This window comes from Pseudomonas sp. Z1-29 (assembly GCF_051131995.1).
Classification (GTDB): Bacteria; Pseudomonadota; Gammaproteobacteria; order Pseudomonadales; family Pseudomonadaceae; genus Aquipseudomonas.
On record NZ_CP071645.1, the window covers coordinates 4538240 to 4595910 of the forward strand.

General features: G+C 60.8%; 52 protein-coding genes and 1 pseudogene (1 of these 53 cut by a window edge). 20 read left to right on the forward strand and 33 right to left on the reverse strand.

Annotated features, from left to right (window positions below):
- Positions 1–231: 231 nt before the first annotated feature.
- Positions 232–729: a helix-turn-helix domain-containing protein gene (locus tag J3P84_RS20665; protein ID WP_434625545.1), complete on the forward strand. Its 498-nt coding sequence runs from the start codon at positions 232–234 to the stop codon at positions 727–729.
- A gap of 551 nt (positions 730–1280) precedes the next feature.
- Here the strand turns inward: J3P84_RS20665 and J3P84_RS20670 are convergent.
- Entirely contained in the window at positions 1281–5066 is a 3786-nt protein-coding gene (locus J3P84_RS20670; protein ID WP_434625547.1) for a beta strand repeat-containing protein, read from the reverse strand.
- Between the two features lie 328 nt (positions 5067–5394).
- Positions 5395–5871, reverse strand: coding sequence for an Lrp/AsnC family transcriptional regulator (locus J3P84_RS20675; RefSeq protein WP_434625549.1), 477 nt, complete (start codon positions 5869–5871; stop codon positions 5395–5397).
- Between the two features lie 145 nt (positions 5872–6016).
- Between J3P84_RS20675 and J3P84_RS20680 the strand changes: the two genes are divergently transcribed.
- From J3P84_RS20680 to J3P84_RS20690, 3 genes are all read left to right on the forward strand, one after another.
- Positions 6017–6646: a LysE family translocator gene (locus J3P84_RS20680; RefSeq protein WP_434625551.1), complete on the forward strand. Its 630-nt coding sequence runs from the start codon at positions 6017–6019 to the stop codon at positions 6644–6646.
- A 276-nt stretch (positions 6647–6922) separates the two neighbouring features.
- Positions 6923–7138, forward strand: coding sequence for a type II toxin-antitoxin system HicA family toxin (locus J3P84_RS20685; protein WP_434569512.1), 216 nt, complete (start codon positions 6923–6925; stop codon positions 7136–7138).
- Positions 7139–7549: a type II toxin-antitoxin system HicB family antitoxin gene (locus tag J3P84_RS20690; protein ID WP_434569513.1), complete on the forward strand. Its 411-nt coding sequence runs from the start codon at positions 7139–7141 to the stop codon at positions 7547–7549.
- A 148-nt stretch (positions 7550–7697) separates the two neighbouring features.
- Here J3P84_RS20690 and J3P84_RS20695 read toward each other — a convergent pair whose 3' ends face one another.
- Positions 7698–7844 carry a hypothetical protein gene (locus J3P84_RS20695; protein WP_434569514.1) on the reverse strand — a complete coding sequence of 49 codons (147 nt, stop codon included), beginning with the start codon at positions 7842–7844 and terminating at the stop codon, positions 7698–7700.
- 176 nt (positions 7845–8020) lie between these two features.
- On the opposite strand from J3P84_RS20695, the gene J3P84_RS20700 reads away from it, so the two are divergent.
- A complete protein-coding gene (locus J3P84_RS20700) occupies positions 8021–8425 on the forward strand; it encodes a low affinity iron permease family protein (protein ID WP_434625554.1) in 405 nt (134 codons plus the stop codon).
- A 51-nt stretch (positions 8426–8476) separates the two neighbouring features.
- On the opposite strand, the gene J3P84_RS20705 is transcribed toward J3P84_RS20700, so the two are convergent.
- From J3P84_RS20705 to J3P84_RS20715, 3 genes are all read right to left on the reverse strand, one after another.
- Entirely contained in the window at positions 8477–9385 is a 909-nt protein-coding gene (locus J3P84_RS20705; RefSeq protein WP_434625556.1) for an SDR family oxidoreductase, read from the reverse strand.
- Positions 9386–9463: 78 nt separating this feature from the next.
- Complete coding sequence (locus J3P84_RS20710) at positions 9464–9967, reverse strand: DUF4142 domain-containing protein (protein WP_434625558.1); 504 nt, start codon at positions 9965–9967, stop codon at positions 9464–9466.
- 348 nt (positions 9968–10315) lie between these two features.
- On the reverse strand, positions 10316–11665 hold the full coding sequence (locus J3P84_RS20715; RefSeq protein ID WP_434625560.1) for a diguanylate cyclase domain-containing protein: 1350 nt from the start codon (positions 11663–11665) through the stop codon (positions 10316–10318).
- A gap of 232 nt (positions 11666–11897) precedes the next feature.
- Here J3P84_RS20715 and J3P84_RS20720 point away from each other — a divergent pair, with 232 nt between their 5' ends.
- Positions 11898–12917: a DUF4917 family protein gene (locus J3P84_RS20720; protein ID WP_434625562.1), complete on the forward strand. Its 1020-nt coding sequence runs from the start codon at positions 11898–11900 to the stop codon at positions 12915–12917.
- A 163-nt stretch (positions 12918–13080) separates the two neighbouring features.
- Here the strand turns inward: J3P84_RS20720 and J3P84_RS20725 are convergent, their stop codons facing one another.
- From J3P84_RS20725 to J3P84_RS20745, 5 genes and pseudogenes are all read right to left on the reverse strand, one after another.
- The gene (locus tag J3P84_RS20725) at positions 13081–13662 is read right to left on the reverse strand and encodes a DJ-1/PfpI family protein (protein WP_434625564.1); all 582 of its coding nucleotides are present in this window, start codon (positions 13660–13662) and stop codon (positions 13081–13083) included.
- A gap of 217 nt (positions 13663–13879) precedes the next feature.
- Positions 13880–15098: pseudogene (locus J3P84_RS20730) on the reverse strand (class I SAM-dependent methyltransferase).
- 273 nt (positions 15099–15371) lie between these two features.
- Positions 15372–15989: a TPM domain-containing protein gene (locus tag J3P84_RS20735; RefSeq protein ID WP_434625566.1), complete on the reverse strand. Its 618-nt coding sequence runs from the start codon at positions 15987–15989 to the stop codon at positions 15372–15374.
- Between the two features lie 27 nt (positions 15990–16016).
- On the reverse strand, positions 16017–16766 hold the full coding sequence (locus J3P84_RS20740; protein WP_434625568.1) for a TPM domain-containing protein: 750 nt from the start codon (positions 16764–16766) through the stop codon (positions 16017–16019).
- Positions 16767–16873: 107 nt separating this feature from the next.
- Complete coding sequence (locus J3P84_RS20745) at positions 16874–17482, reverse strand: LemA family protein (protein WP_305496253.1); 609 nt, start codon at positions 17480–17482, stop codon at positions 16874–16876.
- 260 nt (positions 17483–17742) lie between these two features.
- On the opposite strand from J3P84_RS20745, the gene bglX reads away from it, so the two are divergent.
- On the forward strand, positions 17743–20034 hold the full coding sequence (gene bglX, locus J3P84_RS20750; RefSeq protein WP_434625571.1) for a beta-glucosidase BglX: 2292 nt from the start codon (positions 17743–17745) through the stop codon (positions 20032–20034).
- A gap of 266 nt (positions 20035–20300) precedes the next feature.
- Here bglX and J3P84_RS20755 read toward each other — a convergent pair whose 3' ends face one another.
- The 5 genes from J3P84_RS20755 to J3P84_RS20775 all read right to left on the reverse strand — a co-directional run bounded on the left by J3P84_RS20755 (position 20301) and on the right by J3P84_RS20775 (position 24626).
- Positions 20301–21458: a phospholipase D-like domain-containing protein gene (locus J3P84_RS20755; RefSeq protein ID WP_434569525.1), complete on the reverse strand. Its 1158-nt coding sequence runs from the start codon at positions 21456–21458 to the stop codon at positions 20301–20303.
- A gap of 1 nt (position 21459) precedes the next feature.
- On the reverse strand, positions 21460–22050 hold the full coding sequence (locus tag J3P84_RS20760; RefSeq protein ID WP_434625573.1) for a YceI family protein: 591 nt from the start codon (positions 22048–22050) through the stop codon (positions 21460–21462).
- A gap of 117 nt (positions 22051–22167) precedes the next feature.
- Complete coding sequence (locus tag J3P84_RS20765) at positions 22168–22479, reverse strand: amidase (RefSeq protein ID WP_434625575.1); 312 nt, start codon at positions 22477–22479, stop codon at positions 22168–22170.
- Positions 22476–23570: a serine hydrolase domain-containing protein gene (locus tag J3P84_RS20770; protein ID WP_434625577.1), complete on the reverse strand. Its 1095-nt coding sequence runs from the start codon at positions 23568–23570 to the stop codon at positions 22476–22478. Before J3P84_RS20770 ends, J3P84_RS20765 begins: the two co-directional genes overlap by 4 nt.
- 183 nt (positions 23571–23753) lie before the next feature.
- Positions 23754–24626, reverse strand: coding sequence for an acyl-CoA dehydrogenase (locus J3P84_RS20775; protein ID WP_434625579.1), 873 nt, complete (start codon positions 24624–24626; stop codon positions 23754–23756).
- Positions 24627–24778: 152 nt separating this feature from the next.
- Here J3P84_RS20775 and olsB point away from each other — a divergent pair, with 152 nt between their 5' ends.
- Together olsB and J3P84_RS20785 are read left to right on the forward strand one after the other, a co-directional pair.
- Positions 24779–25534: an L-ornithine N(alpha)-acyltransferase gene (gene olsB / locus J3P84_RS20780; RefSeq protein WP_305496260.1), complete on the forward strand. Its 756-nt coding sequence runs from the start codon at positions 24779–24781 to the stop codon at positions 25532–25534.
- Positions 25534–26328, forward strand: a complete 795-nt coding sequence (locus tag J3P84_RS20785) for a lysophospholipid acyltransferase family protein (RefSeq protein WP_434625581.1) — start codon at positions 25534–25536, stop codon at positions 26326–26328. The genes olsB and J3P84_RS20785 overlap by 1 nt, the downstream gene beginning before the upstream one ends.
- 29 nt (positions 26329–26357) lie before the next feature.
- On the opposite strand, the gene J3P84_RS20790 is transcribed toward J3P84_RS20785, so the two are convergent.
- The gene (locus J3P84_RS20790) at positions 26358–26942 is read right to left on the reverse strand and encodes an ACP phosphodiesterase (protein WP_434625583.1); all 585 of its coding nucleotides are present in this window, start codon (positions 26940–26942) and stop codon (positions 26358–26360) included.
- 152 nt (positions 26943–27094) lie between these two features.
- On the opposite strand from J3P84_RS20790, the gene J3P84_RS20795 reads away from it, so the two are divergent.
- The 4 genes from J3P84_RS20795 (at position 27095) to J3P84_RS20810 (ending at position 30360) form a co-directional block, all read left to right on the forward strand.
- The gene (locus tag J3P84_RS20795) at positions 27095–27397 is read left to right on the forward strand and encodes an ArsR/SmtB family transcription factor (RefSeq protein ID WP_014336977.1); all 303 of its coding nucleotides are present in this window, start codon (positions 27095–27097) and stop codon (positions 27395–27397) included.
- A 17-nt stretch (positions 27398–27414) separates the two neighbouring features.
- Positions 27415–28581, forward strand: coding sequence for an MFS transporter (locus J3P84_RS20800; RefSeq protein ID WP_305496263.1), 1167 nt, complete (start codon positions 27415–27417; stop codon positions 28579–28581).
- A gap of 32 nt (positions 28582–28613) precedes the next feature.
- Positions 28614–29663, forward strand: a complete 1050-nt coding sequence (locus tag J3P84_RS20805; RefSeq protein WP_434625586.1) for an alkene reductase — start codon at positions 28614–28616, stop codon at positions 29661–29663.
- Positions 29664–29835: 172 nt separating this feature from the next.
- Positions 29836–30360: a hypothetical protein gene (locus J3P84_RS20810; RefSeq protein ID WP_434625588.1), complete on the forward strand. Its 525-nt coding sequence runs from the start codon at positions 29836–29838 to the stop codon at positions 30358–30360.
- A gap of 222 nt (positions 30361–30582) precedes the next feature.
- Here the strand turns inward: J3P84_RS20810 and J3P84_RS20815 are convergent, their stop codons facing one another.
- On the reverse strand, positions 30583–31215 hold the full coding sequence (locus J3P84_RS20815; protein WP_305496265.1) for a TetR family transcriptional regulator: 633 nt from the start codon (positions 31213–31215) through the stop codon (positions 30583–30585).
- A 265-nt stretch (positions 31216–31480) separates the two neighbouring features.
- Here J3P84_RS20815 and J3P84_RS20820 point away from each other — a divergent pair, with 265 nt between their 5' ends.
- The 4 genes from J3P84_RS20820 to J3P84_RS20835 all read left to right on the forward strand — a co-directional run bounded on the left by J3P84_RS20820 (position 31481) and on the right by J3P84_RS20835 (position 39339).
- Positions 31481–32638 carry an efflux RND transporter periplasmic adaptor subunit gene (locus tag J3P84_RS20820; protein ID WP_434625590.1) on the forward strand — a complete coding sequence of 386 codons (1158 nt, stop codon included), beginning with the start codon at positions 31481–31483 and terminating at the stop codon, positions 32636–32638.
- A 3-nt stretch (positions 32639–32641) separates the two neighbouring features.
- Entirely contained in the window at positions 32642–35806 is a 3165-nt protein-coding gene (gene emhB, locus J3P84_RS20825; RefSeq protein WP_434625592.1) for an efflux RND transporter permease subunit EmhB, read from the forward strand.
- On the forward strand, positions 35803–37260 hold the full coding sequence (adeC, locus tag J3P84_RS20830; RefSeq protein WP_434625594.1) for an AdeC/AdeK/OprM family multidrug efflux complex outer membrane factor: 1458 nt from the start codon (positions 35803–35805) through the stop codon (positions 37258–37260). The genes emhB and adeC overlap by 4 nt, the downstream gene beginning before the upstream one ends.
- An 825-nt stretch (positions 37261–38085) precedes the next feature.
- Positions 38086–39339: an OprD family porin gene (locus J3P84_RS20835; protein ID WP_434625596.1), complete on the forward strand. Its 1254-nt coding sequence runs from the start codon at positions 38086–38088 to the stop codon at positions 39337–39339.
- A 223-nt stretch (positions 39340–39562) separates the two neighbouring features.
- Here the strand turns inward: J3P84_RS20835 and pcaC are convergent, their stop codons facing one another.
- From pcaC to pcaR, 11 genes are all read right to left on the reverse strand, one after another.
- Positions 39563–39955, reverse strand: coding sequence for a 4-carboxymuconolactone decarboxylase (gene pcaC, locus J3P84_RS20840; protein WP_305496270.1), 393 nt, complete (start codon positions 39953–39955; stop codon positions 39563–39565).
- A 10-nt stretch (positions 39956–39965) separates the two neighbouring features.
- Positions 39966–40781, reverse strand: a complete 816-nt coding sequence (pcaD, locus tag J3P84_RS20845; RefSeq protein WP_434569539.1) for a 3-oxoadipate enol-lactonase — start codon at positions 40779–40781, stop codon at positions 39966–39968.
- Between the two features lie 12 nt (positions 40782–40793).
- Complete coding sequence (locus tag J3P84_RS20850; protein ID WP_434625599.1) at positions 40794–42158, reverse strand: 3-carboxy-cis,cis-muconate cycloisomerase; 1365 nt, start codon at positions 42156–42158, stop codon at positions 40794–40796.
- A gap of 189 nt (positions 42159–42347) precedes the next feature.
- Complete coding sequence (locus J3P84_RS20855) at positions 42348–43643, reverse strand: MFS family transporter (protein ID WP_434625601.1); 1296 nt, start codon at positions 43641–43643, stop codon at positions 42348–42350.
- A 217-nt stretch (positions 43644–43860) separates the two neighbouring features.
- Complete coding sequence (pcaG, locus tag J3P84_RS20860) at positions 43861–44427, reverse strand: protocatechuate 3,4-dioxygenase subunit alpha (RefSeq protein WP_434625603.1); 567 nt, start codon at positions 44425–44427, stop codon at positions 43861–43863.
- A 1-nt stretch (position 44428) separates the two neighbouring features.
- Positions 44429–45133, reverse strand: a complete 705-nt coding sequence (gene pcaH / locus J3P84_RS20865) for a protocatechuate 3,4-dioxygenase subunit beta (RefSeq protein ID WP_434625605.1) — start codon at positions 45131–45133, stop codon at positions 44429–44431.
- A 37-nt stretch (positions 45134–45170) separates the two neighbouring features.
- Positions 45171–46373, reverse strand: a complete 1203-nt coding sequence (gene pcaF / locus J3P84_RS20870; RefSeq protein ID WP_434569544.1) for a 3-oxoadipyl-CoA thiolase — start codon at positions 46371–46373, stop codon at positions 45171–45173.
- Complete coding sequence (locus tag J3P84_RS20875) at positions 46374–47153, reverse strand: CoA-transferase subunit beta (protein WP_420764441.1); 780 nt, start codon at positions 47151–47153, stop codon at positions 46374–46376.
- On the reverse strand, positions 47150–48010 hold the full coding sequence (locus tag J3P84_RS20880; protein WP_434625607.1) for a CoA transferase subunit A: 861 nt from the start codon (positions 48008–48010) through the stop codon (positions 47150–47152). Before J3P84_RS20880 ends, J3P84_RS20875 begins: the two co-directional genes overlap by 4 nt.
- 304 nt (positions 48011–48314) lie before the next feature.
- Positions 48315–49661, reverse strand: a complete 1347-nt coding sequence (locus J3P84_RS20885) for an MFS transporter (RefSeq protein WP_434625610.1) — start codon at positions 49659–49661, stop codon at positions 48315–48317.
- A gap of 109 nt (positions 49662–49770) precedes the next feature.
- A complete protein-coding gene (pcaR, locus tag J3P84_RS20890) occupies positions 49771–50613 on the reverse strand; it encodes a pca regulon transcriptional regulator PcaR (RefSeq protein ID WP_305496280.1) in 843 nt (280 codons plus the stop codon).
- 535 nt (positions 50614–51148) lie between these two features.
- On the opposite strand from pcaR, the gene J3P84_RS20895 reads away from it, so the two are divergent.
- Both J3P84_RS20895 and J3P84_RS20900 read left to right on the forward strand, forming a co-directional pair.
- The gene (locus J3P84_RS20895) at positions 51149–51349 is read left to right on the forward strand and encodes a hypothetical protein (protein WP_305496281.1); all 201 of its coding nucleotides are present in this window, start codon (positions 51149–51151) and stop codon (positions 51347–51349) included.
- 359 nt (positions 51350–51708) lie between these two features.
- Positions 51709–53184 carry an inorganic phosphate transporter gene (locus J3P84_RS20900; RefSeq protein ID WP_305496282.1) on the forward strand — a complete coding sequence of 492 codons (1476 nt, stop codon included), beginning with the start codon at positions 51709–51711 and terminating at the stop codon, positions 53182–53184.
- A 252-nt stretch (positions 53185–53436) separates the two neighbouring features.
- Here J3P84_RS20900 and ccoM read toward each other — a convergent pair whose 3' ends face one another.
- The 3 genes from ccoM to J3P84_RS20915 form a co-directional block, all read right to left on the reverse strand.
- Positions 53437–53553 (reverse strand): cytochrome c oxidase subunit CcoM, encoded by a 117-nt coding sequence (gene ccoM, locus J3P84_RS20905; protein ID WP_030139315.1) that lies wholly within the window; start codon positions 53551–53553, stop codon positions 53437–53439.
- Positions 53554–53697: 144 nt separating this feature from the next.
- Positions 53698–53859, reverse strand: a complete 162-nt coding sequence (locus tag J3P84_RS20910; protein ID WP_434569548.1) for a hypothetical protein — start codon at positions 53857–53859, stop codon at positions 53698–53700.
- A gap of 88 nt (positions 53860–53947) precedes the next feature.
- Entirely contained in the window at positions 53948–54289 is a 342-nt protein-coding gene (locus tag J3P84_RS20915) for an aspartate-semialdehyde dehydrogenase (RefSeq protein ID WP_434569549.1), read from the reverse strand.
- A 248-nt stretch (positions 54290–54537) separates the two neighbouring features.
- Between J3P84_RS20915 and rapA the strand changes: the two genes are divergently transcribed.
- Positions 54538–57384: an RNA polymerase-associated protein RapA gene (gene rapA / locus J3P84_RS20920; RefSeq protein ID WP_434625613.1), complete on the forward strand. Its 2847-nt coding sequence runs from the start codon at positions 54538–54540 to the stop codon at positions 57382–57384.
- 75 nt (positions 57385–57459) lie between these two features.
- On the opposite strand, the gene J3P84_RS20925 is transcribed toward rapA, so the two are convergent.
- Positions 57460–57671: the final stretch of a cache domain-containing protein gene (locus J3P84_RS20925; RefSeq protein ID WP_434625615.1), read on the reverse strand. It continues 631 nt past the right edge of the window; 212 of the gene's 843 nt are visible here — the last part of the coding sequence; its start codon lies off the right edge, out of view; it ends in the stop codon at positions 57460–57462.

Consider the following 57671-nt stretch of genomic DNA (forward strand, 5'->3'; position numbering starts at 1 on the left):
CCGAAATCATCTACGAGTAGTACGCTTGCTCACCAGAGGCTTGCTGAAAAGTCAGCGTGCTGGTCTTCATGCCCAGCGAAACGCTCTCATCTAATTCCCATAAATTGCCAAAACGAGCTTACGGAAGCTTCGCTATGGGCCGTCCCCGTCAGCTTTATGCGCAATACTACCTCATTATGGTATTTAACGGAAACCCTCCTGTGTGGCTATATCCTGACTTTTGAGTGAGCCATGCAGCTTAGAATCGCACTCGCAGGCGCAATCCGAGCCCTGCGCCTGCAGCGTCAGCTTCGACACGAAGATCTTTCTGACGCCTCCGCGAAATCCAAACTCAGCGCCCTCGAACGAGGCGATACAAGTATCACCCTTGAGAAGTTCGAGAGCCTTGCTGAGGGCCTTCGAATAGACCCTCTAGCCCTCCTGGCTCTATGCATGTCCAAACGGCTAAACACTCCCTATCCCGTTCTCATGGAGACTGCTCTAAAGCAGCTTCGAGCCTTTGAAAAAGAAGGAGGTCTGGGGATTCTTGCTGAACAGCTTTCTGATGGAGAAGTCGCCCATCGTAAGCCTGGCAAGCCCCAGAATAAGGGAAGCGAAAACGTCGTTCGCGAGCTAAAGGCGGCAGGGATGAATCAATCGCAGATTGCACGCGAGACCGGCTTAGCTCTATCGACTGTCCATCGATATTGGAAGAGGATCAATGCTACTGATCCTAGAGCGGATGAATGAGGCGGATGAAGAAGGTTTCTGCAAGTGGTTCGGGCCACGTGCGGTTAGTTGATATGCCTTGGGATATGCGAGGAGTCTGCCAAGCCGAAAGCTCCTGTATGAGGCTTGGAGGATCATGAGGGGGCGACGGAAGGTCTCCGTTTCAAAAGTCACAATGTGAGTCAAGACGGATTTAAGGAATCACAACCCTACAGCCAACGACTCCAGGTGGGTGAGCCGCTCGCGCACCTACACACCTACACAACATTTACACTTCGTTGTCCATTAAGGGTTCGATTCCCTTCACCCGCTCCAATCGAATTCTGGTCCCGCGTCGTGATGGTTTTGACGGGGGACAAAAAAACCGGCTCCTGGTGGCCGGTTTTTTTTGGTCTGGGGTTTGTGACGGGGCACTCGCTCCGCGATTGTCTTTTTCTCTAAGGAGCCAGGTGAAAATCTTTGCCCGGTTCAAGCAGTACCGGGCAAAGGGCGACACACTAAAGACTATTACGAAAGCATATGCATTTTCCTGCCGTCACCAATATGTAGCGGCAGGAACGCTGCCTTGGCTGTCAGGAAAACATATCATTGGCAAATGTGTTGATGCCCACCAGACTGATGAGCTGCATATCAGCTGTCTGGATCTGTTCGATGGTGTCGTAACCTGCATACCAATCCTTCAGGCGCACACCTTCTTGCGGTGCCTGTCCCGGAGTGAAACTTGATCGGTGCAGATAGAGGTCATCACCGATGCGATCAGCCAACAGTTCAGAGCTATCGATGTAGGACAAAACCAATTTGTCACCGCTGCTGATACCGTCGTCCTGAATCGTCACTAACTTTGGAGTATCGATGGTGTAGATATCCTCACCCTCACCGCCGTTAGCAAAACCGCCGGTCTGCAATATCAGCCTGTCATCCCCCTGACCTCCTGACAGTGAAAAGCCCACGCCTCTACCGGTCAGCAGGTCGTTGCCTTCCCCACCGTCAGCCATGCCATGTATCACAGTGATAGTGTCATTTCCGGCCTCACCGTAGGCTTGAGTCCCCTCGTCGCTCGCAGTCGTGACGATGGTGTCGTTACCGCCGCCACCGTACAGGATGTCTGCCTGCGGCCCGTTCGCCGAGCTATCGACGCTGAAAGGTCCTATCCAAGAAGTCAGCCCACCATAGAGGAAATCATTGCCGTCACCGCCGTCGATGACGTCGTTGCCCAATCCACCCTCCAGATAATTAACACCCGTGTCTCCAACCAGGACATCGTTGAAATGACTGCCCAACACATGTTCGATGTTAAGCAATACATCACCTTCGGCATCGCCACCTTGATTGATTTGCGTCTGCAAGTTGATCGAGATGCCTGTTGTACTTGTAATGTAAAAAGCACTGTCCAGACCTACCCGGCCATCGATTACATCTGCCCCGGCTCCACCAATGAAGATATCCTTCAGACCCGAGCCCGATAGCGTGTCGTCAAAATTGCTGCCTTGAAACATTTCAATGTTGGCGTAGGTCTGACCAGCAGCCGCCCCTATGTTCGTGCCGTTCGTCAGGTCGATCGTCACCGCGCTGTCAGACTGTTCATAAGTGACCAGATCGATGCCAGCCGCGCCATCGTGCGCCACGGGCGAACTACCACCGTAGAAAATGTCGTTGAAATTCGATCCTCTGATCGCCTCGATACCGGTGTAGGTATCACCCGCCGCGATCCCGGAATGCACGCCCGTCTTGAGGTTGATGGCCATGGCTGCTTTGCTGTCGAGATAGCTCGCTATGTCATAGCCAGCACCGCCTATGAGCTGATCCGCTCCCGCGCCACCGTACAGTGTGTCGTTACCCGAACCGCCGGTAATGATGTTGTCGCTGTCGTTGCCATAACCGGTAAATGCACCAGTGCCGACGTAGGTCAGGCGCTCGACGTTGGCCGCCAGGACCGTGCCGTTGGCATTGATCACCGACACGCGGACTTCATCGTTGCCGCCACCGGCCTGTTCGATGATGTAGGGGGTCAGCCCCAGATTGATGTTGTATATATCGTCGCCAGCTCCCCCTTCCAGCTGTACCGTTGGGATTACGGTGTATGGGCCAGCGGAGAGCACGTCGTTGAAGGCAGAGCCTATGACGGTTTCGATATTCCCTAAAATGATGCCTTCGGCATCTCCGCCCGTGCCTGCGGTTCCCCACCCATTACGGATATCGACGCTTACCCCGGCAGTAGAGCCCGAGTAGTCGACCGTATCGATCCCGGCACCGCCGTCGAGTTGCATACCGCTGCCATCGCCAACGAACGTGTCGTTGAAATTCGATCCCCTGATCACCTCGATACCGGTGTAGGTATCGCCTGCCGCGATCGCGGAATGCACATCCGTCTTGAGATTGATGGTCACAGCTTCATTGCTGTCGGTATAACCCGCTACGTCAGTGCCAGCACCACCGATGAACTGATCCGCGCCCGCGCCTCCGTATAATGTGTCGTTACCCGAACCGCCGATTAACTGATCTACTCCCCCACCACCGTAAAGTGTGTCGTTACCCGAACCACCGGTAATGACGTTGTCGCTGTCGTTGCCGTAACCGGTAAATGCACCAGTGCCGACGTAGGTCAGGCGTTCGACGTTCGCCGCCAGGACCGTGCCGTTGGCATTGATTACCGACACGCGGACTTCATCGTTGCCACCACCGGCCTGTTCGATGATGTAGGGGGTCAGCCCCAGATTGATGTTGTAGATATCGTCGCCAGCCCCCCCTTTTAGCTGTACCGTTGGGATTACGGTGTACGGGCCAGCGGAGAGCACGTCGTTGAAGGCAGAGCCTATGACGGTTTCGATATTCCCTAAAATGATGCCTTCGGCATCTCCGCCCGTGCCTGCGGTTCCCCACCCATTACGGATATCGACGTTTACCCCGGCAGTCGAGCCCGAGTAGTCGACCGTATCGATCCCGGCACCGCCGTCGAGTTGCATACCGCTGCCATCGCCAACGAACGTGTCGTTGAAATTCGATCCCCTGATCACCTCGATACCGGTGTACGTATCGCCTGCCGCGATCGCTGAATGCACACCCGTCTTGAGATTGATGGTCACGGCTTGCTTGCTGTCGGTATATCCCGCTATGTCATAGCCGGCACCACCGATGAACTGGTCCGCTCCCGCACCACCGAACAAGGTGTCGTTACCCGAACCGCCGGTAATGACGTTGTCGCTGTCGTTGCCGTAACCGGTGAATGCACCGGTGCCGACGTAGGTCAAGCGCTCGACGTTCGCCGCCAGGACCGTGCCGTTGGCATTGATCACCGACACGCGGACTTCATCGTTGCCGCCACCGGCCTGTTCGATGATGTAGGGGGTCAGCCCCAGATTGATGTTGTAGATGTCGTCGCCAGCCCCCCCTTCCAGCCGTACCGTGGGGATTACGGTGTACGGGCCAGCGGAGAGCACGTCGTTGAAGGCAGAGCCTATGACGGTTTCGATATTCGCCAAAATGATGCCTTCGGCATCTCCGCCCGTGCCTGCGGTTCCCCACCCATTACGGATATCGACGTTTACCCCGGCAGTCGAGCCCGAGTAATCGATCACGTCGATCCCGGCGCCGCCGTCGAGTCGTATACCGCTGCCATCGCCAACGAACGTGTCGTTGAAATTCGATCCTCTGATCACCTCGATACCGGTGTAGGTATCACCTGCCGCGATCCCGGAATGCACGCCCGTCTTGAGATTGATGTTCACAGCTTGCTTGCTGTCGGTATAACCCGCTATGTCATAGCCGGCACCGCCGATGAACTGGTCCGCTCCCGCGCCACCGAACAAGGTGTCGTTACCCGAACCGCCGGTAATGACGTTGTCGCTGTCGTTGCCGTAACCGGTGAATGCGCCGGTGCCGACGTAGGTCAGGCGCTCGACGTTCGCCGCCAGGACCGTGCCGTTGGCATTGATCACCGACACGCGGACTTCATCGTTGCCGCCACCGGCCTGTTCGATGATGTAGGGGGTCAGCCCCAGATTGATGTTGTAGATATCGTCGCCAGCTCCCCCTTCCAGCTGTACCGTTGGGATTACGGTGTACGGACCAGAGGAAAGCACGTCATTGAAGGCAGAGCCTATGACAGTTTCGATACCAATGAGCGTATCTCCCTCTGCATCGCCACCTCGTCCAACAAGTCCAGTGCCCTGACGCAAATCTATACTGATACCTTCAGTAGATGCCGAATAGTCGACAGTATCTAAACCCGCACCGCCATCGATTTTGTCTGCGCCAGCAGTCCCCTTGATGACATCGTTGCCACCCAGAGCGTTGATCTCATCGTCCCCTGCGGTGCCAATCAGTGCATCTGCGCCAGCTGTTCCATTAATGACTGCCATTTTTCTTCCTTGCTTTAAGGATGGTAGAGGAGGTTTTCGTAAATCAGTGTGTGTTCACAAAACTGAAGCATGAATCCCGGCGGTGTTTTTCGGCTGCGGCCAGTGAAGCTTGAGCGGAGATTCGTCTGGAGAATGAGCAATTAAAGTTTCATCTATTAAATTTCAGGCACGACAAAACCGCCCGATCTGAAACAACGGGATATGTTCGATTTTTTACGGTCCATTGCGCAGCCGATCCATGCTGAGTTCCATCCAGGGCCCTTCCCCCTATTGGGAAGTTGATTGGCACCAAGTTTCCTTGCGTGATAGCACGATAATCAGTATCTACTCAAGCATCTGGCAAATGCCCCAACGGCAGCGCACCCGGAGCCTTCACCGTGTTGATCGCAAAATTACTGCGAATGTCACTCACCCCCGGCAGCTTCAACAGCTTGCCCGTGACAAATCGGTCATAGGCCCGCAAGTCCGGCACCACCACTTGTAGCAGGAAATCCGACTCGCCTGACACCAGGAATGCCGAGATCACTTCGGGTAGCGCGGTCACCGCCAGGCGAAATGCCTCGGCTCGTTCATCGGTGTGCCGTTCGACCTTGATGCCGACAAAGATCGTCATACCGAGGCCCACTTCATCGCGATCCAGGATGGCTTGATAGCCGCGGATCACTCCCGCTTCCTCGAGCATCCGCACGCGGCGCAGGCATGGCGAGGGGGACAGGCCGATTTCTTCGGCCAGTTGTACGTTGCTCAGCCGGCCGTCCCGCTGCAGTGCAGCGAGAATTTTGCGGTCGAAGGCATCAAGTTTCATGATTTGGCACTTTTCGATTGAATGGATCGATCACTTGGCAGGTTATGCCAATTCTTAGAGCTTTAGAAGCTGATTACGCAAGCACCTGCCCTACCCTTCGGCCATAGACTGGCATCTCCAATCCACTGATTGCGGAGGGCATGCAATGACAGAGCTCTGGTTGTTTTTCATGGCGTTGACGGTGGCGTATCTGTTGCCCGGGCCGGACATGATCCTGGTGCTGCAAACCGGTGCCCGTCAGGGCAAGGCTGCGGCGCTGGCAACGGCGGTAGGCTTGGGGATTGCCCGGGCATGTCATGTCGCGCTGGCGGCAATGGGGCTATCGGTATTGTTCAAGGCAGCGCCCTGGACCTTTGATGTGGTGCGCCTGGCCGGGGCTGCGTATCTGGCGTGGATCGGGTTTCAGTGTTTGCGGACCACGTTGTTGCCAAGCTTTGGAGGAGCTGACGCCGAGGTCGGAAAGCGACAGTGGTACCAAGCGATACAACGCGGTCTGCTGACCAACCTGCTCAACCCCAAGGCGCTGCTGTTTTGCTCAGTGTTGCTGCCGCAGTTCATCGACCCACAGGGCGGGCCGGTGCTGGGGCAATTCGCGATGCTCGGTTTGGTGCTGGTCGGCGTCGGCCTGCTGTTTGACAGCGCCTACGCACTGGTGGGCGTAGCGCTCGGACGCTGGCTTCAGCGATCGCCCTCGGCCCAACGTGTGCAGCAGTGGGTGTTTGGCAGCGTGCTGATTGGGTTTGCGGTACGGCTGACGTTTGTGCAGCAGTCGTAGGTCCTGTGGATATGTCTGCGAATCGCTGAAACCGGGGCTGCTTCGCAGCCCAGCGGGAGCAAGCTCCCTCGCCACGGGTTGCGATCCTCCAAATGTTCCTTGCGTCTCACATCTGGAAATAGACCCAATTCGACTCTCCGTCGCCTTGTCCTGCGCCGCTTCTAGACTTCAGACGTAGATCCCACTCGATCCCGTTCGTCGCTTGTGGTGGTTATAGTGTTGATCATTCCTTTTCGGTAGGTATAGTACCTACCACACACACCACACGGAGGTGTTGTGAACAGCCGATTCCTGATAAGCCAGATTGTTGCGGATGGTTGGTACCTGGTACGGATCCGAGGCAGTCACCACCATTTCAAGCACCCGACCAAACCGGGACTGGTTACGGTTCCTCATCCCAAGAAGGATCTGCTCAAGAAAACGGCCATCAGTATTTTGCAACAGGCCCTGCTCCAGACGGCCAGTTGCCCAGCTTCCCCGGAGGACGATTGAATGCTTTACCCGATTGCGATTTCCATGGGCGATGAGCACCACGCCTGGGGCGTTGAAGTGCCGGATATCCCTGGTTGTTTTTCCGCAGGCGATGATCTGGACGATGCGATGGCCATGGCGCGCGAGGCCATCGAAGGGCACTTTGAAATTCTTGCCGAAGATGGGTCGCCCATTCCGCCGGCCAACACCGTGACGCTGCACGCGGCCAATCCGAAATATGCCGGGTGCGCGTGGGCATTGGTGGACATTGATGTGACCAGATATCTGGGCAAGGCGCAGAAACTCAACATCACCCTGCCCGGCTATCTGCTCAACCGTATCGATGAATATGTGCTGCATCATCCGGAGGAAAAAAGCCGGTCAGGCTTCCTGGCATCGGCGGCACTCAAGGTTTTGCAACAAGGACGTTGAGCAATACCTGCCGAAACACAAGAACCTGTGGGAGCGAGCCTGCTCGCGAAGGCGGTGGAACAGTCAATTTCCAAGTTGCTGACCTGACGCCTTCGCGAGCAGGCTCGCTCCCACAGTTTTGTACATAGCCCGGCCTGGGCTATGTGATTTATTTGCTCTCCGACTTGGACTCCTGCATCTGCACCGAAGACTTGGTGCCGTCGGTGTTGTCCTTGGTCTCGTTATCCGAATTGTCAAAGCAGCCCTGTAGTGCGAACAGGCAGCAGGCGAGGCAAAAGGTGCGGGTGAGGTTCATGGTGTACTCCGTCGATGAAGGCTTTAAGGAGTGACCATCAGGCAGAGCAAATGGTTGCGCCAGTCTTCGTCCCGGACGATGAACGTCGACGGAGGTTCGGATTGAAATGTAAGTAGAATTTTCGCCGCTTCGTTGGTGTCACACCAGACAGGTGCATCCACTGAGGAAACACGGCAATGACGTTCGCAAAGATTGCTCAAAAACTGGCCCTGTGGGCAGGAAGTCCCAAGACCTTTCTCGGAGCTATTGTGTTGTTGGCGCTCTGGGCCGCCAGCGGACCGTTCTTCGGTTTCAACGACACCTGGCAACTGATCATCAATACCTCGACCACGATCATCACCTTCCTCATGGTTTTCCTGATCCAGAACACGCAAAACCGCGATACCGATATCCTGCACTTGAAAGTCGATGAATTGTTGCGCGCGACCAAGGACGCGCAGAACGCAATGCTCGGTCTCGAGTCGCTGGACCTCAAGCAGCTGGAAGCGTTGCGCAAGCGCTACCAGGACATGGGCAAAGACGAGGCCAAGAGCCTTGATGGTGTAGAAGAAGAGAAGAAAGTCGACTTGAACCAGTGCTGAAAGCAGATGCGCGAGCGTTGTTGCAACGCTCGCGCATCCGAATGCCGCGCATCAGGGCAACGGATTCCCTCCCGTCACGCCGAATACTTCCCCGGTGATATAACTCGACTCCTGCGAGGCCAGCAGCACGTACAGCGGCGCACATTCCGCTGGCTGCCCCGGACGCTTCATCGGAACCTGGGAGCCGAATGTAGGGATCTTCTCCCTAGGCTGTCCGCCGCTGGGTTGCAGCACCGTCCAGATCGGCCCCGGGGCCACGGCATTGACCCGGATTCCCTTGCTGATGACCTGTCCCGCCAACGCCTTGGTAAACGCCACGATCGCCGCTTTGGTGGTGGCGTAATCGAGCAGCGTCGCGGACGGATCGTAGGATTGGATCGACGCGGTATTGATGATCGTCGCCCCGGCCGGCATCAGCGGTACCGCGGCCTTGCAGATCCAGAACATCGCGTAGATGTTGGTTTTCATGGTGTCATCGAATTGCGCGGTGGTGATGTCGGCAATGTCCTTTTGCGCTTCCTGCTTACCAGCGACGTTGACCAGGATATCCAGGCCATCGAGCTCCTGCTGCGCCATCTTCACCATCTGGACGCAGAACGCTTCGTCCTTGAGATCTCCCGGAATCGCAATGGCCTTGCGGCCTTCGGCCTTGATCAGCTCGATGACTTGCTGCGCGTCGCGTTCTTCGCTGGGCAGATAGTTGATAGCTACATCGGCGCCTTCGCGGGCATAGGCAATGGCCGCCGCGCGACCGATCCCCGAATCGCCGCCCGTGATCAGCGCCTTGCGCCCCTCCAGGCGACCGAAGCCTTGATAGGTTTTTTCGCCGTGATCGGGCTGTGGTTCCATGTCCTGGTCAATGCCAGGGGGTGATTGCGGCTGGTCGGGGAATTCCGGACGAGGGTATTGGGTCAGTGGATTCTGCATCGCGTATTGGTTGGGTTCTCGGCGTGTGGACATCGAGGTTCTCCTTTTCGGCGGGCAAAACAAGCCGGGACGCTGGCGTCCCGGTCCTGAGGTAAAAACAGGTGCGGCAAATCAGCGACTGGCCTGCAGCGCCCTGGCCATCTCAAGATGCGTCTGCAATTTGGGCAGGGTTTCGTCGGCGAACGCCTTGATCTCCGGCACGTTGGTGGTCTGGGCCTGTTGCTGGATCTGCTCGATGGCTTCCTCAGTGGCCTTGACCTGGCTGGCGGCATATGCCGCCTCGAACGACTCGCCCTCGGCCACTTGCGGCATCAAGGTCTTGGCCTTGTTCGCGACTTCTTCCCGGGGCGCGACGGGCAAGTCGAGCTTCTTGGCGATTTTCGCCAGGTGTTGGTTGGCGGTGGTGCGGTCGTTGATCACCATGATGGTGTAGTCCTTGACCTCCCTTGATTCCGCCTTCGAGTGTGCGGCACGGCTGGCTTCGATATCAGCCATGCCTTTGGCGGATGCATCGTTGATGAATTCGGCGGGTGACTGGGCCCAGGCACTGCTGGCACCCAGGCCCATCAGCACGACAACACTGGTGGTGCGTAAAAAGGTGGCCATCCGGCTCATGGTCACGCCCTCCTCTGATAGAAAATTGCGACAGGGTTTCCCCCGCCGCTGAATCAGAACCACCGTTGAATATTCAGCGAGTCGTGCGATCCGGCTTGCGGCCGATCTCAGCCTTCAGCGGACTTTTATCGACACTCGCGGTGGTGGTTCTCCCACTTTTGCGACCCGCTTCAGACACCTTCGTTCGATCATGAGCAGTGTTTCCCGGATAAATGTTGCTTGACCCGCGCATGCTCGAGCCCTCCGTATTGCATGAATGATGGGCATGCCTGCCCAGTATTTCATTTGAAATGAGTCGGCATTCAAGGTTTGGAAAAAGCGCTGGCGCGACGACGAACGGTGAGGTGGTCAGATGCCGAAGGCCCGGTGATTGTGGCGTTTGGCTGCGTACATCGCCTCGTCGGCGTGGCGGAACAAGGTGATGTCTTCCGTGCCGTGTTCGGGGAAACACGCCACGCCAATGCTCGGTTCGATGCTCAGGCAATGACCGTCCAGCCGCAGCGGCTGGGCCAGCGCGTGACGAATCTGCTCCTGCACCCGGTCGGCGTCTGCCACGCTCTGGATGCTATGGAGCAGCACCACAAATTCATCGCCCCCGATGCGGGCGACAGTGTCGGTGTCACGTATGCAACCCTTGAGTCGGCTGGCCACCGCTTGCAGCAGCATGTCGCCAACGGCATGACCGTAGGTGTCGTTGATCTGCTTGAAGCGATCCAGATCGATGTAGAGCAATGCCATCCGCCCCGATGCAACACGGGCCGTGGTCAATGCGGCCTTGAAGCGGTCACGCAGCAACTCACGATTGGGTACCTGAGTGAGCTGATCATACTGGGCCATGTGCTGCAACCGGGTATGCAGTTGCTGGCGCTCGATGGCAATCGCAATCTGCGCGCAAACATACTGCAGCAATTCCTTGTCCTGCTCGGTGTAGCGCTCGTTATCCGCCGCGCTCTTGACGATCAACGCGCCAATCGTGCCGCTCTGCGAATTCAGTGGCACACCCAGCCAGCACGGCGCGTCCGGTTTCGCCACGAGGTCGTGCAGCTCCACGGGCAACGAGCTGGAGCCGGGCGTCAGCAGGATCGGCTGACCGCTGCGTATGACTTCGGCACACAAACGCCCAATGGTCGTACCCGGCAGTTCCGGCTGTCGCTCCCGGTCGTCGACGTGATAGGGAAAGTTGAGCTGGGCACATTGCTCGTCATACAACGCCACCGAAAAATTCAGTGCCGGCAGCCACTCGCCGATTATCAAATGGATACGTTTGAACAACGCCAGCAGGTCGGCGGCAGCATGGGCGGCCTCGGAAATCGCGTACAACGCGGCCTGCCGGGACTCCGCCTGCTTGCGCTCGGTGATGTCCCGCGCCACGGCGATCCGCAATTGGTCAGGCTCGGACCAGCGCGCCGACCAGAGGATATGGACGACCCCACCGTCCTTGCGCAGGTAGCGGTTCTCGAAATTGAGCTTGGGTTCTCCGCGCATGACTTCGCGCGCCGCATCAAGGGTCCGCTGGCGGTCGGCAGGGTGGACCATATCGATCATCGAACGGCCGATCAGCTCCTTCGGCGTGTAGCCGAAGATCCGCTCGCTGGCGGCACTGACAAACACGAAACGCCCCAGGGCGTCGACGGCGCACACGGCATCCATCAGCAGATCAAGGTAACCGGCCAGCGGCGTGGAGTTTCGAATATCCATGGCACAGAAGCCATCCGGGAATGCAGCAATGAACGAACCGGGAAATCGCCAGGCCAGCGCGCGCCCTGAATACCGGTGAGGATAGCCCAGGCGCCCGATCCGCCGCAGTAAACCGCTCGATCAGAACACCTGAAAGGTTATCGGCCGGTCACGACGTATCTTGATCTGGCTCAGGACTGGGTCGTGATAAAGTCGCGTCCTGCCTTTGCCACGTTTTGAGATGACTTTCGCAATGACCGATTTCCAGGAATACGACGCCCGGCTCGAAAATTGGGAGACGTTGCGCACCGACACCGCTTTCAGCGGCCTGCTGGTGGGCAATGGCGCGAGCCGCGCCGTGTGGGACGATTTCGGCTATGACTCGTTGTTCGAGAACGCCCGCACCGTCGAGGAAAAACCACTGAGCCCTTCGGAACTGAGCGTCTTCGACGCCCTGCAGACCCGCAGTTTCGAGCAGGTACTGGGCGCGTTGAAAACCACCAGCCGGGTCAACAAGGCCCTGGCCGTCAGCTCCGCCGCCCCGCGCAATCGCTATTACGCGATCAAGGAAGCCTTGATCAACACCGTGCACGCGGTGCATATCCCCTGGCGACTGGTGCAACCCTCGACCCTGGGAAGTCTCAATCAGGAGCTGGGCCGCTACCGCACAGTGTTCACCACCAACTACGATCTGCTCAGCTATTGGGCGATCCAGCATACGCCCGAGACCCTGACCGATCTGTTCCTGGGCGCCGATCACAGCTTCGATCCGAGTCGGACCAGTACAGACAAGCCGCGCCTGTTGTATCTGCACGGCGGCCTGCATTTGGTGCGCAACCAGGACGGCACGGCACGCAAGCTCGCTTCCACCGAAGGCACGCTGTTGGGCAGTTTTGCCATCAACAACACCCTCAAGACCCTCGACGACGTGCCGCTTTTTGTCAGCGAAGGGCCGAGCCAGGACAAACTCAAGACCATCCGCAGCAGCGATTACCTGTCGTTCTGCTACGACCAGTTACTGCACCACGACGACAATCTGTGTCTGTTCGGCCACGCCTTGGGCGAGCAGGACAGCCATATCGTCCTTGCCCTGCGCCAAGCGGCGCCGAGGACCGTGGCCATCTCGATTTACCCGCGCAGCCAGGCGTTCATCCAGCATCAGAAGCGGCATTACGCCAAATTGTTCGAGGGCCTGGACACGCAATTGCGCTTCTTCGATGCCAAGACCCACCCACTGGGCGATCCGAAGCTGGCGGTGCCGGTGGAGGTTTAGATCAGACGGGCAGCGCAGAACCGTGGCGAGGGAGCTTGCTCCCGCTCGACTGCGAAGCGGTCGCCATTTACGCGATGGGACCGCTTCGCGCTCCAGCGGGAGCAAGCTCCCTCGCCACAAGAGCTCACTCTATCGGACGAGTGCGGCGCGTAGCCCCTGGCTTCTACAAGATAATGGCCGTGCCCAGCAGCGTCAGGAACCCCGCCAGCCAGTTCGGATGGGCGGGCCACGCCGGTGCCGTGGCCAGGTTGCCTTGGACATGGGCTTCGGTCACTGGAATATCGATGAACGTCCCGCCGGCCAGGCGCACCTCCGGAGCACATGCCGGATAGGCACTGCATTCGCGCCCTTCCAGGATGCCTGCCGCCGCCAGCAATTGCGCACCGTGGCACACCGCGGCGATCGGCTTGCCCGCCAAATCGAAATCGCGCACCAGTTGCAGGACGCTTTCATTCAGGCGCAGGTATTCCGGCGCACGACCGCCCGGCACCAGCAGCGCGTCATAGTCGCTGGCCTGGACGCTGGCGAAATCATGGTTGAGGGCAAACAGATGACCAGGCTTCTCGCTGTAGGTCTGGTCGCCTTCGAAATCATGGATCGCGGTGCGCACCGTCTGTCCGGTGGTTTTGTCCGGGCACACCGCATGCACTGTGTGGCCGATCATCTGCAGGGCCTGAAAAGGCACCATCACTTCATAATCTTCGACGTAATCGCCGACCAGCATGAGGATTTTCTTCGCGGCCATGGCATGGGCTCCTTTGGGATGCGTGGGGGAACGCATTAAAGGTAGTCCGCAGTAGCGATCTCCCGAGATTAACTGACGGATTGCACCTTCAGGAATGGCGAATGAACCTGTGGGAGCGAGCCTGCTCGCGAAGGCGGTGTGTCAGCTCAGTAACTACCGGCTGAAATAATGCTTTCGCGAGCAGGCTCGCTCCCACGGGTTCGGGGCAGGCGAACTGTCAGGCGAGGTAGCCGTCAGCCCGCAGCAGCGTTTCCAGGCAATGTTCGGTGATGCGGTAAAACGCCTTCAGCTCTTCGATCCTGGCGAGGAGTTCGATGGCATCCACCGGTTCCGGGCGCTTGACCGCCAGGATCATCTTGTTCTTGTTGGTGTGGTCCAGGGAGATGAACTCGAATACCTTGGTCTCGTAGCCACAGGCTTCGAGGTACAGCGCCCGCAGACTGTCGGTGACCATTTCCGCCTGTTGGCCCAGGTGCAGGCCATATTGGAGCATCGGCTTGAGCAGCGCCGGGCTCTGGATCTGCAGGCGGATCTGCTTGTGACAGCACGGTGAACACATGATGATCGAGGCCCCCGAGCGGATGCCCATGTGGATCGCGTAGTCGGTGGCAATGTCGCAGGCATGCAGGGCGATCATCACGTCCACTTCACGCGGCGCGACGCTGCGCACGTCCCCGTGCTGGAACTCCAGGCCCGGATGCTCAAGCCGCGCGGCGGCTTCGTTGCACAGCTTGACCATGTCCTCGCGCAATTCGACGCCTGTCACCAGCCCCTCGGCCTGCAAGGTGTTGCGCAAGTAATCATGGATGGCAAACGTCAGGTAGCCCTTGCCCGAGCCGAAATCCGCGACCCGCACCGGTTTGTCCAGCGCCAGCGGCGAAGACGTCAACGCGTGGCTGAAGACTTCGATGAACTTGTTGATCTGCTTCCACTTGCGCGACATCGCCGGAATCAGGTCGTGCTTGTGGTTGGTCACGCCCAGGTCGGCGAGGAACGGCCGGCTCAGATCGAGGAAGCGGTTTTTTTTCACGGTTGTGCCCCGCGGACGGCACTTCCCGCAGTTGCTGGGGCTTGCTCTTGAACAACGAGCTCTTGCCCTTCTTGCTGTATTCCAGCTGCGCCTCGTCAGTGATTGCCAGCAGATGTGCGTTCTTGAACGAGGTCGGCAACAGCGCGGCGACCGTCTCAACGCCTTCGGCCAGCGGGAAGTTCTTGGTGATGTCGCGCGTCTTGTAGCGGTAGACGAAGGACAGGCAGGGCTGATCCTTGACCGTCAGTTGCTTGATGATCAGCCGCTGCAGATCGGCTTCGTCACCGACGTATTTGGCCAGCACGAGCTTGATGAAGGCGTTCTGCCCAAGGCTGGCCTGCAACAGCTCGATGAACTGGGCGTGGTGATCCGGCGCGGGACGGGCGGAAGTTGCAGTGACGGACATGGAAAAGCGGCCTCGGGGCGGGCGGATCGGGAATGGCGGGTATTTTAGGGGGGATGGGAAGCCAGGGCACGGGGAATTTCCCCAACGGTGCAAAAGTGATAGTCCATCTTCATAGGTCAACAGGCTTCTGTGGCGAGGGAGCTTGCTCCCGCTCGGCTGCGAAGCAGTCGCCCGACTTGAGGCCTGACTCAACCCTTCAGACCGATGGGGAGCGCTTCGCACTCCAGCGGGAGCAAGCTCCCTCGCCACAACGGTGTCCGACAGAAAATAGTGTCAGCCGAGCACCACCAACCGATTCGGCAACTCATTGCGCGCATGGGTCACCGGCACATGCGCCTTGAGCAGTTCGCCGCAGGCTTCAATGCACGTCACAAAGCCTTGCAACGTCTGGCCCTGGCGAACCTGCTGGGTAAATGCCGCGACAATCGCCTCCCAATGCTTATTGTCGAGTCGCTTGGAAATGCCCTCGTCCACCAGGATTTCCACATACCGCTCGGCCTCGCAAACGAAAATCAGCATGCCTGTGCCGTCCACCGTATGGTGCAGGTTCTGCTCGAGAAATTGCCGGCGCGCCAGGTTCGACGCTCGCCAGTGACGTACTGAGCGAGGGATCAGGTACGTGGTGATAGCAGGCAGGCGAAACAGCAGGCACAACCCGATGAAACTGCCCCACTGCACCAACAGCAAGCTGTGCGTGGTCAGCCAGCCCGTCAGGTAATGCACCACGCCGGGGGCCACCAGGGCCAGCAAGCTGGCCCAGAGCAGCGGGATGTAGGCGTAGTCGTCGGCGCGAGCAGCAAGCACCGTTACCAGTTCGGCATCGGTGTCGCGCTCGACCCGGGCAATGGCCTCGGCCACCTTGCGTTGTTCGTGTTCAGTCAGTAATGCCATGTCAAAAATGCCTGCTCATTATTATGCTCACCAGCCGCCCGACGAACCGCCGCCACCAAAACTGCCTCCGCCACCGCTGAAGCCTCCGCCACCGCCGCCGCCGAAACCACCACCGCCGCTTCTGGAGCCGCCACCGCCGGAACCGCCACTGCTCGGCAGGATACCAAGCACCTGGCAAACGCCTATCGTCAGGATGAATAGCATCGCCAGGAAGATTACCAGCCCCGCATGCCGGTCGATGAAATCGCCCTCACCCTGCGCTCCCGCGTCATACGCAGGGGCTGGCTCATCCAGCGGACTGCCGCCCAACACCACGAGCATCGCCGCGACGCCGTCGCTGATGCCCTTGTTGAAATTTCCCGTCTTGAATGCCGGAGTGATGACCTGATTGATGATGACGGAGCTCTGGGCATCGGTCAGCCGATCTTCCAGGCCATACCCCACTTCGATCCGCAGTTTACGGTCATCGCGGGCGACGATCAGCAGCGCGCCGTTGTTTTTATCCTTCTGCCCGATGCCCCAGTGGCGGCCTAATTGGTAACCGAAGTCTTCGATGCTGGTGCCCTGCAGGTCCGGCAGGGTGACGACAACCACCTGCTCACTGGTCGCCTGCTCATGGGCCTTGAGTTGCGCATCGAGTTGCGTGCGCACCGACGGGTCGAGTAGTTGGGCAGAGTCCACCACCCGCCCCGTCAATGCCGGAAATTTCAACTCGGCCTGGGCCGTGATGGCAAAGACCCAGAGCAACAGCACCAGGCCAAATTTCAACACTCGCATCAGAACTCCTGTGTGGGAGCGAGCTTGCTCGCGATAGCGGTGGATCAGTTTGCATCAATGCTGGATGTTTGGCCGCCATCGCGAGCAAGCTCGCTCCCACAGTTTTTTCAGAACTTCACTTCAGGCGCTTTTTCGGCATTCGGGCTGGTCGCCTCGAAGGTTTCGCGGATCGGCAAGTCGCTGTACATCACGCTGTGCCACAGTCGGCCGGGGAACGTACGGATTTCGGTGTTGTACTTCTGCACCGCCAGGATGAAGTCGCGACGCGCCACGGCAATGCGGTTCTCGGTGCCTTCGAGTTGCGATTGCAACGCCAGGAAGTTCTGGTTGGCCTTCAGGTCCGGGTAGCGCTCGGACACCACCATCAAGCGGCTCAACGCCCCGCTCAACTGGTCCTGGGCTTGTTGGAACTGCTTGAGTTTTTCCGGATTGTCCAAGGTATTGGCATCGACCTGGATCGAGGTGGCCTTGGCCCGCGCTTCGATTACTGCGGTCAGGGTTTCCTGCTCGTGCCGGGCATAACCCTTGACGGTTTCCACCAGGTTGGGAATGAGGTCGGCGCGGCGTTGGTATTGGTTCTGCACCTGGCCCCAGGCCGCCTTGGCCTGCTCGTCCAGCGTCGGGATGTTGTTGATGCCACAACCGGCCAGCAATGTTGTGAAGAGCATCAGGGCCAGCATTTGCAGGCCGCGAAGGTGGTTCAGTCGTGGATTCATCAGGTCAAGCGCTCCCTTGCATTGCATTAAAAAAACACCGCCACCTATCTTACCGGCGTCTGGGGCATAATCGCCGCCGCACTGGATCGAATCGGGTTGATGGGCTAAAAGATGCCCGGTGCGAAACTAAGTTCATCGGCACAAGCTCGAAAGTGTGCTGCATTTAACTGGAAACACCCGAACAACAATAGCCGCTCCTCACATTTAGGCTGACCGGCGTGTCCTGATCACCGCCCTTTAGGCTTGCGAGAAAACAATTCATGAAGAAGCTGTGTTTGCTGGGCCTGTTTGTCACCCTGGCCAGTCAATCCGTATTAGCCGACAACCTGCCAGCCCCCATGGAGAACAAGGACGCTTTCATCAGCAATCTGATGAAGCAGATGACCCTCGAGGAAAAGATCGGCCAACTGCGCCTGATCAGCATCGGCCCGGAAATGCCCCGGGAGATGATCCGCAAGGAAATTGCCGCGGGCAACATCGGTGGTACGTTCAACTCCATCACCCGCGACGAAAACCGTCCGATGCAGGACGCGGCCATGCGCAGCCGGTTGAAGATCCCGATGTTCTTCGCCTATGACGTGATCCATGGCCACCGGACCATTTTCCCGATTCCCCTGGCCCTGGCTTCGAGCTGGGACATGGACGCCATCTACCGCTCCGGTCGTATCGCGGCCAAGGAAGCGGCGGCCGACAGCCTGGACATCACCTTTGCGCCGATGGTCGATATCTCCCGCGACCCGCGCTGGGGCCGGACCTCCGAAGGTTTCGGCGAGGACACTTACCTGGTGTCGCGCATCGCCGGGGTGATGGTCAAGGCATTCCAGGGCAGCGGCGCCAACGCCGCCGACAGCATCATGGCCAGCGTCAAGCACTTCGCCCTGTATGGCGCGGTGGAAGGCGGCCGGGACTACAACACCGTGGACATGAGCCCGGTGAAAATGTACCAGGACTACCTGCCCCCCTACCGCGCTGCCATCGACGCCGGTGCAGGCGGGGTGATGGTCGCGCTGAACTCCATCAACGGCGTGCCGGCCACCGCCAACACCTGGCTGATGCACGACCTGTTGCGCAAGGAATGGGGCTTCAAGGGCCTGGCCGTCAGCGACCACGGGGCGATTTTCGAGTTGATCAAGCATGGCGTCGCCCGGGACGGTCGCGAAGCGGCAAAACTGGCGATCAAGGCCGGCATCGACATGAGCATGAACGACTCGCTCTACGGCAAAGAGCTGCCAGGACTGCTCAAGGCTGGCGAAATCGAGCAGAGCGACCTTGATAACGCGGTGCGTGAAGTGCTGGCCGCCAAGTACGACATGGGCCTGTTCAAGGACCCGTACCTGCGCATCGGCAAGGCCGAGGATGACCCGGCCGACGTCTATGCCGACAGTCGCATGCATCGCGCCGATGCCCGTGACGTGGCGCGCCGCAGCCTGGTACTGCTGGAAAACCGCAACCAGACCCTGCCTCTGGAGAAGACCGCGAAGGTCGCCCTGGTCGGTCCGCTGGCCAAGGCGCCGATCGACATGATGGGCAGCTGGGCCGCCGCCGGTCGCCCGGCGATGTCGGTCACCGTGTACGACGGCATGGCCCGTGCGCTGGGCGGCGAGTCGAAGCTGATCTACGCCCGTGGCGCCAATATCACCGGCGACAAGAAGGTGCTCGACTACCTCAACTTCCTCAATTTCGACGCACCGGAAGTGGTGGATGACCCGCGCCCGGCCCAGGTGCTGATCGATGAAGCGGTGAAAGCCGCCAAGGAAGCCGACGTGGTCGTGGCCGCCGTGGGCGAGTCCCGTGGCATGTCCCACGAGTCCTCGAGCCGCACCGAGTTGAACATCCCGGCCAGCCAGCGCGAGCTGATCAAAGCCCTGAAAGCCACCGGCAAACCCTTGGTGCTGTTGCTGATGAACGGCCGTCCGCTGTCGCTGCTGGAAGAACAACAGCAAGCCGATGCGATCCTGGAAACCTGGTTCAGCGGCACCGAAGGCGGCAACGCCATTGCTGACGTGCTGTTCGGCGACTACAACCCGTCGGGCAAGCTGCCGATCACCTTCCCACGCTCGGTCGGGCAGATTCCTACCTACTACAATCACCTGAGCATCGGCCGGCCGTTCACGCCGGGCAAGCCGGGCAACTACACCTCGCAATATTTCGACGACACCACCGGCCCGCTCTACCCGTTCGGCTATGGCTTGAGCTACACGACGTTCAACCTGTCGGACATGGCCTTGTCGTCCACCACGCTGAACAAGACCGGCAAGCTCGACGCCAGCATCACCCTGGAAAACACCGGCGAGCGTGACGGTGAAACCGTGGTGCAGCTGTACATCCAGGATGTGACCGGGTCGATCATCCGTCCGGTGAAAGAGCTGAAGAACTTCCGCAAGGTGATGCTCAAGGCCGGCGAGAAGAAAGTCATCCACTTCACCATCACCGAAGACGACCTGAAGTTCTTCAACGCCCAGCTCAAGTACGCCGCTGAACCGGGCAAGTTCAACGTGCAGATCGGCCTGGATTCCCAGGACGTGAAGCAGCAGAGTTTCGAGTTGCTCTGAGCCAGCCGCACCGCAATCCCCCTGTGGGAGCGAGCCTGCTCGCGAGGGCGATCTTTCAGTCACTGCATCATTGACTGTCGGACCGCTTTCGCGAGCAGGCTCGCTCCCACAAGGGGTCCGTGGCAAACGCAATTTTTGTGACCACTCAAACTCTACTGTGGGAGCGAGCCTGCTCGCGAAGGCGATCTTTCAGTCACTGCATCATTGGCTGTCGGACCGCTTTCGCGAGCAGGCTCGCTCCCACAATTGTATCTGTGGTGTCTGGACTAACCCCGTCGATCCAGCAGATTCACCACCAGCCGGTCCACCCATCCCCACAACCGTTGCTTGACGCGCTTCCACAGCGGCCGGCGCTGCCAGGCGTCGAGGCTCACTTGCAGGCTTTGGTCGAAATCGCGCTCAAAACTGGCCGCCACGGCCTTGCTCAGTCCTGAGTCCAATGCTTCAAGATTGGCCTCCAGGTTGAAGCGCAGGTTCCAGTGATCGAAATTGCACGAGCCGATGCTGACCCAATCGTCCACGAGCACCATTTTCAAATGCAGGAAACATGGCTGGTATTCATAGATCTTCACACCGGCCTTGAGCAGGCGCGGGTAATAACGATGGCCGGCGTAGCGCACGGAGGGGTGATCGGTGCGCGGGCCGGTCAGCAGCAGGCGCACATCGACGCCCCGGGCGGCGGCCTTGCGCAAGGAGCGGCGCACGTTCCAGGTCGGCAGGAAATACGGCGTGGCCATCCAGATACGTTTCTGACCGCTGTTTAACGCCCGGGACAGTGATTGCAGGATGTCGCGGTGCTGGCGGGCGTCGGCATAGGCCACCCGGCCCATACCCTCGCCCACCGGCGGAACACGGGGCAAGCGCGGCAAGCCGAAATTGGAAGCCGGTTTCCAGGCCCGACGATGGCGGTTGGCGAGCCACTGGCGGTCGAACAGAAGCTGCCAGTCGAGCACCAGCGGGCCGACAATTTCCACCATCACCTCGTGCCAGTCGCTTTGGTCTTCCAAAGGGTTCCAGAATTCGTCGGTGACCCCGGTGCCGCCGACCACCGCCAGGCGCTGATCGACCAGCAGTAGCTTGCGATGGTCGCGGTAAAGATTGCGCACCCAGCGACGCCAGCTCAGGCGATTGTAGAACCGCAGCTCCACACCTGCCTCGACCAGGCGATTGCGCAGGCCCAGGGTAAACGCCAGGCTGCCGTAGTCGTCGAACAGGCAGCGCACGCGAACACCCCGCTCGGCGGCCTGGACGAGCGCCTGGACCATCGCCTCGGCGCAAGCGCCCGCCTCCACCAGATACAGCTCCAGTTCCACCTGCTCCTGGGCGCGGGCGATTTCCACCAGCATGCGCGGAAAGAACTGCGGACCGTCGATCAACAACTCGAAGCGATTGCCTTCGCGCCAGGGAAATACCGGACCGCTCATGTCAGCGCGCCGTGAAGATCAGCACCGCATTCACCGGCACCGACAGGCTGATGGTCGACAATCCGGCCAGTGCGCGCAGCTTTTCCAGGCCCGGCGCCAGGCCGAAATCCGCCGCGTTGAGCACCACCGGCTCCAGGGTCACGACCTGGAAACGTCGCTCATCCAGGCGCGTCGCCAGCAGTTGGGCGTTGTATTCGTGCTGCTTGCCATGCAGGTCCACCGTTACCGGCAGGCGCAGCTCCAACTGTGCGCCGTTGGCCAGGTCCTGGATCGGCATCAGGTCAAGCTGCGCGGTGATGGTGGCTTCGGCAAACTGCTTGATCTCGAACAGCTCGGCGCGCATGCGTTCGTCCCGCAGGGGGACGCCGCTGTTGATGGACTCCAGCTCGACCTCCAGCCGCGCCAGGCCCTTGGGCTGGACCTGGCCATGAAGCACGAGAAAGCGCTGGACCTCGGACACATTGCCGTTTTTGCTGCTGATAAACGAAAGCCGCGACGATTCGCCGTCCAGGTACCAGTCGGCCTGGGCCGGCAACGCGGCGCAGGCCAGCAGCAACGTGATGACAGCGTGGGGGAGAAACCGCTTGAACATACAGACTCGGAGGGCAGAGAAACCTGTGGCGAACCTTAACCGGGACGGGGGCGATTGCAAACTGTCGGTTTCGACAACTGCCTTGGCTCGCCACAAAGGCAATCCTTGAATCAGCATTCAGGGTTCCAACCGACACCCCTGCCGCTCGCCGATCCAGCGCGCACTGTGGCTGCGCCCCAATCCGCTGACGGTGACGCGCCTGGCTTCAACACTCTCGAAAAAATCACTGACGGGAACCGACTGCTTCACATACCCGCGGCAATACTCGGCTGGCTGCCGCATCACATAGCGGCACGAGCAATACTCCTTGGCGGTGTACGCGCTGATGATGTCGGGGAAGGCCTGCAGGGCTACCCGCTCCAACCAGACCCAACCGAACAGGGCAATGAGCAGCACCGACGCCAGGCTGAGCAACACGTTGCGTCTCATGGTCGCACCGCCCCGGCGAAGGCCGCCATGGCGCGCTTGAGCAATTCGTTGTGGCGGTAGCTGCCGTCGCGGTCATCGCCGTAGCGCACAATCACCAGCCTGGCGCTGGGAATGATATACAGCGCCTGGCCCCAGTGGCCGAGCGCGGCGAACGTATCCGGCGGTGCGTCAGGCCATGGGCGGAGGGTGGAGTCGGCACCGCGATTGAGCCACCAATGCCCGCCAGGCACGGCTTCGTCCTGGCCCGCCTGGAACCCGGCGAAAGGCTCGCGATTGAATGCTATCCAGTCTTTGGGCACCAATTGTCGGTCGCCCCAGCGGCCATCGCGCTGCATCAACAAGCCGACACGCGCCAGGTCCTGCGCCGTCAGGTAGGCATAGGACGACCCGACAAACGTGCCGCTGGCGTCGGTTTCCCAGGTCGCGTGGCGGATGCCCAGCGGTTCGAACAGGGCCGTCCAGGGGTAATCGGCATAGCGCGCCGGGCCGACGATGGTTTTCAGCGCCGCCGCCAGCAGGTTGCTGTCGCCACTGGAGTAACGGAACACTTGCCCGGGCGGGCCGAAGCTTGCGTGCGCGGCAGTGAACGCCGCCATGTCGTGGCGCCCCCGCGTGTAGAGCATCGCCACCACCGAGGAATTGAGTGGCGCGTATTCGTAGTCTTCCTGCCAGTCCAGGCCGGAAGTCCAATGAAACAGATCGGCCAGGGTCATGTCCGGGTGTCGCTGCAGCGGCGGGTAGTACTTGGCAGCGGGATCATCCAGGGCGAACAGCCTTTCGCCGTAGGCCACGCCGAAGATTGTCGCCAGCAGGCTTTTACTGATGGACCAGGTCAGGTGCGGAGTCTGGGCGGTCGTGGGTCCGGCGTAGCGTTCATAGACCAGTCGGCCGTCCTGGATGATCAGGAGCGCGTCGGTGCGGATGCCCTCGCGGGTGCTGTCATCCCTTTGGGTAAAGGCGTATTGCTCCAGCGCTTCGAGGGCCGGCCCGGTGGGCGTCGGGCCGGTTGGCCATTGTTCTGAGGGCCAGTCTTCAGCGCTGGCTGTGAGGGTCAACAGCAACAGCGGAAGCAACAGCCAGCGTCTGGGCATGCGTGGGGCTCGCAGGGTTTAACCTGCAGAGCCTAGCCGGGCTTGATGACAGTTTGAGTGTGTGGGGCGCCCGGTGGGAGCGAGCCTGCTCGCGAAAGCGCCGGATCTGTGGCATGGATGCAGGCTGACACTCCGCTATTCGCGAGCAGGCTCGCTCCCACATAGATCCCGTCGCTCCAAAGGCTAGCCCAACGCCTTGGCCAACCGCTTGGCCCGCGCGCCCGCCGCGATATCCATGACCCCTTTGTCGCGCCCCCACATTTCTCGCCACGACGCCGGCCCAGCAGCCAGTGCCTCATTCAATTCGGCATCAAGCCCCTTGAACTGCGCGAACAGCCCACCCAGCAGCACATGCCCGGCCGCACTGGACGGATTTTGCCGACTCACCTCCGCGCACCCCGCCAGCAACGCCAACAGACGCAGTTGCAAGGCCTGCGGCCAATCGCACTCCTGGCCCACACCATAGAGCCAGGCAGCCATTGCACTGAGCACATAAAGGTCTTCCAGGGTACGGAACGGTTTGACGTACGCATCCCAGCCGTCACCTGGCAGCACTTCGCACAACGCGCCATCGAGCAATACCCGAGCATGGCCGATGTCCGGCATCAAGGGGATGGCGGGGAGTTTTTCCAGGTTCACACCAGGTTCTCCGCCATAGACCACCGCCAGCTTCAGCCGCGGTGCTTCGCCGGCAGCTTCGCTTCGGGCCGCGATCAGCAGCCATTCGGCGGCATCGCCCGCGGTGACGAAATCCTTGCGTCCATTCACCCGCAAGTCGCTGAGACGGGTCTGCATATCCGCCGGGCGCAGGCTGCGCTGCTCGGTGGCGCACAAGGCGCCGAGGCTCTGCGGCGCGCTTGGCCAGAGCGCCCGCAGGGCCGCCTGGTAGCCCACCAGGAACGCGAGCCCCGGCGTGGCCATCAACCTTGCGCCGGCCACGGCCAGCTCGAATGGCGTGACCGGCCCCAGCCGTTGCAACAAGCCCGCGTAACCTTCCGCCAGATCCACAAAGGCAGGCAACCGCTCGCCGCGTTCGATCAGGGTTTGCCAAGGCATGGGGGTTCCTCGTGGGCTGTCATATAAGCATCACCAAAGCTTCATGGCGATGACACCGGGGCTACATAGCCTGACTTTGCACAACATGGCTGCATAAAGAAAGTCGATTGGCTCACCCCAAGACGGGTGTAAAGCCCGCACGGAGATTCGCTATGACTCAGATCGCCCGCATCAGCGACACCGGCAATGAACGCCGCCTGCAAGCCGAACGCCTGATTGGCGCCAAGGCCTTGCAAGAAGCACAGGCCCTGCGCTTCAACGTCTTCAGCGGCGAATTCAACGCCAAGCTCAAGGGCGCGGAACTGGGTCTGGACATGGATGACTATGATGTTCACTGCGCCCACATCGGCGTACGCGACCTGAACACCGGCCGCCTCGTGGCCACCACCCGCCTGCTCGACCACCAGGCCGCCAGCAGCCTGGGCCGGTTCTACAGCGAAGAAGAATTCAGCCTGCACGGGCTGGTCCATCTCCAGGGCCCGATCCTCGAAATCGGCCGCACCTGCGTCGACCCGGCCTACCGCAACGGCGGCACCATCGCGGTGCTCTGGGGCGAACTGGCCGAAGTCCTCAATGAAGGCGGCTACAGCTACCTGATGGGTTGCGCGAGCATTCCGATGCAAGACGGCGGCATCCAGGCCCAGGCAATCATGCAACGCCTGCGCGAACGCTACCTGTGCACCGAACACCTGCAAGCCGTGCCGAAAAAACCCTTGCCGGCACTGGACGTTCCGTCCAACGTCATCGCCGAGATGCCACCGCTGCTCAAGGCGTATATGCGCCTGGGCGCGAAGATTTGCGGCGAGCCGTGCTGGGACGAGGATTTCCAGGTCGCCGACGTGTTCATCCTGCTCAAGCGCGACGAACTCTGCCCGCGTTATGCCCGTCACTTCAAGGCGGCGGTGTGATGAGCCGGCTGCGGGTGTACGCGCGAATCGCGCGCGTGTTGCTGGTCGTCGCGCTGGGCCTGGCCATGGCCAGTGTGTTCGGGCTGCTGGAACGCCTGGGGCTGGCCCATTCGATGGTGCGCCGCCAGCGCTGGTCGAGGTTTTTCATGGCGCGACTGAGCAATGCCCTGCCCTTTCGCGTCACCGTTCATGGACACCTGCCAAAACAGCCGATGCTGTGGGTCAGCAACCATGTGTCCTGGACTGACATTCCGCTGCTGGGCATGCTCACGCCGCTGTCATTCCTGTCCAAGGCCGAAGTGCGCACCTGGCCGGTGGCTGGATGGCTGGCGGCCAAGGCCGGCAGCCTGTTCATCCGGCGCGGCTCGGGCGACAGCCAATTGATTCGTAAACAGATGAGCCGCCATCTGGAGCAAGCGCATCCGCTGCTCATGTTCCCTGAGGGCACGACCACCGACGGACGTTCGCTGCGCACGTTCCATGGTCGCCTGCTGTCGGCGGCCATCGATGCCGACGTGGCCTTGCAACCGGTGGCGATCCGTTACCTGCGTAACGGCAAACCCGACTTGCTGGCTCCCTTCATTGGCGATGATGACCTGCTGTCGCACCTGATGCGCCTGTTTGCCAATGACCTGGGCGACGTGGAAATCCACTTGCTGAAGCCCATCGCCTGCCACGGCCAGGAACGTGCGGCCCTGGCGTTCCAGGCGCAACAGGCGGTGCACAAGGCGCTGTTCGGAACGATTCCAGAGAAACAGCAAGCGCCGGTACGGCCTGCGGCGATTGCGGCTTGATCCGAATCCTCTGAACTCCCGCCAAAATATCAATTTTGCGGTGTGATCTGGTTCTGCGCAAAATCCTGCAACTGTGGATAGAACAACCGAAAATCCTCGCTCAACGGCTCATACAGCCTGACCAACTCCTCCATCGCCCCGGCCAGTTCCTCGGGCCGCGACAGGCGCCGGGAAATACCGCGCAGCACCTGCCCGAGCACGTCGAATTCCCTATAGGAACCCAACCAGTCATCCGCTGCCATGAACGGCGCGATCTGCGCCAGGCGCCCGGGCAGTTGCGCTTCGGCGGCGAGCACCTGGTAGACCCGGGAAGTGAAATCCAGCAGCGGCCCTTCGCCGTACTGCGCCCAGTCGCGGGCCAGGCAATGGTCGAAAAACACATCCAGCACGATCCCGGCATAACGCCGGCGGACCGTGGAGAAGCGCGACAAGGCGATATCCACCAACGGATGGCGATCGGTGTACATGTCGATGCGTCGATGCAGGGCGATCGCCGCTTCGATCTGCGGAGTGAACTGCCCCTGCAGCGGCCCTTTGACGAAATCGCCGTAGAGGCTGCCGAGCAGTTGTTCCCGGCCAGGGCCGCCGAGGTGCAGGTGTGCGAGATAGTTCATGGCGGGCAGCTTACCATCGCCACGCCTATATCGTTATAACCCGATATAGCGATTTGTTCGTCCCTCAGATCAAATACATATTGGTATATCGCGAAGCAACGATTTAAGGTTCGCCTCATCGCGATATAGCGTTATACATAAGAGCTGCCCCAATGACCCTCGACCTCGACGAAATAATAAAAGCCCTGGCGCACCCAGTACGGCGAGACATCCTCAACTGGCTCAAGGACCCCAAGGTCCAGTTCCCCGAACAGTTGCACAACCATGAATTCGGTATTTGCGCCGGCCAGATCGATCAGCGCTGCGGCCTTTCGCAGTCCACGGTTTCGGCGCATCTGGCGGTGTTGCAGCGGGCGGGGTTGATCACCAGCCAGAAGGTCGGTCAATGGCACTTCTTCAAACGCAACGAGGACGTGATCCAGCAATTCCTCAAGCAAATGAGCCAAGAGCTCTGACCTGACAAGGATTCGAAATGCCCCTTTCACTCTTGATTCTGGCGCTCAGCGCCTTCGCCATCGGCACGACGGAATTCGTCATCATGGGCCTGTTGCCCGATGTGGCGGCGGACCTCGGCGTATCGATTCCCGGCGCCGGCTGGCTGGTGACCGGCTATGCGCTGGGCGTGGCCATCGGTGCGCCGTTCATGGCAATGGCCACCGCGCGGCTGCCGCGCAAGGCTGCGCTGGTGGCGCTGATGGGGATTTTCATAGTCGGCAACCTGCTCTGCGCCGTCGCCAGCGACTACAACGTACTGATGTTCGCCCGGGTCGTTACTGCCCTGTGTCACGGTGCGTTCTTCGGCATCGGCTCGGTGGTGGCGGCCGGCCTGGTGGCGCCGAACAAGCGCGCTTCGGCCGTGGCCCTGATGTTCACAGGCCTGACCCTGGCCAACGTGCTCGGCGTACCGCTGGGCACCGCACTGGGCCAACAGGCCGGCTGGCGCTCGACCTTTTGGGCCGTGACGGTCATCGGTGTGATCGCCCTGATCGGTCTGATCCGTTTCCTGCCGGCCAAGCGCGACGAGGAAAAACTCGACATGCGTGCCGAGCTGGTGGCGCTCAAGGGCGCAGGCCTGTGGCTGTCGCTGAGCATGACCGCGTTGTTCTCCGCCTCGGTGTTCACGCTGTTTACCTACGTCGCCCCCCTGCTCGGCGAAGTCACCGGCGTTTCGCCCCGTGGCGTGACCTGGACCCTGGTCCTGATCGGCCTCGGCCTGACGCTTGGCAACATCATCGGCGGCAAGCTGGCGGACAAGAGCCTGGCGAACACGCTGATGGGCGTCTTTTTGACCATGGCGCTGGTGTCCACGGTATTGAGCTGGACCAGCGTGGCGCTGATCCCGACTGAAATCACCCTGTTCCTCTGGGCCACCGCCTGCTTCGCCGCCGTGCCGGCCTTGCAAGTCAACGTGGTGACCTTCGGCAAAGCCGCGCCAAACCTGGTGTCCACCCTGAACATCGGTGCCTTCAACATTGGCAATGCCTTGGGTGCCTGGGTCGGCGGCAGTGTCATCGACCATGGCCTGGGCCTGACAGCCGTGCCCCTGGCCGCCGGCGCGCTGGCCGTGCTGGCGCTGCTGGTAACCCTGATCACTTTTCGCCAGGGCGGCAATGCCGACCTGGCCCCTGCCACTCACTGACTTTTAACCCTTCACTTGCGAGGTTGCATTTCATGGCGACAATTTTCGACCCCATCAAACTCGGTGACATCGAGCTGAAAAACCGCATCATCATGGCCCCGCTCACCCGCTGCCGCGCTGACGCAGGCCGAGTCCCCAACGCGCTGATGGCCGAGTATTACGTGCAACGCGCCTCCGCCGGGCTGATCCTCAGCGAAGCCACTTCGGTGACGCCGATGGGCGTGGGCTACCCCGATACCCCAGGCATCTGGTCCAACGACCAGGTACGCGGCTGGGCCAACGTGACCAAAGCCATCCACGGCGCCGGCGGCAAGATTTTCCTGCAGCTCTGGCACGTCGGCCGGATTTCCCACCCGTCCTACCTGGACGGCGAGCTTCCGGTGGCTCCGAGCGCCATCCAGCCCAAGGGGCATGTGAGCCTGGTACGTCCGCTGGCCGACTACCCGACGCCGCGCGCATTGGAAACCGCGGAAATCGCCGACATCGTCGATGCCTACCGCGTGGGTGCCGAAAACGCCAAGGCCGCCGGGTTTGATGGCGTGGAAATTCATGGCGCCAACGGCTACCTGCTCGACCAATTCCTGCAAAGCAGCACCAACCAGCGCACCGACAACTACGGCGGCTCCCTGGAAAACCGTGCTCGCCTGCTGCTGGAAGTGACTGACGCGGCAATCGAAGTCTGGGGCCCCGGCCGAGTGGGCATGCACCTGGCGCCGCGCGCCGATTCCCATGACATGGGCGACGAAAACCGCCTGGAAACCTTCAGCTATGTGGCCCGCGAACTGGGCAAGCGTGGCATCGCCTTCATCTGCTCGCGCGAGAAAGAAGGCGCGGACAGCATCGGCCCACAACTGAAGCAAGCGTTCGGCGGCCCGTACATTGCCAATGAGCGCTTCACCAAAGAGAGTGCCAATGCCTGGCTGGCGGAAGGCAAGGCTGACGCCGTGGCGTTCGGCGTGCCGTTCATTGCCAACCCGGACCTGCCGGCACGCTTGAAAGCCGATGCACCGCTGAACGAACCTCACCCGGAAACCTTCTATGGCAAAGGACCGGTGGGGTATATCGACTATCCAGTCATGTAATTAACCCGCCGCAAACAAAAAGCCCCGCCTTTGCACAGCGGGGCTTTTTGTTTAAACATTTCGTCGACATCTAAAAGTTCTAAATAAAACTTCAATCATTCATATTGCCTCTGGTCGTCACGAGTAAATTAGCGACGATCAAACATCAACTATCTCAAGCAAAGAGAGCAATATGAATAACTTTCCAGAAAACCCAGCAGATACAAAACCAAACGATTCCGCTGAAGAAAAAGCGTACCACGAACACTACGACAGGCAGATCCAGGCGTTGGAATCTGCCAAGGCGCCCGCTCACTCAACACGATTCATCATGAAAGTCGTCAACAATACCGAGCACGACCTTGATGCCAATAAAAACACGCTTGGCCTGAGCGCCGACAACCTCGCCACCTTGCAACTTCCCTCGGGAGGTATCAGCGTCTATGGTCAAGACTTCCGCTACGTTCGAAACCCAGGCTCTCGCAGCAAGGACATATACCACCACTGTATTCAATTCGGCGGAATGACGGTGGGAGCTTTCGTTGAGTTTGGTTTGCGCGTTGACACTTCGTTCGGGCTTTTCGCGCCGACCGTGACGCCAGTGCGGATATGTAAAATTATGTCTATCGGCACCACCCCAATCAACTGCACTGCCCATATTACTCGTGCATTAAGCACAGACCCTTATAGCTTTACCATGGAGGTGACGCTGGGCTGAACACTTGTTACCCGAGCGCCTGGAAATCTGCCTGTTGCGCCGGCATTACGCCCTGACGGGGCTCGCTTGCCGGACCAAACACAATTTTCCTACAAAGTAACGCGTGTGCTGACTGTCAACGAATCAGCACTACGTATATAAAGTGCCCCGAACCCAGGACCATTCCGTCAGGGTCGTCCGAATGAGCTATTGACATAAACCGACTCAATTACGCATTTTGTTTCATTTGCGCAGGTTAGGGCTCAGGCGCAGCATGTCCAACCCGATATCCACCCAGCGCTCGGCCTCACCGGCCAGGGCGAAGCTGTCCGGCGCCAGCAGCCACTGATACAGGATCCCGTCGATATAGGCATGGATAGCCACCGCAGCTCTCTCGGGATCCAGGTCATCCGGCATTTGACCGCGTTTCATTGCATTGCGCAGGGACAGCGCGATTCGCACGTTACAGTCGAGGCTGACCTCGCGCCGCTGCTGGCGCAAGTCGCACATTTCATCGGTGAATTCGCACTTATGGAACAGAATCTCATTAATGCGGCGGGTTTTCGGGTCCAGGGCCACCTGCTGGAACAACCTCACCAGCAGCTTGCGCACGCACCCCAGCGGGTCGAGTTCCTCCTCGCTTTCGCTGGCGCGGGCCAACTCATCGAGCGGCTCATGCAAGGTATCGAGCATGGCCTGGAGCAAATCCGCCTTGTTGCTGAAATGCCAGTAGATCGCACCACGCGTCACACCGGCCAGCGTCGCGATGTCGGCCAGCGTCGTTCGCGCCACGCCGCGCTCGAAGAAGGCCTTTTCGGCCGCTTCAAGGATCTGGCTGCGAGTCTCCAGGGCTTCTTCTTTGGTACGACGTACCATGGCAGTAAACACCTCAATCAGGATGCGTAAGCAATGCGTAAGGATCGGTTGGATAACCTATGAGGCAGCGCCTGTCGGAACGCGTCCCCGGACTGCATCGGCCTTTGTCAGGCTTTTGTAAATACGGATGGTACGCAATTTGGCTGTTTACAAACAACCATGTACGTAAGTATATTTCTTAGCAACCTATTAATTGAATAATGCTCATTTTTTAACCTTCCACTTTTCGAGTGCGCCTGTTGCGCGCCTGGACCCGAGGATTTCCATGCAATTCAAGCCAGCTGTTACCGCTCTGGTCACTGCCATCGCCCTGGCATCGCTGCTCAGCGGATGCAACAAGGAAGAGGCTGCCCCTGCCCCTCCCCCTCCTCAGGTCGGCGTCGTAACCCTCAAGACTCAGCCTTTTACCCTGACCTCCGAATTGCCGGGCCGCACCAGTGCGTTCCGCGTCGCCGAAGTGCGTCCGCAGGTCAACGGCATCATCCTCAAGCGCCTGTTCAAGGAAGGCGCCGACGTCAAGGCCGGCCAGCAGCTGTACCAGATCGACCCGGCCGTCTATGAAGCGAACCTCAAGAGCGCCGAGGCCAACCTGCGATCCACCAAGTCGATCGCCGATCGCTACAAGCAATTGGTCGACGAGCAGGCCGTCAGCCGCCAGGAGTACGACACCGCCGTGGCCAACCGCCTGGAGTCGGAAGCGAACCTGCAGACGGCCCAGATCAACGTGCGCTACACCAAGGTCTACGCGCCGATTTCCGGTCGCATCGGGCGCTCCTCGGTCACCGAGGGTGCGCTGGTGAGCAATGGCCAGACCGACGCTCTGGCGACCATCCAGCAACTCGATCCGATCTACGTCGACGTGACGCAGAGTTCCGTCGAGCTGCTGAACCTGCGCCGTGAGCTGGAAAGCGGTCGCTTGCAGAAGGCTGGCGATAATGCCGCCATGGTCAAGCTGACGCTGGAAGACGGCAGCCAGTATCCCCATGAAGGCAAGCTGGAGTTCTCTGAAGTCTCGGTCGACCCGACCACCGGTTCCGTGACCTTGCGCGCCGTGTTCCCCAACCCTGAGCACACGTTGCTGCCGGGCATGTTTGTCCACGCGCAGCTGCAGGCCGGCGTGAACAGCGCCGCAATCCTGGCGCCGCAGCAAGGCGTGACCCGCGACCTCAAGGGCACGCCGACTGCGATGGTCGTGGGCGCGGACAACAAGGTCGAACTGCGTCAGCTCAAGGCCAGCCGTACCGTCGGCAGCCAGTGGCTGATCGAAGACGGCCTCAAGGCCGGTGATCGCCTGATCACCGAAGGGTTGCAGTACGTACGGCCAGGGGTGGAAGTCAAAGCCACCGAAGCCACCAACGTCGACGCAAAGAACCCGGCCCCCGCTCAGGCAGCTGACAAAGCCGCCGGCGGCAAAGGGGAGTAAACCATGTCGAAATTCTTTATCGACCGTCCGATCTTCGCCTGGGTGATTGCCCTGGTGATCATGCTGGTTGGAGCCCTATCGATCCTCAAGTTGCCGATCAACCAGTACCCGAGCATCGCGCCGCCGGCCATTGCGATCCAGGTGACCTACCCGGGTGCATCCGCACAAACCGTGCAGGACACCGTGGTGCAGGTCATCGAGCAACAGCTCAACGGCATCGACAACCTGCGTTATGTGTCGTCGGAAAGTAACTCCGACGGCAGCATGACCATCACCGCAACCTTCGAGCAAGGCACCAACTCCGATACCGCGCAGGTCCAGGTGCAGAACAAGCTGAACCTGGCCACTCCGCTGTTGCCGCAGGAAGTGCAGCAACAAGGCATCCGCGTGACCAAGTCGGTGAGAAACTTCCTGATGGTGATCGGCGTGGTCTCGCGCGATGGCAGCATGACTCGTGAGGACCTGTCCAACTACATCGTGTCGAACATGCAGGACCCGATCTCGCGCACCAAGGGCGTCGGCGACTTCCAGGTCTTCGGTGCCCAGTACGCCATGCGGATCTGGCTCGACCCGGCCAAGTTGAACAAATTCAACCTGAACCCGGTGGATGTGAGCAACGCGGTTTCCGCGCAGAACGTCCAGGTCGCGTCCGGCCAGCTCGGCGGCCTGCCTGCCCTGCCCGGCCAGCAGTTGAACGCCACCATCATCGGCAAGACCCGCCTGCAGACCGCCGAGCAGTTCAAGGCGATCCTGCTCAAGGTCAACCCGGACGGCTCGCAAGTGCGCGTCGGCGATGTCGCCGATGTGGCCCTGGGCGGCGAAAACTACAGTATCAACGCTCAGTTCAACGGCTTGCCGGCCTCCGGCCTGGCGGTGCGACTGGCGACCGGTGCCAACGCCCTCGACACGGCCAAGGCCCTGCGCCAGACCGTCGATGATCTCAAGCCATTCTTCCCGCAAGGCCTGGAAGTGGTATTCCCGTACGACACCACGCCAGTGGTGAGCGAATCGATCAAGGGCGTGATTGAAACCCTGATCGAAGCGGTCGCGCTGGTGTTCCTGGTAATGTTCCTGTTCCTGCAGAACTTCCGCGCCACCATCATCACCACGATGACGGTGCCGGTGGTACTGCTGGGTACTTTCGGGATCCTCGCCGCGTTCGGTTTCAGCATCAACACCCTGACCATGTTCGGCATGGTGTTGGCCATCGGCTTGCTGGTGGACGATGCCATCGTGGTGGTGGAAAACGTCGAACGGGTGATGAGCGAAGAAGGCCTGTCGCCCAAGGAAGCGACCAAGAAATCCATGGGCCAGATCCAGGGCGCCCTGGTGGGCATCGCCCTGGTGCTGTCGGCGGTACTCCTGCCGATGGCGTTCTTCGGCGGCTCCACCGGCGTGATCTACAAGCAGTTCTCCATCACCATCGTCTCGGCCATGGCCCTGTCGGTGCTGGTGGCCCTGATCTTCACCCCGGCCCTGTGCGCCACCATGCTCAAGCCAATCCCCAAGGGCGAGCACGGCACGCCGAAACGCGGTTTCTTCGGCTGGTTCAACCGCAACTTCGACCGTGGCGTCCGCAGCTACGAGCGTGGCGTGGGCAACATGCTCAAGCACAAGGCCCCGTACCTGCTGGCCTACGTGATCATTCTGGTCGGCATGGTCTGGCTGTTCACCCGCATCCCCACCGCGTTCCTGCCGGAAGAAGACCAGGGCGTGTTGTTCGCCCAGGTGCAGACACCGGCCGGCTCCAGTGCCGAGCGCACCCAGGTGGTGGTGGACAAGATGCGTGAGTTCCTGCTGCGTCCGAGCAAGGACGGCGGTGAAGGGGATGGCGTGGCCTCGGTGTTTACCGTAACCGGCTTCAACTTCGCCGGTCGTGGCCAGAGCTCCGGCATGGCGTTCATCATGCTCAAGCCGTGGGAAGAGCGAAACGCCGACAACACCGTATTCAAGATCGCCGGCCGCGCCCAGCAGCACTTCTTCACGTTCCGCGACGCGATGGTGTTTGCCTTCGCTCCGCCAGCGGTGATGGAATTGGGTAACGCCACCGGTTTCGACGTGTTCCTGCAGGACCGCGCCGGCATCGGTCACGAAAAGCTGATGGAGGCTCGCAACCAGTTCCTGGGCATGGCTTCGCAGAGCAAGGTCCTGACCCAGGTGCGTCCGAACGGTCTCAACGACGAGCCCCAGTACCAGTTGGACATCGATGACGAGAAGGCCAGTGCCCTGGGCATCACCCTTTCGGACATTAACAATACGCTGTCGATTGCCCTCGGCAGTAACTATGTCAATGACTTCATCGACCGTGGTCGGGTGAAACGCGTCTACGTTCAAGGCCGACCGGACGCGCGCATGAGCCCGGAGGACCTGAACAAATGGTACGTGCGCAACAGCGCCGGGACCATGGTGCCGTTCAGCGCCTTCGCCAAGGGCGAGTGGACCTACGGTTCGCCGAAACTGGCCCGTTACAACGGCGTGGAAGCGATGGAAGTCCTCGGTGCTCCGGCGCCAGGTTACTCCACGGGTGAAGCGATGGCCGAAGTCGAGGCCATTGCGCAGAAGCTGCCGGCGGGTGTCGGCATCTCCTGGACCGGCCTGTCGTACGAGGAACGCCTGTCGGGTTCTCAGGCGCCGGCTCTGTACGCGCTCTCGCTGCTGATGGTATTCCTCTGCCTGGCGGCGCTGTATGAAAGCTGGTCGATTCCGATCGCGGTCATGCTCGTGGTGCCGCTGGGGATCATCGGTGCCCTGCTGGCCACCAGCCTGCGCGGCCTGTCCAACGACGTGTACTTCCAGGTGGGTCTGTTGACGACCATCGGCCTGGCGGCGAAAAACGCCATCCTGATCGTCGAGTTCGCCAAGGAGCTCCATGAACAGGGCCGGACGCTGGTGGAGGCCGCGATCGAAGCCTGCAGGATGCGTCTGCGGCCGATCATCATGACGTCCCTGGCGTTCGTCCTCGGCGTCGTCCCGCTGGCCATTTCCACCGGCGCCGGCTCGGGCAGCCAGCACGCCATCGGTACCGGCGTGATTGGCGGTATGCTCACCGCGACCATCCTGGCAATCTTCTGGGTGCCATTGTTCTTCGTGACGGTGTCGTCAATCGGTCGACGTAAAAATATCGACCAGGACCACACTCCTGAAACTTCTAAAGAGGCTGGCCAATGAGCAAGTCGCTACTTTCCCTGACCATCGCCGCCGTCGTGCTCAGCGGATGCTCGCTGATTCCCGACTATCAGCGGCCCGAAGCACCGGTCGCGGCGCAGTACCCGCAAGGGCCGGCCTATGAGCCGGCCAAAGCACCCGGCCAGGCCGCCGCCGAGCAGGGCTGGAAACAGTTCTTCCACGACCCGGCACTGCAACAGCTGATCCAGGTCGCCCTGGAAAACAACCGCGACCTGCGCGTCGCGGCGCTGAACATCGACGCCTACGCCGCGCAGTACCGCATCCAGCGCGCCGACCTGTTCCCGGCAGTCTCGGCCACCGGCTCCGGCAACCGTCAGCGGGTGCCGGCACGCGCCTCGCAAACCGGTGAAGCGGCAATCAGCAGCTCCTACTCGGCGACACTGGGGATCAGCGCCTACGAACTGGACCTGTTCGGTCGTGTCCGCAGCCTGAGCGAGCAAGCGTTGCAAAGCTACTTCGCCACCGAAGAAGCCCGCCGCAGCACCCAGATCAGCCTGGTGGCCAACGTCGCCAACGCTTACCTGACCTGGCAGGCCGACAAGGAACTGCTCAAATTGACCCAGGATACCCTCGGCACCTATGAGCAAAGCCTGAAGCTGACCTCGCGCAGCGCCGAAGTCGGCGTGGCCTCGGCCCTGGACTTGAGCCAAGCCCGTACGGCGGTGGAAAACGCCCGCGTGCAACTGGCCCGCTACACCCGCCAGGTGGCCCAGGACGAAAACAGCCTGACCCTGCTGCTGGGCACCGGCCTGCCGGCCAACCTGCAGACACAACCGCTGAGCGCCGACCTGCTCAGCGAAGTGCCACCCGGCTTGCCCTCGGACCTGCTGCAACGGCGCCCGGACATCCTCCAGGCCGAACGCAACCTGCTCGCCGCCAACGCCAATATCGGCGCCGCGCGGGCCGCGTTCTTCCCAAGCATCAGCCTGACGGCCAATGCCGGCACCCTCAGCCCGGACCTGTCCGGCCTGTTCAAGGGCGGCTCGGGCACCTGGACCTTCGCTCCGCAGATCAACCTGCCGATCTTCAACGCCGGCAGCCTGCGGGCAAGCCTGGATTACGCGAAGATCCAGAAAGACATCAACGTCGCGCAGTATGAGCAGTCGATCCAGACCGCGTTCCAGGAAGTCTCCGACGGCCTGGCCGCGCGTCAGACCTACAACGAACAGTTGCAGGCACAGACCGACTTCGTCGCCGCCAACCAGGACTACTACCGCCTGGCCGAGCGTCGCTACCGTATCGGCGTCGACAGCAACCTGACTTTCCTCGACGCCCAGCGCCAGTTGTTCAGCGCGCAGCAATCGCTGATCACCGATCGCCTTGCGCAACTGACCAGCGAGGTCAATTTGTACAAGGCCCTGGGCGGCGGCTGGAATGCCGAGACGGGCAAGCGCGAACCGATCGCGGAGAAAGCGCCGGAGACGAAGTTGTTTTGATGGATGCTTGAACGTTGAACACGAAGCCCACCGAAAGGTGGGCTTTTTGTTTGCGCCTGATTCCCAGCCCCAACACAAATCAAATGTGGGGGGCGAGCCTGCTCGCGATAGCGGTCCTGTCGCCGACGAGTGTTTTGTTGATCGAGTACATATCCGTTGCTGCGGTAAGGGCTACTGGCGGTTTCGCTTTTACAGCGACTCACTTTTATGAAGCGTAAAAGTAAGCAAAACGCTTTTGCCCCACCACTCGGTGCCTCGCTAAGGCTCGGCATGCCCTCACTCCGGCATTGCTCCGTGGGCCCGCCGCGAAGGGCCATCCTTGGCCCAGGGCGGCTATCCCGGCATCCATGCCGGGATGCCCACTCCACAATGCCTGCGTTCGGCCAGCGTGGTTAACGGGGCGCCGGGATCAACGTCCACCGCGAGGCGAGGCGGCCTGATAGCCGACCTGGTTCTTGGTGAAACCGCGTTTCCTCCTGTGGGAGCGAGCCTGCTCGCGAAGCGGTTATTACATCCAGCATCTCCGTCACTGAAACTCCGCCATCGCGAGCAGGCTCGCTCCCACAGGAATCGCGTACGCTCGTTCGTTGTTTTGCCGTTCGATAATCGCCCGAAACCCGCAAATCGCAATTGAACCGATCCCGGGCGGCCCTTCACCATCGCTCGCACAAAACCAATAACAACAGGTTCGACGCCATGCTCCTACGCCCTGCACCGTCCGGCTGATCCTCAGCCACTTTAACCGTCCAGCCCCACCGTACCGCCTGCAACCCAAGGGTTGCGGCAACGACTCGCTTCGTCCACAGAAAAACAAGAGACACGCCCATGAAACCCACACAGCAAGTTTTCCCCAGCCTCATTGCCGTCGCGCTGTCCGGCGTAGCATTGCCAGTGTTGTCAGCGGAATCGGGGTTCGTCGAGGACGCCAAGGCCACGCTGAACCTGCGTAACTTCTATTTCAACCGCAACTTCGTCAACGACGCCGCCGCCCAAGGCAAGGCCGAGGAATGGACTCAAAGCTTCATCCTCGACGCCAAGTCCGGTTTCACCCAGGGCACGGTCGGTTTCGGCGTGGACGTGCTCGGCCTGTACTCGGTCAAGCTCGACGGCGGTCGCGGCACCGCCGGTACCCAGTTGCTGCCGGTGCACGACGACGGTCGTCCGGCCGATGACTTTGGTCGTTTGGGCGTGGCCCTCAAGGCCAAGGTCTCGAAGACTGAATTGAAAGTCGGCGAGTGGATGCCGGTGCTGCCGATCCTGCGTTCCGACGACGGCCGCTCCCTGCCGCAAACCTTCCAGGGCGGCCAGGTCACTTCCACCGAGATCAACGGCCTGAGCCTCTATGGCGGTCAGTTCCGTGGCAACAGCCCGCGCAACGACGCGAGCATGGAAGACATGTCGATGAACGGCCGCGGTGCCTTCACTTCGGACCGTTTCAACTTCGGCGGCGGCGAATACGCCTTCAACGAAAAACGCACCCAGGTCGGCGTCTGGTACGCGGAACTGTCCGACATCTACCAGCAGCAATATTTCAACCTGACCCACAGCCAACCCATGGGCGACTGGACCCTGGGCGCCAACCTGGGCTACTTCACCGGCAAGGAAGACGGCAGCGCCCTGGCCGGCGATCTCGACAACAAGACCGCGTTCGCCATGCTCTCCGCCAAGTACGGCGGCAACACCTTCTATGTCGGCCTGCAGAAAGTCGGCGGCGATGACGCCTGGATGCGCGTCAACGGCACCAGCGGCGGGACCCTGGCGAACGACAGCTACAACTCCAGCTACGACAACGCCAAGGAAAAATCCTGGCAACTGCGCCATGACTTCAACTTCGCCGCCGTCGGCGTGCCGGGCCTGACCCTGATGAACCGCTACATCAGCGGCGACAACGTGCACACCGCCACCGTCGATGACGGCAAGGAATGGGGCCGCGAGACTGAGCTGGCTTATACCGTGCAGAGCGGTGCGCTGAAGAGTCTCAACGTGAAGTGGCGCAACTCGACGATGCGCCGGGACTTCAATACCAATGAGTTCGATGAGAACCGGTTGATTGTCAGCTATCCGATCAGCTTGTTGTGAAGCCGAAGCGGAGGGTCAGTTGGGATGGATGTCGGCTGATCCACCGCTTTCGCGAGCAGGCTCGCTCCCACACCGGATCTTCGGTGGTCATCGAATCTTCATACGACATAAATTCATTGTGGGAGCGAGCCTGCTCGCGAAGGCATCATCTCATCCAACATCGATGCGAGCTGACCTACGCCTTCGCGAGCAGGCTCGCTCCCACAGGGGATTGGGGGTGGTCTCAGGTTCGTGATTCGGTGCCCAGTTCATCCCAGACGGATTCGGCCAGGTGGAAGGTGGCGTTGGCCGCCGGGATGCCGCAGTAGATGGCGCTCTGCATGATCACTTCCTTGATCTCGCTGCGGCTCACGCCGTTGTTGGCGGCGGCGCGCAGGTGCAGCTTGAGTTCTTCGTTGCGGTTCATGCCGATCAGCATGGCGATGGTGATCAGGCTGCGGGTATGGCGCGGCAGGCCCGGGCGGGTCCAGATGTCGCCCCAGGCGTGGCGGGTGATCATCTCCTGGAATTCGCTGTTGAATTCGGTCAGTGCATTGAGGCTGCGGTCGACGTGGGCATCGCCCAGCACTGCGCGGCGTACTTGCATGCCTTCGTCGTAACGTTGTTTCTCGTCCACAAAAAACTCCTCAGGCGCGGCCAGTATCAAGCAGGAAATCCAGTACCCGCGCGCTGAACGCGGCGCCGGCCTGGACGTTGGACAAGTGCGCGGCATGAAACTCGGCGTATTCGGCACCCTCGACCCGCTCTTGGATGAAACGTCCGCCCGCTGGCGGCGTCACGGCATCTTCGGTGCCAGCGATCACCAGCAGTGGCACACGGATCAGCGATAGCTGCTCACGAAAATCGGCGTCGCGTACTGCGGCGCAGTTGGCCGCATAGCCTTGGGGCGAGGTCGCCGCCAGCATGTCGGTAATTTTTTCCGCCGTCGCCGGATGGGCCTTGGCGAAATCCGGCGTGAACCAGCGGGCAATCGACGCATCACGCAACGCCACCATCGCCGCCTTGCCATCACGCAGCACGGTTTCGATGCGCGGGTTCCACATCGAAGGGTCGCCGATCTTCGCGGCGGTGTTGCATACCACCAGTTTGTGCAGGCGCTCGCCGGCGTTGATTCCCAGCCATTGGCCGATCAGGCCACCCATTGAAAGGCCGCAGAAATGCACCTTGTCGATATCCAGCGCATCAAGCATCGCCAGCACGTCGCGGCCCAGCTGTTCGATGCTGTAGGGGCCCTCGGTGACCAGCGACCGGCCGTGACCACGGGTGTCGAAACGCAAGACCCGAAAGTGTTCACTGAACGCCGCGACCTGCTCGTCCCACATATGCAAATCGGTACCCAAAGAGTTGGAGAGCACCAGCACCGGGGCGGCCTGCGGCCCGTCCAATCGCCGCTCATCAAAACAATAGCTCAGATCGCCCTCGGCGAGTTTGACCAATCCCACAACAATCTCCTTTCAGGCATTCAAGGCAAGGTGTTCGGCCACCGCTCGGGCAACCCAGGCCTGGGCTTGTCCGAGGTAGTGGGCCGGGTCGAGCAGATGATCAAGCTCGGTCGCGGATAACTGCGCGGTGACCTGGGGTTCTTCCCCCAGCACCTCGCGCAAATGCCGTTGTTCGGCCACCGCGCGCTTGCAGCATTGCTCCAGCAGATGATGCGCGGTGTCGCGACCAACCCGCTGGGCCAGGACGATGCTGACGGCTTCGGCCAGCACCAACCCTTGGGTCAGTTCCAGGTTACGGGCCATGCGCGCCGTATCCACTTCCAACCCTTCGGCCAGCAGTCGCGCCTGTTGCAGCGCGCCGGACACCAGGCAGCAGATGTCCGGCAGGGTTTCCCATTCGGCGTGCCACAGGCCGAGGCTGCGCTCATGTTCCTGGGGCATGGCGCTGAACAGCGTCGACAACAAACCGGGCACCCGCGTCGCAGCGCCGATCAACACCGCCGCGCCCACCGGGTTGCGCTTGTGGGGCATGGTCGACGAACCGCCCTTGCCCGGCGCCGAAGGTTCGAACGCCTCGCCTGCCTCGGTCTGCATCAACAGGCTGACGTCGCGCCCCAGTTTGCCCAGGCTGCCGGCGATCAAGCCCAGCACCGCGCCGAACTCCACCAAGCGATCGCGCTGGGTGTGCCAAGGCTGCTCCGGCAGGTTCAGTTGCAGCTCGGCGGCCAAGGCTTCGGCCACCGGCAGCGCCTGCTTCCCCAGGGCGGCAAGGGTCCCGGAGGCGCCGCCAAATTGCAGTACCAACAGGCGTGGCTTGAGTTCCCGCAAGCGCTGGCGACTGCGCGTGACGGCCCCCAGCCAGCCGGCGATTTTCATCCCCAGGGTGACCGGCGTGGCGTGTTGCAGCCAGGTACGCCCGGCCAGCGGCGCGGCGGCGTAACGTTCGGCTTGTCGAGCCAGGGTGACAGCCAGTTGCGCCAGCTCACCTTCGATCAGTCCGAGCGCCTGGCGCAGTTGCAGCACCAAGCCACTGTCCATCACGTCCTGGCTGGTTGCGCCCAAGTGCACGTAGCGTTCGGCCTCGGCGCTCTCGGCAGCGATGCGCTTGCCCAACGCCTTGACCAGCGGGATCGCAGAATTGCCGGCACTGGCAATCGCTTCGCTCAACGCTGAAAAGTCGTACAGCTGGGCGCGACAGGCATTCCCGATCGGCGCCACCGCCTCCTGGGGGATCAGCCCAACCTGCGCCTCGGCCCGGGCCAGCGCCGCCTCAAAGTCGAGCATCGCCTGCACACGCCCCGCATCGCAAAACACTTCGCGCATGTCGCGGGCGGTGAAGTAGGCATCGAACAGCTGATTGCCCGGTCGTTCGCTCATAAACAGTCCTTCGAAAAATGGATGCCTTTATGGCCGGATATTCCTGTGGCGAGGGGATTTATCCCCGCTGGGCTGCACAGCAGCCCCAAACAGCCGACTCGATCTGCCTGACACACCGAGTTGCGGATCAGGGGCGCTTCGCACCCCAACGGGGATAAATCCCCTCGCCACAATGAATCAACCAAGCCTTTAAAGATCGTGGTGCAAATACGCTGGCTGTTTTGGCAGGCGCAAGCTGAACAGGAACGCAACGACCATCATCACCGTGACATACCAATAAAAAGCGTTTTCCATGCCCTGGGCTTTCAGGCTCAAGGCAACGTACTCGGCCGAACCGCCAAAAATCGCGTTTGCCACCGCATAGGCCAACCCTACTCCCAGCGCCCGCACTTCTGGTGGAAACATTTCGGCTTTCACCAGACCGCTGATGGAGGTGTAGAAGCTGACGATCGCCAAGGCAAAAGTGATCAGGACAAACGCCAGGAACGGGTTGCTGGTGCCCTTGAGCGTCAGCAGGATCGGCACGGTGCACAACGCCCCCAGGCCGCCGAACCAGAGCATGGAGTTACGCCGGCCGATCTTGTCTGCGAGCATGCCGAACAGCGGTTGCATGCACATGTAGAGAAACAGCGCGCCGGTCATGATGTAACTGGCGGTCTTGGCATGCAGGCCGGCGGTGTTCACCAGGTACTTCTGCATGTAAGTGGTGAAGGTGTAGAAAATCAGCGAACCGCCGGCGGTGTAGCCCAGCACGGTGATGAACGCAGCCTTGTGGTCGCGAAACAACGCGGCGATGCTGCCAGCGTCTTTGTTTTCGCGCATTTCCTTGCTGGTGGTTTCCTTCAGGGACCGGCGCAGGAACAGGGAAATCAACGCCGCGGCGGCGCCCACCACGAACGGGATTCGCCAACCGTAAGCGCGCAGTTCGTCTTCGCTGAGAAACTGCTGCAGGATCACCACCAGCGACACCGCCAAAAGTTGTCCGCCGATCAGCGTCACGTACTGGAACGAGGCAAAAAAGCCGCGTTGCCCCTTGAGGGCGACTTCGCTCATGTAGGTCGCAGTCGTGCCGTACTCGCCGCCCACCGACAGGCCTTGCAGCAGGCGAGCGAACAACAGCAGCACCGGCGCCCAGACGCCGATGTCCTTGTAGGTGGGCAGGCAGGCGATGAGCAACGAGCCGAAGCACATCATCATCACCGAGATCATCATTGAATTCTTGCGCCCGTGACGGTCCGCTACCCGGCCGAAAATCCAGCCGCCAATGGGCCGCATCAGGAACCCGGCGGCGAATACCCCCGCCGTGTTGACCAGTTGCACGGTCGGATTGTCCGATGGGAAAAACGCCGGGGCGAAATAAATCGCGCAGAACGCATAGACGTAGAAGTCGAACCATTCGACCAGGTTGCCGGATGAGGCACCGACGATGGCGAAGATGCGCTTGCTGCGTTCTTCGCCGGTGTAATGGCTGATTGGGGTGGTCATGGGTTAATCACTCGTTGGGGACTGACGAAGTCTAGACATACTTCGTAACACTCCCGTTCCACAGTCTTGCCACCTATGGCGAGGGAGCTTGCTCCCGCTCGGCTGCGCAGCAGTCGCAAAACCAGGCCCGGCGCTGTTTTGGATGCACCGCGTCGCCTGCCATGGGCTTGCTGCGCAAGCCAGCGGGAGCAAGCTCCCTCGCCACGGGGGTTTTCACTCAGTAATCGAAGAACACTGTCTCGGCATCCGTGCCCTGGAGAATCACGTTCCACTGGTAAACACCCGACGCATCGGGCCTGGCCACGATGGTGTCGCGACGCCCCTCGGGTACGCAGGCCAGCAACGGGTCAGCTTCGTTGGCGGGTTCGTCGGCGAAATAGATGCGCGTCAACAGATGCTTGACCAACCCGCGAGCAAATACCAGCACGACAAGATGCGGCGCCTGGGTCGTACCGCCCAACCCCGGCACGGTGCCCGGCTTGATGGTGGTGAAGCGGAACCGCCCTTCGGCATCCACCGGCACCCGGCCGAAACCGTCGAAATGCGGGTCCAGCGGTTTGTCCTGATCGTCTTCCGGGTGAGCGTATTTACCGGCGGCGTTGGCCTGCCAGACTTCCAGCATGGCGTCGTTGACGAACTGGCCGTTGCCGTCGATCACTTGCCCGGTGATCGCCACGCGCTGGCCGAGCGTCTGGGCGTCGGTCAGGTCTTCGCGGTTCAGCCACGTCAGGCCGATGTGGTAGTAAGGGCCGACGGTGTGGGACGTAGTGGCGTTGAGCGTCATCTTATTTCTCCATCGGCGTGGCTTCGCGGCCGCGCAAGACGATGTCCCAGCGATAACCGAGGGCGTAGTGAGGAATGGTTTTTTCCAGGTCGAAACTGGCGATCAAGCGTTCCTTGGCACGGCTGTCCGGCACGCAGTTGTAGATCGGGTCGTATCCCAGCAACGGATCACCGGGGAAATACATCTGTGTGACCAGGCGTGTCAGGATGCTCGGCCCGAACAATGAAAAATGGATATGCGCCGGGCGCCAGGCGTTGTGGTGGTTGCCCCACGGATAGGCGCCGGGCTTGATGGTCTGGAACTGATAGCCGCCATCGGCATCGGTCACGGTGCGACCGGTGCCGGTGAAGTTCGGGTCCAGCGGCGCATCGTGGTTGTCACGGTCGTGGTTGTAGCGACCGGCGGCGTTGGCCTGCCAGATCTCGATCAGGATGCCCGGTACCGGCTCGCCGTGCTCATCGAGCACGCGCCCGTGAATGATGATCCGTTCACCGAGCGGCTCACCGGCATGCTGGGCGGTCAGGTCATGGTCCTTCTCCTGAAGACGATCGGCACCTACGGTCGGCCCGGTGATTTCCGACAATGAATGGGGCAGGTACACCAACGGCTTGGACGGCGAGCGCAGGTTGGTGGACTGGTACGGCGGGTGCAGATACTCCGGCTGAGTGCCCACTTGAGGGCGACGGTAACCAGGCTTGTCAGTCATGCAGCATTCCTCGGTTTCTTATTGGTAGGACGACCCGTCAGACGCGTTCGATAGCCAGCGCCAGACCTTGGCCGACGCCAACGCACATGGTCGCCAGGCCTTTCTTGCCGCCGGTCTTTTCCAGATGATGCAGCGCTGTCATTACCAGCCGCGCCCCGCTCATGCCCAGTGGATGGCCCAAGGCAATGGCTCCACCGTTCGGATTGACGTGCGGAGCATCGTCCGCCAGCCCAAGATCGCGCAACACCGCCAGGCCCTGGCTGGCAAAGGCTTCGTTAAGCTCGATCACGTCAAAATCGGCGACCGCCAGGCCCAGGCGCTCAGTCAGTTTGCGCACCGCCGGCACCGGGCCGATGCCCATCACCCGTGGCGCGACGCCGGCGCTGGCCATGCCCAGCACTCTGGCTCTGGGGGTCAGGCCGTGTTTCTTCACCGCTTCGGCGGACGCGAGGATCAGCGCCGCCGCCCCGTCATTCACGCCCGAGGCGTTGCCGGCGGTCACGGTCTTGTCCGGGCCGTTGACCGGTTTGAGTCGGCCCAAGGTTTCCAACGTGGTGTCGGCGCGTGGATGCTCGTCCTGCTCGACCACCGTTTCGCCCTTTTTGTGGGCGATGCGAACCGGCACGATTTCCTCGGCAAAAAATCCCGCCGCCTGGGCCGCCGCCGCACGCTGCTGGCTGCGCACGGCAAAGGCGTCTTGATCTGCGCGGGACACCGCGTAGTCATCCGCCACGTTATCAGCGGTCTGCGGCATTGCATCAACGCCGTACTGGGCTTTCATCAGCGGGTTGATGAAGCGCCAACCAATGGTCGTGTCCTCCAGCTTCATGTTGCGTGAGAACGCCGCATCGGCCTTGCCCATCACGAACGGCGCGCGGGACATCGATTCGACGCCGCCGGCGATGGCCAGCTCCATTTCGCCGCTGGCAATGGCACGAAACGCCGTGCCGATAGCGTCCATGCCCGAGGCGCAGAGGCGGTTGACCGTCACGCCGGGGATGCTCTCCGGCAGCCCGGCCAGCAACAAGGCCATGCGCGCGACGTTGCGGTTGTCTTCACCGGCCTGGTTGGCGCAGCCGAGGAACACTTCGTCCACCGCGCGCCAATCCACCGATGGGTTGCGTTCCATCAGCGCCTTGATCGGCACGGCCGCCAGGTCATCGGCACGCACCGCGGACAGGCTGCCGCCGAACCGGCCGATGGGGGTTCGAATCGCATCACAGATAAAAACGTCGCGCATTCAGGCTTCTCCTGGAGTCTGGCCGTGGGCCGCAGCGGTACGGGCCTCAAGGTCGCGCAATGCGCGCAACTCGACCTCGGTCGGTTCGGCGGTGGTCTGCACCTGGTCGGCGAAACGGATCGCCCAGCCGGTGGCGGCAATGACTTGCTCACGGGTCACCCCGGGGTGCAGCGAAGTGACCACGAACTCATGGCTGCCGGCTTCCGGTTCCATGATGCACAGGTCAGTGATGATCCCTACGGGGCCAGCGCCCGGCAGGCCGAGGCGCTTGCGCGAATCACCGCCTTCGCCGTGACCGACCGAGGTGATGAAGTCCAGCTTGTCGACAAACGAACGCGCCGATTGCTTGAGGATGATCAGCACACTTTTCGCCGAGCCGGCAATTTCCGGCGCGCCACCGGCACCCGGCAAGCGGACTTTCGGCTGATGATAATCGCCGACCACCGTGGTGTTGATGTTGCCGAAACGGTCCACCTGGGCCGCGCCGAGAAAGCCGACGTCGATGCGCCCGCCCTGCAGCCAGTAGCGAAAAATCTCACCGGTGGGTACGACGGTGTCCGCGGTTTCCGCCAGTTCACCGTCGCCGATGGACAGCGGCAATACGCTGGGCTTGGCGCCGATCGGACCGGATTCGTAGATCAGGACGACATCAGGCGACGAAGTCAGCCGCGCCAGGTTGGCCGCTTTCGACGGCAGGCCGATGCCAACGAAACACACGGCGTTGTTCTTCAGCCGACGGGCCGCGGCGACGGTCATCATCTCATTGGTGGAATAAGTCATGGTTTCACCTGCGAAGCGGCCGCCAGCCGGGCCTGGAATTCACTGAAGTCCCTGGTGCCATGGATGTACTCGTCAATCCATGCGGTAAATGTCTCACGGTCCCGGGCGATAGGATCCCACGCCTGGTAGAAACGATTGTCACGCTCGGTGTAGCCGTGAGCGTAGGACGGATGCGCGCCACCCGGTACATGACATACCGCGCTCAAGGCCCAGGTAGGCAGCACGCAGGCGTTCATCGGCGCGTTCAGGTCGTCGACGATTTCTTCCACGGTGACGATGCAACGCTTGGCCGCCAGGGCCGCTTCTTTCTGCACACCGAGGATGCCCCACAGCAACACGTTGCCCTTGCGGTCGGCCTTCTGTGCGTGGATCACGGTAATGTCCGGTCGCACCGACGGCACGGCGGCAAGCACTTCCCCGGTGAAGGGACAGGTGACGCTCTTGATCAGCGGATTGACCTTCGGCAGGTCGGAGCCGGCGTAGGCCCGAAGTACTGCGAACGGCAGGCCGGAGGCGCCGGCAACGTAGGCATTGGCCAGGTCGGCGTGGCTGTGCTCCTCGATTTCCAGCGGATGCGGCCATTGCTTTTCGACCGCATCGCGCAGCCGGTGCAAGGAACCCACGCCAGGATTGCCGCCCCAGGAAAAAATCAGTTTGCGAGCACAACCGGCGCCGATCAACTGGTCGTAGATCAGGTCAGGCGTCATGCGCACCAGGGTCAGGTTCTTCTTGCCCTGACGAATGATTTCATGACCCGCCGCCGTCGGGATCAGGTGCGTGAAGCCTTCGAGCGCGACGGTATCGCCGTCGTTGACGAACTGCTTCACCGCGTCGTGCAGCGAAAGGATTTCAGCCATGGGGCAGGCTCCCGTTATCCAGTAGACCGACATGAAGAAAGAGGCGCGAGGACCAGCGCCTGGGTGAATGAAGATTAAGCCGGGGAAAAACGCCAAACAATCCGATAATCGACAGAGTGTTCGTTTATCGAACAGATTGTTGCGTAGCTATCGATTTACTCTGTCCTGAAACAACGCAGGGCCTGTGGCGAGGGAGCTTGCTCCCGCTGGGCTGCAAAGCAGCCCCCAAAAAACAGGGCCGCTTCGCGCCCCGGCGGGAGCAAGCTCCCTCGCCACAGGTGCAGATTCAGCTTCAGAGAAAAAGTCAGGTCGCATCCGCATGGCTGACCATGCCTTTGATAACGACCGCCGCGGTCGCCAATGCCGCTGGAATCACCAGCGCGGTCAGGACCTGTTCGAAGTTCCAGCCCAACCCCAACAACGTCGCGCCCATCCACGCGCCAAGAATTGCGCCGAACCGGCCGATGCCCAGCATCCACGACACCCCGGTGGCCCGGCCCTGGGTTGGGTAGAAGCGCGCCGCCAGGGACGGCATCGCCGATTGCGCGCCGTTGACGCACATGCCGGCCACCAGCACCAGGGTGGCGAGCAAGGTAATGTTGCCCAGACTCTGCCCCACTGCGTAGGCAAATATCCCGGCCATCAGGTAGAAAATGCCGATGACCTTGTGCGGATTGAAGCGGTCCATCGCCCAACCCACCCCGACGGCACTCAATACGCCGCCAAACTGAAACAGCGCGCCGATGAACGCCGCCTGCTCCATGCTCGCGCCGCTGTCGCGCATCAGCGTCGGCAGCCAACTGGTCAGCAGATAGACAATCACCAGCCCCATGAAATACGTCAGCCACAACAACAACGTGCCGGCGCTGTAGGTACCGGAGAAGATTACCGCCAGCACGTTGCGCGCTTTTACGGTCTTTTGTTCGGGCACGCTGAAGCTGGCCGCCTGGGCGATGGTCGGCGGGTCGATCGGCGCCAGGGTCTTGCGCACCTTGTCGGTACCACGGTTACGCACCACCAGGTAACGCGCCGACTCCGGCAGCCAGAACACCAGCACCACCGCCAGGATCAACGGCAGCACGCCGCCGATCAGCAGCAAGCTGTGCCAGCCGAACGCCGGTATCAGCTTGGCGGAGATGAAACCGCCGCCGGCCATACCCAGGTTGAAGCCGCAGAACATGCTGGTGACCAGCAGGGACTTCTTGCGTTCCGGGGTGTATTCCGAGAGCAAGGTCGTGGCATTCGGCATCCCGGCCCCCAATCCCAGGCCGGTCAGAAAACGCAGCACCAGCAGTTGGTCGACGTTGGTACAGAAGGCCGAGGCCAGGCTGAAAGCGCCGAACAACACGACCGCCCCCACCAATACGATTTTTCGTCCGAAACGGTCAGCCAATGGGCCGGAACCCAGTGCGCCGAATACCATGCCGATCAGCGCTGCGCTCATCACCGGGCCAAGACTGGCCCGATTGATGCCCCAATCCTGGGAAAGCGCCGGGGCGATGAATCCCATGGCCGCGGTGTCGAGGCCATCGAGGAAAACGATCAGGAAACAGAGAATGACCACTCGCCATTGGTAACGAGAAATGGGCTGGGCATTGATGAAGGACTGCACATCGAGGCAGGTGCCTACGGAGGTCTGGGGCTGGTTCATTTTATTTTTATTCCACGCAAGAAACGCCAGATGACGCTGCGCGACATTAATGAGCCCGGGCAAATACCGTCAATTCACCGAAGCGGAGTGTGTGCGTTTATCGAACAGCTTAAGTGAACAGTTGCGCGCTCAGGTCCCGGCTGGCCCCGAGCAGGCCAGGCAAAAAGCGCTGCTCCAGCTCGTTGCGGCTGACCCGTCCGGCATGGGTGCTGACGTTCAGGGCCGCCACCACCTGGCCCGAAGCATCGTATACCGGCACGGCAATCGAGCGCAGGCCCTGTTCCAGTTCCTGATCGACAATGCACCAACCCTGCTGCCGGACCTGTTGCAGGCATTCGAGCAGCGCCTCGGGCGTGTGCAGGGTGCGGCTGGTCTTGGCCTGCAGGTCGGCATGCTCGAGATAATCGCGCAGCGACGCGTCATCCAGTGCCGCCAGCAGGATCCGGCCCATCGACGTGCAATAGGCTGGCAGGCGGCCACCGACGGACAGGTCCACCGAAATCAGCCTTTGAGTCGTGGCCGACCGGGCAATGTAAAGGATGTCATCGCCTTCCAGCGTCGCCATGTTGCAGGCCTCGTGCAGCTGTTCGCTCATGCGGTCCAGGTACGGTTGGGCAGAAACCGCCAGCGGTGTCGACGACAGATAGGCATGGCCCAGGGTCAGCACTTTGGGCAACAGCGAATAAGTCCGTCCGTCGGTGGTGGCGTAGCCGAGCTTGATCAACGTGTGCAGGCAGCGCCTCACCGCCGCGCGGGGAATTTCGGTGCGGTGGCTGATCTGGGCGATGGTCAGGTGACGCTTGCGCTCCTGGAATGCCTGGACCACGGCCAGTCCACGGGCCAGCGAGGTCATGAAGTCCGGGTCACCGGTCAGGGCCTGGATCCGCTTGGCCGGCGAAGCGACGATCGGCGGCGCTACTGAAGTGAAGGCGTTGCGCAATTGGTCGTTCATCTCTGGTTCTCCCGGAATGACGGCTATTACAAGCGGCTGCCCGTCGGACAGACAAGTGTCGACCCATCAACACCGTGCGATTATCGAACCGGCGGTCGATAATCGCAATCAGCACGCACCTGCCAGTCTTGCCGTTTTTTGCGTTTTTCCAGCAAGCACCTTGGACGACGAACTTGAACAGCGACAAAGAATAATGAACTTGTCATATGAAAATGACGTCAGGATATCGACACTTGTGATACGTGCCGCACAACTAGCAACACTTATGCGATATTGATTCACACCGGTAACCCGGTACTTTAACTTTGCTAGTGTTATTGCGGCGGACCGCTATAATGCGCGTCAGTGGCGGATCGGCCAATGGCTTCCGCGGGCACAATGGTTTTGTTGTGTCAGTACCCTGGCCGCGTCTCCCGTATCGGCAATATGCGAAACCCTGATGCTACGTCAGCTATCAGCTCTGGTGCCGTGGCCGTCTGCATCGCGTACATGCAGTGCGTATCACCAGATCAATTTCAATTCATTAGGTAATCATGTGACGAAAGACGAACTGCGCGCGGAACTTGAGCGCCAGGAACAACGTTACAAGGAAGTTTACGGCGGAGAAATCACCACCTACGCCGCGCAACCTGAACCGGAACGCAAACCCTGGCGCAAACGCGCCACTGTTCAGGACCAGGCGTTCAGCCAGGAACTGCAAAAGATGGAAAAAGAACTCAAGGCCGAGGAAGAATGATTCTCCGGGCTTGAGTTCCGTAGCGTGTCCGGCCACACCCTGGTCGGACGCCGATAGCGAGGGCCCGCCAAAAGCGGGCCGTCATTCTCTGCACCATCGGTCGGCGGGCATTCACCGCTGATTTTCTTTTTCAGATTTTCAGGCGCCCGCCCCAGCCCCTTCGCGCCCTGCGCAGAACCTTGCCAGCCGGCATTTTCATCCCGAAATCAAAGGGTTGCCCAGCCTATTCAAAACCCCGGCCTGCACGGCTTCCTGCCGGTTATTTCGTTGAAGAATGTTACCGATGAGCAGTCGATGCATCGATTAGCGAGGTTTTCTGGCATAATCGCGCCCCCTTATGACCGGGTCAGAAAACCTTCATGATCGATTTATTCAGCGGACTGGATGCTTGGGTGCTCGTGAGCCTCTTGCTCGCCCTGGCTTTTGTCCTCGCCTTCGAGTTCATCAACGGCTTTCATGACACCGCTAACGCGGTTGCCACTGTTATCTACACCAAAGCCATGCCGCCTCACCTGGCGGTGTTCTTTTCCGGTGTGTTCAATTTCCTCGGCGTACTGCTGGGTGGCGTGGGGGTGGCGTACGCCATCGTTCACCTGTTGCCCGTGGAGCTGCTGATCAATGTGAACACCGGACACGGCTTGGCCATGGTGTTCTCGCTGCTCGCGGCGGCCATCACCTGGAACCTCGGCACGTGGTACTTCGGTATCCCGGCGTCCAGCTCCCATACGCTGATCGGCTCGATCCTCGGCGTGGGCCTGGCCAATGCGCTGATCAACGATATCCCGTTGGCCGACGGGGTGAACTGGCAGAAAGCGATCGATATCGGCGCCTCCCTGGTGTTCTCGCCGATGGCCGGCTTCCTGATCGCGGCCCTGGTGTTGCTCAGCCTGAAATGGTGGCGCCCGCTGTCGAAGATGCACAAGACGCCGGAACAGCGCCGCAAGATCGACGACAAGAAACATCCGCCGTTCTGGAATCGCCTGGTACTGGTGATTTCCGCCATGGCCGTCAGCTTCGTCCACGGCTCAAACGATGGCCAGAAAGGCATCGGCCTGATCATGCTGGTGTTGATCGGTATCGTACCCGCACAGTTCGTACTCGACCTGAACAGCACTACCTACCAGATCGAGCGCACCCGCGACGCGACGTTGCACCTTAGCCAGTTCTACAAGCGCAACAACGAGTCGCTGGGTGAATTCCTGGCCTTGGGCAAGAGCGTCGAAGGCGACCTGCCGGAGAAATTCCGCTGCAACCCGCAGCAGACCGAACCGACCATCAATGCGCTGCTCGACACCCTCAAAGGCGTGGCGGATTACCACTCGCTGCCGTCGGAAAGCCGCATCGAAGTGCGCCGCTACCTGCTTTGCCTGGACGACACGGCGAAAAAGGTCGGCAAGTTGCCTGGCCTGGCAGCCCGTGAAAAAGACGACCTGAACAAGCTGCGCAAGGACCTGACCGCGACCACCGAATACGCCCCGTTCTGGGTAATCCTGGCGGTTGCCCTGGCCCTCGGCCTGGGCACCATGGTCGGCTGGAAGCGCGTGGTACTGACCATCGGCGAGAAGATCGGCAAGCAAGGCATGACCTACGCCCAAGGCATGTCGGCGCAGATCACCACGGCCTGCATGATCGGTGCAGCGAATATCTTCAGCCTGCCGGTTTCCACCACCCACGTGCTGTCTTCCGGCGTGGCGGGCACGATGGTGGCCAACAAGAGCGGCCTGCAGGGCGGCACGGTCCAGACCATCCTGCTGGCCTGGGTGCTGACCCTGCCAGCGACGGTGGGCCTGTCGGCGGCACTGTTCTGGCTGGCGTCGAAGGCCATCGGCAGCTGAGTTTCAGCGGCTCGTGAAAAAGGTGCGTTCCTTGCGGTTCGCACCTTTTTTATGCCCTGACATTGAACAACTTGTGGGAGCGAGCCTGCTCGCGAAAGCGGAGTATCAGCCACTGGGTGGATGACTGATACTCCGCCTTCGCGAGCAGGCTCGCTCCCACAGTGGTTTTGTGTTGGTCTGGAAATTCGCCCCAAAAAAAAGGGCGACCGAAGTCGCCCAAATGCCTTGCGTGCTCGTTGTAGCCGGAAAGACCTACGGCTTTTTGCGCTTGTGTGCGTCTTTCCAGATGAATAATCCAAACCCTGCGAAAAACACGAACATGAGGCCGACCGTCAACACACCGGCAAACACCACATTATCGATAAACATGACTGGCCTCCTGGTCTTGCCCCTGTTGCGATGGGATCAAGTTAACCGATCAGGCCTGGAGGAAAATTGACCGGGGTCAATAACGCTCGCGACGGAGCGCAAAGGAAGGGTGATAACTGATCCATATCAATGGATCGAGGGGGTTCAGCGCTTTTTCGGTTTGTTTTTCGATTTTTTCTTCGGCTTGCCCAAGGGCATGGCCTGCTCGAAGGCCTGGCGGACTTCATTGAGACGTTTTTCGTTGAGGTCGTGAACGCGCTTTGCGCGCTCTGCACCGAGATCAATCAGTTTGTCTTCTTGGCTCATGCTGTGTCGACATCGTACGGTGAGTGGCGGATGCGTCCATGATGCGGGTTACCGGTTGCGTTGACCAGCCAGCGACGTCGACGAGACCTCAGATCTGGATGTCCACCCATAGGCCCTGGCGCTCTTCGCCCTCGACGAGCGGAACGACCGGCACGGTGTTGTCGGCGTTCAGTTCCGTGCCCGGAACAGCCAGATGTTCTTCGGGATCCTCGTCGGCTTCGCGGCGGCGCCGGTTGCGCTCCTGCTGGCGACGCTGCTCTTCGCGCAGCAACAGAGCGGCCTCCTCCGGGTCACCCTTTTGCAGGTCGATGGTGCTTTCGTTGGAGCTTTGTTGTACCGGGACCACGGGAGGAATATCCGGTCGCGGGCGGATCGGATCCTGCTGAGCGGTGATGGGTACGGCGCTCAAGGGGAGCATGGGTGGCAACATAAAGGTCTCCTGTCTTCAGGTTGTCGGCGGCGGCGAGGACAGCTTGAACCGCTGGTCTGAAACTTGTGAGCTGGTTGGCATTACGCGGGGCGAGGACACAAGCTTGTTTGATCGCAGAACACGCTTAAGTTCCGTTGGGCCGGTTGATGGGCAAGCCGTCACGAGCGCTGGTTACGTGCGTAAATCCTTTGGTCTGACGCGTCATTCCGTTAAGATAGCCGGCTTTTTCACGGCGGGAGTCAGGCAGCATGGCGCAGCAGTATCAACCGGGGCAACGCTGGATCAGTGACAGCGAAGCCGAGCTGGGTTTGGGCACCGTTCTGGCACAGGACGGCCGCTTGTTGACCGTGCTCTACCCGGCCACTGGCGACACTCGCCAGTACGCGCTACGGAATGCGCCCCTCACCCGCGTGCGGTTTTCGCCGGGCGACGTGATCACTCACTTCGAAGGGTGGAAAATGACCGTGCGCGAAGTCGATGACGTCGACGGGCTGCTGGTCTACCACGGCCTCAACGGGCAGAACGAAGTCGTCACGCTGCCGGAAACCCAACTGTCGAACTTCATCCAGTTCCGCCTGGCCAGCGATCGCCTGTTCGCCGGGCAGATCGATCCGCTGGCCTGGTTCTCCCTGCGCTACCACACGCTGGAACACACCAGCCGCCAACTGCAGTCGCCGCTCTGGGGCCTGGGTGGCGTGCGTGCCCAACCGATCGCTCATCAGTTGCATATTGCCCGTGAAGTCGCCGACCGCATTGCGCCACGGGTATTGCTGGCGGACGAAGTGGGCCTGGGCAAGACCATCGAAGCCGGCTTGATCATCCATCGGCAACTGCTTTCCGGCCGCGCCAGTCGCATCCTGATCCTGGTCCCGGAAAACCTGCAGCACCAGTGGCTGGTGGAGATGCGCCGGCGCTTCAACCTGCAGGTCGCGCTGTTCGACGAAGAACGCTTTATCGAAAGTGATGCCAGCAACCCGTTCGAGGACACCCAACTGGCGCTGGTCGCGCTGGAATGGCTGGTAGAGGACGAAAAGGCCCAGGACGCGCTGTTCGCCGCCGGCTGGGACCTGATGGTGGTCGACGAAGCGCACCACCTGGTGTGGCACGAAGACCAGGTCAGCCCGCAATACGCGCTCGTCGAACAGTTGGCCGAGACCATCCCTGGCGTGCTGCTGCTGACCGCCACCCCGGAACAACTGGGCCAGGACAGCCACTTCGCTCGCCTGCGCCTGCTGGACCCGAACCGCTTCCACGATCTGCAGGCCTTCCGTGCCGAAAGCGAGAACTATCGCCCGGTGGCCGAAGCCGTCCAGGAGCTGCTGGACAAGGGACGCTTGTCGCCCGAGGCCCACCAGACCATCCATGGTTTCCTGGGCAATGAAGGCGAAGCGCTGCTGACCGCCGTCAACGATGGCGATATCGAAGCCAGCGCCCGCCTGGTTCGCGAACTGCTGGACCGCCACGGCACCGGCCGCGTGCTGTTCCGTAACACCCGCGCTGCCGTCCAGGGTTTCCCCGAGCGCAAGCTGCACGCCTATCCGCTGCCGTGCCCTGACGAATACCTGGAACTGCCGCTGGGCGAACACGCCGAGCTGTATCCGGAAGTCAGCTTCCAGGCTCAGCCTGAAGCCGGCGAAGAAGAACGCTGGTGGAAATTCGACCCGCGCGTCGAATGGCTGATCGATCAGTTGAAGATGCTCAAGCGCACCAAGGTCCTGGTGATCTGCGCCCACGCCGAAACCGCGATGGACCTGGAAGACGCCCTGCGCGTGCGCTCCGGCATTCCGGCCACGGTGTTCCATGAAGGCATGAACATCCTTGAGCGCGACCGCGCGGCGGCCTACTTTGCCGACGAAGAGTTCGGTGCCCAGGTGCTGATCTGCTCGGAAATCGGCAGTGAGGGTCGCAACTTCCAATTCGCCCATCACCTGGTGCTGTTCGACCTGCCGGCGCACCCGGACCTTTTGGAACAGCGGATCGGTCGTCTGGACCGGATCGGCCAGAAACACACTATCGAGCTGCATGTGCCGTACCTGGAAACCAGCCCGCAGGCGCGGCTGTTCCAGTGGTATCACGAGGCGCTGAATGCTTTCCTCAACACCTGCCCGACCGGCAACGCCTTGCAACATCAGTTCGGCCCGCGCCTGCTGCCGTTGCTGGAAGAAGCCGACGACGGCGAGTGGCAGGCATTGATCGACGAGGCGCGCGCCGAACGCGAACGCCTGGAGGCCGAGCTGCACACCGGTCGCGACCGTCTGCTGGAGCTCAATTCCGGCGGTGCGGGCGAAGGCGACGCTTTGGTGGAGGCCATCCTTGAACAGGATGACCAGTTCGCCCTGCCGATCTACATGGAAACCCTGTTCGACGCCTTCGGTATCGACAGCGAGGACCATTCCGATAACGCACTGATCCTCAAGCCGAGCGAAAAAATGCTCGACGCCAGTTTCCCCCTGGGCGACGACGAAGGCGTGACCATCACCTATGACCGCAACCAGGCGCTGTCTCGTGAAGACATGCAATTCATCACCTGGGAGCACCCGATGGTGCAAGGCGGCATGGACCTGGTGCTGTCCGGCTCCATGGGCAACACCGCCGTGGCGCTGATCAAGAACAAGGCGCTCAAGCCTGGCACCGTGTTGCTGGAACTGCTCTATGTCAGCGAAGTGGTCGCCCCGCGCTCGCTCCAATTGGGCCGCTACCTGCCACCGGCCGCCCTGCGCTGCCTGCTGGATGCCAACGGCAACGACCTGGCGGGCCGGGTGTCGTTCGAAACCCTTAACGACCAGCTCGAAAGCGTGCCCCGCGCCAGCGCCAACAAGTTCATCCAGGCCCAGCGCGACCAGCTCTCGCCACGGATCAACGCCGGCGAAGAGAAGATCGCCCCGCGTCACGCCGAACGCGTGGCCGAGGCGCAACGCCGTTTGGCGGCCGACACCGAAGAGGAACTGGCCCGTTTGACCGCTTTGCAAGCGGTGAACCCTACCGTGCGCGACAGCGAACTGGAGGCTCTGCGCCAGCAGCGTGAGCAAGGGTTGGCGATGCTGGAGAAGGCTGCGTTGCGGCTGGAGGCGATTCGGGTGTTGGTGGCGGGGTGATTCCTACCGCTTTGATCGTGTGTATATCCGTTGCTGCGGTAACGGATATACATCCAAAATCCAGAAACCCATAAATCAAGGACTGTAATACCCCACAGCCACCAACAAATGCCCAGCCTTTTTCAAATAGGCATGCTTGTTCTCGACCTTCCCCGTGACCGGATTCTTCCAGCGATACTCATATTCCCCCGCATCCTGCTTGCCCATCATTGCCAGGATCGGCTCACCCACCGGTTTGCCGGCCGGATCCTTGACCTTCGCAAAATCGGTATTGATCAAACGCAGAT

Coding starts and splice junctions, on each gene's coding strand:
- J3P84_RS20770 (WP_434625577.1), bottom strand. CDS start 23,570: ATGCCCAGACGCTGGCTGTTGCTTCCGCTGTTGCTGTTGACCCTCACA.
- bglX (WP_434625571.1), top strand. CDS start 17,743: ATGAAGAAGCTGTGTTTGCTGGGCCTGTTTGTCACCCTGGCCAGTCAA.
- J3P84_RS20675 (WP_434625549.1), bottom strand. CDS start 5,871: ATGAAACTTGATGCCTTCGACCGCAAAATTCTCGCTGCACTGCAGCGG.
- J3P84_RS20665 (WP_434625545.1), top strand. CDS start 232: ATGCAGCTTAGAATCGCACTCGCAGGCGCAATCCGAGCCCTGCGCCTG.
- J3P84_RS20815 (WP_305496265.1), bottom strand. CDS start 31,215: ATGGTACGTCGTACCAAAGAAGAAGCCCTGGAGACTCGCAGCCAGATC.
- J3P84_RS20875 (WP_420764441.1), bottom strand. CDS start 47,153: ATGACTTATTCCACCAATGAGATGATGACCGTCGCCGCGGCCCGTCGG.
- J3P84_RS20745 (WP_305496253.1), bottom strand. CDS start 17,482: ATGAATCCACGACTGAACCACCTTCGCGGCCTGCAAATGCTGGCCCTG.
- pcaH (WP_434625605.1), bottom strand. CDS start 45,133: ATGACTGACAAGCCTGGTTACCGTCGCCCTCAAGTGGGCACTCAGCCG.
- J3P84_RS20765 (WP_434625575.1), bottom strand. CDS start 22,479: ATGAGACGCAACGTGTTGCTCAGCCTGGCGTCGGTGCTGCTCATTGCC.
- J3P84_RS20790 (WP_434625583.1), bottom strand. CDS start 26,942: ATGAACTATCTCGCACACCTGCACCTCGGCGGCCCTGGCCGGGAACAA.
- J3P84_RS20760 (WP_434625573.1), bottom strand. CDS start 22,050: ATGTTCAAGCGGTTTCTCCCCCACGCTGTCATCACGTTGCTGCTGGCC.
- J3P84_RS20720 (WP_434625562.1), top strand. CDS start 11,898: ATGACCGATTTCCAGGAATACGACGCCCGGCTCGAAAATTGGGAGACG.
- J3P84_RS20885 (WP_434625610.1), bottom strand. CDS start 49,661: ATGAACCAGCCCCAGACCTCCGTAGGCACCTGCCTCGATGTGCAGTCC.
- J3P84_RS20715 (WP_434625560.1), bottom strand. CDS start 11,665: ATGGATATTCGAAACTCCACGCCGCTGGCCGGTTACCTTGATCTGCTG.
- J3P84_RS20880 (WP_434625607.1), bottom strand. CDS start 48,010: ATGGCTGAAATCCTTTCGCTGCACGACGCGGTGAAGCAGTTCGTCAAC.
- J3P84_RS20850 (WP_434625599.1), bottom strand. CDS start 42,158: ATGAGCGAACGACCGGGCAATCAGCTGTTCGATGCCTACTTCACCGCC.
- J3P84_RS20775 (WP_434625579.1), bottom strand. CDS start 24,626: ATGCCTTGGCAAACCCTGATCGAACGCGGCGAGCGGTTGCCTGCCTTT.
- J3P84_RS20795 (WP_014336977.1), top strand. CDS start 27,095: ATGACCCTCGACCTCGACGAAATAATAAAAGCCCTGGCGCACCCAGTA.
- J3P84_RS20835 (WP_434625596.1), top strand. CDS start 38,086: ATGAAACCCACACAGCAAGTTTTCCCCAGCCTCATTGCCGTCGCGCTG.
- J3P84_RS20785 (WP_434625581.1), top strand. CDS start 25,534: ATGAGCCGGCTGCGGGTGTACGCGCGAATCGCGCGCGTGTTGCTGGTC.
- J3P84_RS20915 (WP_434569549.1), bottom strand. CDS start 54,289: ATGTTGCCACCCATGCTCCCCTTGAGCGCCGTACCCATCACCGCTCAG.
- emhB (WP_434625592.1), top strand. CDS start 32,642: ATGTCGAAATTCTTTATCGACCGTCCGATCTTCGCCTGGGTGATTGCC.
- ccoM (WP_030139315.1), bottom strand. CDS start 53,553: ATGTTTATCGATAATGTGGTGTTTGCCGGTGTGTTGACGGTCGGCCTC.
- J3P84_RS20670 (WP_434625547.1), bottom strand. CDS start 5,066: ATGGCAGTCATTAATGGAACAGCTGGCGCAGATGCACTGATTGGCACC.
- adeC (WP_434625594.1), top strand. CDS start 35,803: ATGAGCAAGTCGCTACTTTCCCTGACCATCGCCGCCGTCGTGCTCAGC.
- pcaR (WP_305496280.1), bottom strand. CDS start 50,613: ATGAACGACCAATTGCGCAACGCCTTCACTTCAGTAGCGCCGCCGATC.
- J3P84_RS20700 (WP_434625554.1), top strand. CDS start 8,021: ATGACGTTCGCAAAGATTGCTCAAAAACTGGCCCTGTGGGCAGGAAGT.
- J3P84_RS20800 (WP_305496263.1), top strand. CDS start 27,415: ATGCCCCTTTCACTCTTGATTCTGGCGCTCAGCGCCTTCGCCATCGGC.
- olsB (WP_305496260.1), top strand. CDS start 24,779: ATGACTCAGATCGCCCGCATCAGCGACACCGGCAATGAACGCCGCCTG.
- J3P84_RS20680 (WP_434625551.1), top strand. CDS start 6,017: ATGACAGAGCTCTGGTTGTTTTTCATGGCGTTGACGGTGGCGTATCTG.
- J3P84_RS20725 (WP_434625564.1), bottom strand. CDS start 13,662: ATGGCCGCGAAGAAAATCCTCATGCTGGTCGGCGATTACGTCGAAGAT.
- J3P84_RS20695 (WP_434569514.1), bottom strand. CDS start 7,844: ATGAACCTCACCCGCACCTTTTGCCTCGCCTGCTGCCTGTTCGCACTA.
- J3P84_RS20855 (WP_434625601.1), bottom strand. CDS start 43,643: ATGACCACCCCAATCAGCCATTACACCGGCGAAGAACGCAGCAAGCGC.
- pcaG (WP_434625603.1), bottom strand. CDS start 44,427: ATGACGCTCAACGCCACTACGTCCCACACCGTCGGCCCTTACTACCAC.
- J3P84_RS20740 (WP_434625568.1), bottom strand. CDS start 16,766: ATGCGAGTGTTGAAATTTGGCCTGGTGCTGTTGCTCTGGGTCTTTGCC.
- J3P84_RS20910 (WP_434569548.1), bottom strand. CDS start 53,859: ATGAGCCAAGAAGACAAACTGATTGATCTCGGTGCAGAGCGCGCAAAG.
- J3P84_RS20900 (WP_305496282.1), top strand. CDS start 51,709: ATGATCGATTTATTCAGCGGACTGGATGCTTGGGTGCTCGTGAGCCTC.
- J3P84_RS20710 (WP_434625558.1), bottom strand. CDS start 9,967: ATGAGCCGGATGGCCACCTTTTTACGCACCACCAGTGTTGTCGTGCTG.
- J3P84_RS20810 (WP_434625588.1), top strand. CDS start 29,836: ATGAATAACTTTCCAGAAAACCCAGCAGATACAAAACCAAACGATTCC.
- J3P84_RS20755 (WP_434569525.1), bottom strand. CDS start 21,458: ATGAGCGGTCCGGTATTTCCCTGGCGCGAAGGCAATCGCTTCGAGTTG.
- J3P84_RS20820 (WP_434625590.1), top strand. CDS start 31,481: ATGCAATTCAAGCCAGCTGTTACCGCTCTGGTCACTGCCATCGCCCTG.
- J3P84_RS20805 (WP_434625586.1), top strand. CDS start 28,614: ATGGCGACAATTTTCGACCCCATCAAACTCGGTGACATCGAGCTGAAA.
- J3P84_RS20705 (WP_434625556.1), bottom strand. CDS start 9,385: ATGTCCACACGCCGAGAACCCAACCAATACGCGATGCAGAATCCACTG.
- J3P84_RS20690 (WP_434569513.1), top strand. CDS start 7,139: ATGCTTTACCCGATTGCGATTTCCATGGGCGATGAGCACCACGCCTGG.
- pcaF (WP_434569544.1), bottom strand. CDS start 46,373: ATGCGCGACGTTTTTATCTGTGATGCGATTCGAACCCCCATCGGCCGG.
- rapA (WP_434625613.1), top strand. CDS start 54,538: ATGGCGCAGCAGTATCAACCGGGGCAACGCTGGATCAGTGACAGCGAA.
- J3P84_RS20735 (WP_434625566.1), bottom strand. CDS start 15,989: ATGGCATTACTGACTGAACACGAACAACGCAAGGTGGCCGAGGCCATT.